This window comes from Paraburkholderia sediminicola, assembly GCF_046027355.1.
Classification (GTDB): Bacteria; Pseudomonadota; Gammaproteobacteria; order Burkholderiales; family Burkholderiaceae; genus Paraburkholderia; species Paraburkholderia sediminicola_B.
Window position 1 is genome coordinate 57,672 of record NZ_JAQQEK010000026.1, and the last position, 57,671, is coordinate 115,342.

Here is a 57,671-nt window from a genome sequence, read left to right on the forward strand (position 1 = left end):
TCTCACCGTCGCCTGTCCGAGCGCGGCGGGCCAGGTTGCCGCCGTCGTCGGTTTTCTCGACCGGCATCATTGCTATATCGACGAACTGACCGTTTTCGACGACGACCTCAGCGAGCGCTTCTTCGTACGCTGCGTGTTTCATGGCGCCGACAGCAGCGAGACGCTGCACGCCACGGCGCTCAGGCGCGAATTCGAACCGATCGCGGAGCGCTTCCGCATGACGTGGGCGATGCACGACGTCGGCACACGGCCGAAGGTTCTGATCATGGTGTCGAAACTCGAACACTGTCTTGCCGACCTGCTGTTCCGCTGGCGCATGGGCGAGCTGAAAATGGACATCGTCGGCATCGGCTCGAATCATCGCGATCTCGAACCGCTGGCGCAGCAGCATGGTCTGCCCTTCCATCATCTGCCGATCACCGCCGACACGAAGCCGCAGCAGGAAGCGCGTCTGCTCGATCTGTTCGAGACGTCGGGCGCGGAGTTGATGATTCTCGCGCGCTATATGCAGATTCTGTCCGGCGAAACGAGCCGTGCGCTGGCGGCGCGCGCAATCAATATTCACCATTCGTTTCTGCCTGGATTCAAGGGTGCCAAGCCGTATCACCAGGCGCATGCACGCGGCGTCAAACTAATCGGCGCCACCGCGCACTTCGTCACCGACGATCTCGACGAAGGTCCGATCATCGAACAGGTGGTGGAGCGCGTCGATCATTCGTATAGCCCGGAGCGCTTGCTTGCCACGGGGCGCGACGTCGAATGTATTACGCTCGCGCGGGCGGTCAAGGCGTTTATCGAGCGAAGGGTGTTTATCAATGGGGATCGGACCGTGGTGCTGCAATAAACGAAAACGCCGCTAAGAAGCGGCGTTTTCTTTGGTCGTTGCCGCTTCATCAAAGCGGCAACGCATTCATACGAACAGCAGAATCACTTCACCCAGCTATCCACACGATCGCTGTGCGCGCTGATCCACGCATCGGCGGCGGCGGTCGGCTTTTCGCCGTTTTGCGTCGCCAGCATCACGCTGTCGATTTCGCCCGGTTTCCATTGAAACTTCTTGAGGAACGCGACGACCGGCGGCGCCTTCTTCTCGAGGTCGGGATTCACGACGCTATCCACGTGCTCTGCTTCGCCGAACACCTTCTTCGGATCGTCGAGGAATTTGAGCTTGTACTTCGCGAACATCCAGTGAGGCTTCCAGCCCGTCACGATAATCGGCTTGCTCGCCGCTTCCGAACGCGCCAGTTCAGCGGTCATCGCGCTGCCCGAGCTCGGCATCAGCGTGTAGTCGAGACCGTAGGCCTTGATCGCCTCGCTGGTTTTCTGCATCACACCCGCGCCTGCGTCGATACCGACAATGCGTGAGCCGAACTCCGACTTCTTCGCTTCGAGATCGCCCACGCTCTTCACGTCGACGTTATCCGGCACGATCAGACCGATCTTCGCGTCGTTGAAGTTAGGACCGAGGTCGACCACCTTGTCCTTGAAGTTGTTCCAGTACGCGCCGTGCGTGACCGGCAGCCACGCCGACAGCGTCGCGTCGAGGTCGCCGCGCGCCACGCCCTGCCACATCACACCGGCCGCGACCGGCACGAGTGTGACCTGATAGCCGAGGCGCTTTTCGATCACACGGGCAGCCACGTTCGAGGTCGCGACGCTATCGTCCCAGCCTTCCACGTAACCGATCTTGATGGTCGGCTTGCTATCGGCCGACACGCTCACGCTGCTTGCCGCCAGCGCCGCGCTCAAGGCGCTCAACACGAATATCTTTTTGATCAGTCTCATCGCCGTTCTCCCGTTTGCCGTCAAAACAACCCAATGAGCATTTAGAATCGCCAGCCAGAATTGCCGGGTAGCGTTGTTTTCCGACATCCAGTTGTCCGCACGCGACTTCGTGCCACTGGACACACCATCCTTCTCGTCTTACTTATCCACGACGAGATCGCTCAACGGCTTGCTGCAGCACAGCAGCACCATGCCCTGATCGATCTCGCGCTGGCGAATGCCGCCGGCGTGTTTCATCGCGACTTCACCCGACACCAGCTTCACCTTGCAGGTGCCGCACATGCCTTGCGTACACGACGCAGGCAGCCGCACGCCCGCTTTCTTCGCCGCGTCGAGCACGTGCTGGCCGCTGCCGCATTCGATCTCGCGATTGCTCTTTACGAAACTCACCTTGAAACGGGATTCCGTTTCGACGGAAACGGGCGTCGGTGCGGACGCGGGCGCGAACCCCTCTGCCTCTTCGCGCGCCTCGATAAAGCCGTCGGCAGTCACCGGCGCAAGCGCGCCCTGCAATGCGTCCGCGACATGCGCGGTGGTCAATTGCGCGGCCACTTCACTGACCGTCTCGAAGGAAAAGCTTTCCTCGTGATAGTGGCCGCGATTGAAACCGCCCTCGTCCAGCAGATTGCGCACGGCTTGCATGTACGGCGCGGGTCCGCAGGTGAAAATCTCCCGCTCCAGATAGTCAGGCGCGATGAGCTTGAGCAGCGGCAACGTCAGAAAACCGGTCACGCCCGGCCAGTTCGTTCGCGCGCCGAGCCGCTCGCACACAAACGCGGTGCGGAAATGGGCCTGATTCGACGCGATCAGATCGAGCTCGCGCGCGAAGATGATGTCGTCCGGCGTACGGGCGCTGTGCACGAACACGATGTCGCTGTCTTCACCGAGTTCATGATGCGCGCGGCTCATCGACATGAGCGGCGTGATGCCCGAGCCGGCCGATAGAAACAGAAACTTGCGCGCCGGATGCCGCGCGCAGGTGAATTCGCCCGACGGCCCGAGCACGCGAACTTCCGCGCCCGCATGCAGATTGTCGTGCAGCCAGTTGGAGACTTTGCCGCCCGGCACACGCTTCACCGTGATCGAGATCGTGTGAGGACGCGTGGGCGGCGAGGAAATCGTATAGCAACGATTGATCGATTCACCGTCGATCTCCAGTTCCAGCGTGATGAACTGCCCCGGCTCGAACACGAACGCCCGCCCGGACGGCGCGCGGAAGAAAAAGCTCTTCACATCGTGCGTTTCCTGGCGAACCTGGCAGCACACCAGCGTGTCGTCGGTATCGCTATTCCAGCGTGGCGGCAACGTCTCCCAGAACCGCGGCTGCGTGACGCGGCTGGCAGCGTGGTCCGGAGCCGGTTCGGGGCTCAGTTGAAACGTCGCCTGATCGCGCATCATTGTTTTCTCCGACTCCTGGTTGCGATGTCGCGCTCAGCGCATGAAGGACACGACTTTTTCGCCGTGCGAAGCCGGCGCGGTATCGCCGGCGTCATGAGTTTGGGGCGCATTGCTGTAATCCGCCATGCGCGCGATGTACCACTCGCAGAACTTCTCGACGAGGCCTTCCGTGAATGGCGAATACGGACCCGGCTCGTACGCACTGCTCGTCGCGCCGCGTTGCGAGTATTCGACAAGGGCACGATCCTGGTCGTTGGTCGCGCGCCATACGGCGGTGAGGTTGTTCACGTCGTAATCGATACCCTCGCGCGCGTCCTTGTGGACGAGCCATTTGGTGCGCACCAGCGTCTTGCCGGCCGAGAGCGGAATCACCGAAAAACTGACGATGTGATCGCTCATGAAGTGATGCCACGAATTCGGCTGCGTCCAGAACGACAGGCCGCCGAGGTCGGCCTGCTCGAAACCGCCGAGCAGTTTCTTCGACGCCACTTTCGCGTCGAGCGTCTGCGATTCGCCGTCGCGATCGAGCGGCAGGCGTTGCGTGCGGAAGCCCGTGACCAGATCGGCCAACCGTTCGATTTCGGCCGACGGCAGCTTCATCGCTTCCCATTGCGCGGTACGGCGAGCCACCGTCTCTTCGAACGCGGCCATGCCTTCTTCGTTGGCCGGTGTGCGCTGATAGCCGAAACCGTATTCGTAGAGCGAAATGGTCAACTCGGGATGGTTCGCGACGCAGTGATAGCACTCGCGATTGTTCTCCATCGTGAGCTTCCAGTTGCCGTCTTCGATGATGTCGATCGAGGCCGCGATCTTGCAGCCGGCCAGATCGTGCGGCAGCAGATACGGTTCCATCGCCGCGCGCATCACGGCGAAGTCGGTCGGCGGGTTATCGGCGAGGCAAATGAAAATGAGGCCCGCCAGATTCTCGACATGCACGGCCTTCAGGCTATGTTTGCAACGGTCGAACTGATCGCCCATATGCTCGGCGAACATCAGATCGCCGTTCAGGTTGTACGTCCAGCTGTGATACGGGCAGACGATATTGCCGAGCGAGCCTTTGTCGGTATTGCACAGACGCGCGCCGCGATGGCGGCAGACGTTGTGAAACGCCCTCACCTGCATGTCGTCGTCGCGCACGATCAGGATCGAATCGTGGCCGATTTCCACCGTGATGTAATCGCCCGGCTCCGGCACGTCCGGTTCCACCGCGACCTGAATCCAGTGCTGACGGAAGATCGCGTCCATATCGAGCGCGAAAATATCCTCGCTCGTGTAGAACGGCGCTTCCAGCGTGTAATTCTTTTTGCGGCGTTCGATCATTGCGCGAACGTCTGCCGAAACTTTCATTGTGTGCTCCGTTGCATGTCACGTCTGGCGCCGCGCCAGGCCCTCCTGGTCGCATGCTGGCCCGAACCGGAAATCAGTAATCCACGAGTTGATGCTCGCGCAAATACGCCAGAATCACTTGTGCTTTTTCGACAGAACTTCCTTCAATTACGACGCTGCCGCCACGGCTTTCGGTCGTCGTCGCGGAAAGCATGCGGGCGTGGCCGGAGCGCTTTTCGGCGGCGGCGAGGCGCACCGGTTTGGCGACCGCCGGGCGCACGGTCCAGGTGAGGTCGTCGGGGTTGGCGGCGGCCTGCGTGGCGACCGGGCGGATCGTGCCTTCGCGCAAGCGCGCATACGCGTAGGTCGGTGCGGCGTTGGCCAGCGGATGCACGGCGATCAGCGCGGGCAACCGCACTTCCACGCGACGGCGCAACCCCTTCGGCATGAATTGACGGACTTCCGCGCAGCCGTCGCGCAGCGTGATGTCGACGGCGGCGCCGACCAGTGGCATCTCCAGCGCATTGGCGACGCGATACGGCAGCATGCCGCTGTCGAACGCGCCTTCGGCACGCGTGCCGGTCAGGACGAGGTCGTAGCCACGCAGGCGGGCAGCCAACGGCGCGGTTGCGTCGGCTTGCAATTCGGGCGTTGTGGCGATTTCAAGCACTTCGACCGAACGCGCGCCGAGCGCAAGATATTCCTTCAACGCGGGATTAGACGGATCGCCCGCATGCAGCACGTCGAGCGTCGCGTTGTGGGTTCTGGCGAGCGAGAGCGCCATGCTCAGCGCTGCGGCATCGTTGCGGCTGTAGCGCGCGGTGCCGCTCACCGGATGACGGCCCACGGAAACGAGGACGGCGATCTTCATGCGAGCGCTCCTTCGGCGACAGCCGTTGAATTGAGCAGCGCCGCACCGGTTCCGCGCGCCGTGCGCGCCGCGGCCGCCGCTTCGTTGAGCGCCGCGATGGTTTCCTGCGCGTCCGCGATCACCGTGAGATTCGCGCGTTTGGCAATCGGCGCGCTGGCGTCGAGATTCACCGCGATCACATGCCGGCAATCCTTGATGCCTTGCAGATGCTGCACCGCGCCGGAAATGCCGAAGGCGATATAGACGCTCGCTTCGACGGTCTTGCCGGTCGCGCCGATCTGTTTGTCACGGGTGAACTTGCCGTCGTCGACGGCAACGCGGCTTGCGCCGATCGCCGCGCCCAATGTGGCCGCGAGACGCTCGAACGCCGGCACGTCGCTCACGCCGTTACCTGCCGAGACGATGAAATCCGCTTCTTCGAGCGCGAGTTGCGCGGCGTCGATTTCCTCGATGCCGAGATCGCGCATCGCGCCTTGCTGCTGCGACGTAGGCTCGCCGTCGAAGCGCCACATGACGCGTTCACCCGCACCAATGAATGGCAACTTCGGATCGACCGCGTTGGGTGCGAGCAGCACCACCTCAGGCAACGCGCGCGCGGCAAACGCTGTATTCGCCTGAACATAGGCCGCCACATGGGCGGCGTCGATCTCGACGACATGCGTCGCGACGCTTGCATTCGCGGCGGCTGCATAGCGGCGGCCGAGATCGCCGTCGCCGGTCGCGTTGTCGGGGAGGAAAACATGCACCGGCGCGTACGCCGCCACGCACGCAGCCAGCGCGTTCAATTCGTCCAGCGGCGCAAAGCTGCGTCGGTCGAACATCGGCAGTTCGATCAGTTTATCGGCGCCGAGCGCGGCGGCGTCGCCGCTGAACTCGCCGAATACCAGCAGCACGACTTCTGTCGTCGCGTCCGCAATCAGTGCGGCGCCGGCTACAGTTTGGCGTGCGTGATCGTCCAGCGCGACGCGGTCCGCATGCGCGGCCACGAGTATCACGCGCTGTGGCGCCGCCGCGGTGCGGCGAGGTTTGGCCTGTTCACGATGCGCGGCGCCACCGTGCGCGGCAAATTCCAGTGAACCTGCCGTGCCCGTTACGCCGAGCGTGATGCGTTTGAGTCCATCGGCCGTGATCGTGAACGGACGGCGCGGATCGATTCGTTTGAGAGTGTTCATCGCGTTACTCCAGCGCCGCTGCAACCAGTTCGGCGACGTCCAGCACTTCTGGACGCGGCCCGACCACGCCTTCGAGCATCGCCGTGCAATTCGGACAGCCCACCGCGACGATCTCCGCGCCGACGGTTTTCGCGTCGTCGATGCGGATATCCGGAATACGCCGCTTGCCTGGAATATCGGTCAAGGGCGCGCCGCCGCCACCGCCGCAGCAGCGTCCGCGCATGCCGTTGCGCTCCATCTCCACGACCTTGATGCCGATGGTCTTCAGCAAGCGGCGCGGCGCCTCCGTCTCACCGTTATAGCGGCCCAGATAGCACGGGTCGTGATACGTGATCTTGCGATCCGCGAAGGCGGCCACCGCGCGCGGCGTCAGCTTGCCGCTCGCGACCAGTTGCTCGATCAGCGCCGTGTGATGCTGCACTTCGTAGAAGCCGCCCAGCGCGCGATACTCGTTGCGCAGACTATGCAGCACGTGCGGATCGGCGGTGACGATCTTGCGGAACGAGTACTGCGAGAGTGTGCCGATCAGCTTGTGCGCGAGCTGCTGGAACGTGGCTTCATCGCCAAGACGTCGGGCCGTGTCGCCCGTATCGGTTTCCACGCCACCCAGCACCGCATAGTCGATACCCGCTCGGTTCAGCACCTTGACCAAAGCGCGCAACGTGCGCTGATAACGCATGTCGAACGCGCCTTCGCCCGCGATCAGCAGCACATCCACCGGACGACCCGGCTGCGCGACCTGCACCTGCAGATCGACGGCCCAGTCGTAACGCGCGCCGATGTCGTAGCCGTTCGAGCTGCCCGTCTCGCGCAGATTCGCGAGCGTGATCGGGCCTTTGCCCGGCACACTACCTTCCACCAGCGTCTGATTGCGGCGCATGTCCACGATCGCGTCCACGTGCTCGATCAGCATCGGGCACTCCTGCACGCAAGCGCGGCAGGTCGTGCAGGACCACAGCGTGTCCGCTTCGATCAGGCTGGAAATCAGCGGCTTGCCTGGCGCGCCGGCATGCTTGCCGACCGGAATGCCCGGCGTGGGACTGCCCGCGTATTCCGCGTCCGTGCCGCCCACCATGCCTGTAACCAGGTCCTGAATCAGCTTCTTCGGATTGAGCGGCTGACCGGCGGCGAACGCGGGACAGGCCGCCTCGCACTTGCCGCACTGCACGCACGCATCGAAACTCAGCAACTGGTTCCAGCGGAATTCGACCGGCTTGCCGACGCCGTATTCTTTCGCGTCGAGCAGCGGCGCTTTCAATGCGGTCGGCGGCACCATGTCGTTGTCATTGCGCTCGGCAAAACGCTCCTGACGCGGATGAAACGCGAGGTGCAGCAGGCCGGCGAGCGCATGCTTCATCGGACCGCCGCGCGCCGCGCCGAACGTCATCGCAAACGCACCCGCCGCGATCAGCAGCGCGACGATGATCGCCAGCGCGCCGGACATCGCGCCAGCAGGCAGCGCGATGAAGAGCACGAGACCGAGCGCGAACGACCCGAGCAACAGCGGCAAATGATCCCAAGGCCCGCGCGAGAGCCGCGCCGGCACCGCTTTCGCGCCGTGGCGGCGGCGCCAGACGAATACCGCGCCGACCAGCATCACGAGCGCGGCGAGAAAGATCAGCTTGTCGAGCCACGGCGAGTAGATCGCCAGACCGTAGTTGACGAACACCAGCGCCATCGCGAGAATCGCGCCGCCAGCCGTCGCCACGTGCGTTTTGGCGATGTACGGATCGCGCGCCACCACATGATGCAGATCGACGAAGTAGCGCTTGGGAATCGTCAGCAGATTGGCCCAGCCGTATGCGCCCGCCGCCGTCGCGCGGCCCTCGCGCCAATACGCCGCGCGTTTGACGAGTGCGAACGCCAGACCCGCTACCGACAACCACAGCAGGACGGTGATGACAAACACGGGGCTCATCGTCAGAAATCCTTGCAAAGGCGCAGCGCGTCGTAGATCGCGCCGTGAATGTTGTGCATGGAAATGCAGTCGCCGACACGGAACAGCAGGAAGCGGCCATTGCCGAGTTCCTCCGCGAGCGACGGCTGCGGCTCGGAGGCGAACAGCTTATGCACGTCCACCTGACCGCGATTGAGCGACTCCGGCTTGAGCTTCCAGTACAACTCGTCGTTCGGCGTGCTGCCGTTCTCGATCACCACCTGATCGACCGCGCGCTCTTCCTGCTCTTCGGTGTACTCGTTGCGGATCACGGCGATCCTCTTGCCGTCTTCCTCGTAGACCTTGTCGAGCCAGTAGTTCGGCGTGTGGATCACGCCTTGCGCGTAGAGCCGCCGGTAGAAAATCGGGAACGTGGTGCCGCCCACGTCGTCGGCGACCTTCACGTCCGGCGTCACGATCTCGACATTCGAGCCGCGGCTCGACATGAAATCGGCCACGCCCGCGCCGGCATGCGTGCTGACGCCGTCGTACACCAGCACGTTCTTGCCCGGTTCGACCTTGCCCGACAGCACGTCCCACGAACTTACGGCGAGGCCTTCGTCGACGCCCCACGCCGCCACTTGCGACGTGAACGACGACCCGCCCGTGGCGAGCACGACGATGTCCGGCTTCTCGGCCATGATGGTTTTCTCGTCGGCGGCGACACCGAGACGCCGGTCCACGCCGAGGCGCTTCGTCTCCATGTCGAACCAGCGCACGATGCCCGCCATCTGTTCGCGTTGCGGCGCTTTCGCGGCCAGCATGATCTGGCCGCCGACGTAGTCGTTCTTCTCGAACAGCACCACGTCATGACCGCGCGACTTCGCCACGCGCGCCGCTTCGAGTCCCGCCGGACCCGCGCCGACCACGACGACCTTGCGCTTCGGCCCACGCGTTTTGGCGATTACGTGCGGCATCGTTTCTTCGCGCGAGGTCGCGGCGTTCTGCACGCACAGCACGTCGAGCCCGTTGTACTGGCGGTCGATGCAATAATTCGCGCCGACGCATTGCTTGATTTCGTCCTCGCGGCCATCGCGGATCTTGATGACCATATGCGGATCGGCGATCTGCGCGCGCGTCATGCCAACCAGATCGACCATGCCGCTGGCGAGCAGCCGTTCGGCCTGACCTGCGTCGCGAATGCTTTGCGCGTGCATCACGGGCAGCTTCACCACTGACTTGATGCCGGCCGCGAGATGCACGAACGGCTCGGGCGGCAGCGCCATCGGCGGCATGCAGTTGGCCAGCGTGTTATGCGTGTCCGCACCGGAGCCGATTACACCGAGGTAATCGATCAGGCCGGTTTCGCTCATTGCCTGGGCGATTTCCTTCAGTTGCTCGTGATCGAGCCCGTCTTCATGGAACTCGTCGCCGCACATGCGCAAGCCGACGCAGAAGTCCGCGCCCACCGCTTCGCGCACGGCCTTCAACACTTCCGTGCCGAAACGCAGACGGTTTTCGAGCGAGCCGCCCCATTCGTCGGTACGGAAGTTGGTGCGCGGGCTCCAGAACTGGTCGATCAGATGCTGGTGCGCCGCCGAGATTTCGACGCCGTCCATGCCCGCATCTTTCACGCGTTTCGCGGCCGCCGCGAAATCGCTGATGATGCGGCGGATTTCCTCGACCTCGATGATCTTCGCATTGCCGCGATGCACCGGCTCACGCACCCCGGACGGCGACATCAGATGCGGCCAATGCTCGCCATGAAAGGCCGAGCGGCGCCCCATGTGCGTGGCCTGAATCATGATTTTCGCGCCGTGCGTGTGCATCGCTTCGGCGAGCCGCGCGAGCGGATCGATGATCTTGTCGGTCGACAGGTTCACCGATTTCCACCAGCCTTGCGGGCTGTCGATCGACACCGGGCTCGAACCGCCGCACACCGCGAGGCCGACGCCGCCCTTGGCCTTCTCCTCGTAATAACGGATATAGCGGTCGCCGGGCAGGCCGCCCGGTTCCGCATAGACCTCCGCGTGCGCGGTGCTGACGATGCGGTTGCGCAAGGTCAGCTTGTTCAGCGTGAGAGGCTTGAAAAGGTTCGGGTAACGCATCGCGATCGACCTCGGAATGGATGGCTTGTTGCGCTGTGTCGTGCGCGGTCAGGAGGCGCGCGGCGACACTTCGAACACACAGTGGTCGTGGTGCTCAGCCGCGCATTGCGCTTCTCTCGAATGGGACGGCGGCCCCTTGCGCGAGGCGTCCGGCGCGGTGTCGTTGACCCAGTCCATCGCGCCCGCGAACCAGCCGGCGAACATGTAGCAAAGCTTGCCGACCTTGCCCGGCTGCGCCAGCACGAACGACGAGTGATGCAACTCGATGCGCGCGTGCGAGCTCGACGGATCGGCTTCGGTGATCGTGAAGATGCCCCAGCCGCGTTGCGACAAACGCTTCAGGTAGTGCTCGAACACCGCCATGCCCGCAATGCCGTGCTGCTTCGCTTCCTTGTCGCACCAGAAATACGCGGACTTGTAGCCGGCCTTGTAGAGAATCTCGGCATACGTATCGAGGCCGAGTGCTTCTTCCACGGCGGTGTGGTTGTTCGTGAAGAAGTGACGCGGCACATATAGCATCGGCAGCGCGTCGGTGGTCCAGACGCCGGTGTTCGCATCGACGTCGATAGGCAGTTGGGGTTGCATGTGGAGGCTCCGGTTTTTATGTGTGCGAGTGAGATTTCATTAGCGATGCAAGGTCACACCTTCCACACTTCGCCGAACACCCGCACCCAGTTTTCGCCCATGATCTTCTTGATGCGCGTTTCGCTCCAGCCGGCGCGCTCCATCGCGGCCGTCAGGTTCGGAAACTCGCCGATCGTGCGGATGCCTTCCGGATTCACCACCTTGCCGAAGTTCGTCAATTGGCGATAGCGGCCCTTGTCGTGCGTGATCCAGTCGAAGAACTCCGTGCTGTAGCCTTGCGTGAAATCGGTGCCGATGCCGACCTGGTCTTCGCCGATCAGATTCACCACGTACTCGATCGCTTCGATATAGTCTTCGACGGTCGCGTCCGGACCGCGCTTGAGGAACGGCGCGAACATCGTCACGCCGACGAAACCGCCAGCGTCCGCGATCTCCTTCAGTTGCTCGTCGCTCTTGTTGCGCGGATGCTCTTTCAGACCCGACGGGCAGCAATGCGAGTAGCACACCGGCTTGTTCGACGCCGCGATCGCTTCAGAGGAAGTCTTGCCGCCCACATGCGAGAGATCGACCATGATGCCGACGCGGTTCATCTCCTGGATCACTTCGCGGCCATAGCCCGACAGGCCGCCGTCGCGTTCATAGCAACCGGTTCCCACCAGGTTCTGCGTGTTGTAGCAAAGCTGCACCACGTTCACGCCTAAGTCCTTGAACGCCTCGATATAGCCGAGGTTGTCCTCGAAGGCATGCGCGTTCTGGAAGCCGAAAATGATGCCGGTCTTGTTCTCTTTCTTCGCGCGGAAGATGTCGTCCGTGGTGCGCACGAGCGTAAGGATCTCGCCGTACTCGCGGATCTGCTGCTTCATCTCGGCAATGTTGTCGACGGTCTTCTGGAAGCTTTCCCAGACCGAGACCGTGCAGTTCACCGCGGTCACGCCGCCCTTGCGCATGTCCTCGAACACCGAGCGCTCGAACTTCGAAATGTTCAGACCGTCGATGATGATGCTGTTGTCATGCAAAGTGCTCATCGTGTGCTCCAGGCGTGCTTAGTAGATGGGAAAGCGTTCGCACAGCGCGAAAATCTCGCGGCGCACGCGTTGTTCGGTGGCGGCATGGCCTTCCGGGTGATCACGTAGCGCGTCGAGCACCTCGACGATCAGCCGCCCGATTTCGCGGAATTCGCTCACGCCGAAGCCGCGCGTCGTGCCCGCGGGCGTGCCGAGGCGGATGCCGGAGGTGATCGTCGGCTTCTCGGTATCGAAAGGAATGCCGTTCTTGTTGCAGGTAATGCCCGCGCGTTCCAGCGCCTGCTCGACCTGGTTGCCTTTCAGGCCCTTGGGTCGCAGATCGACCAGCAGCAAATGGTTGTCCGTCCCGCCCGTGACCAGATCGACGCCGCCTGCCTTGAGCACCTCGCCGAGCGCCTGCGCATTGGCGAGCACGCTGTCGATGTAGGTCTTGAAGCCCGGTTCCAGCGCCTCGCCGAACGCGACCGCCTTGCCGGCGATCACATGCATCAGCGGGCCGCCCTGCAAGCCGGGGAACACGGCCGAGTTGATCTTCTTCGCGATGTCTTCGTCATTCGTCAGCACAAAGCCGCCCCGCGGGCCGCGCAGTGTCTTGTGCGTGGTCGACGTGACCACGTGCGCATGCTCGACCGGATTCTGATGACGTCCCGCCGCGATCACCCCGGCGATGTGCGCCATGTCCACCATCAGTTTGGCGCCGACGCCGTCGGCAATCGCGCGCAGCCGTGCGAAGTCCAGCGCGCGCGGATAAGCCGAGAAGCCGGCGATCAGCAGCGCGGGTTTGTGCTGTTGCGCGAGCTCCTCGATCTGCTCGTAATCGATCAGCATCGTGTCGCGATTCACGCCGTACTGCACCGCGTTGAACCACTTGCCGGACATGGCCGGCTTCGCGCCGTGCGTCAGGTGGCCGCCGGCGTCGAGCGACATGCCGAGCACCGTGTCGCCCGGCTTCACCAGCGCGAGCATCACCGCACCGTTCGCCTGCGCGCCGGAATGCGGCTGCACGTTGGCGAACTTCGCGTTGAAGAGCTGCTTGATGCGATCGAGCGCGAGCGTTTCGATCACGTCGGCGTATTCGCAACCGCCGTAGTAACGCTTGCCCGGATAGCCTTCCGCATACTTGTTGGTCAGCACCGAGCCCTGCGCTTCGAGCACCGCGCGCGACACGATGTTTTCCGACGCGATCAGTTCGACTTGCGACTGCTGGCGCTCGAGCTCTTTCAGAATAGCGCCGCGCACCGCCGTATCGCGCGTGGCCAGCGATGCATCGAAGAAAGGATTCGGGTTCGACATGGAAGGTCCGTGGAGTCGTTGACGGAAGGCCGGAAGCCGCGCCTGGGCCTTGCTTCGCCCTTGCTACTACCGGTGTGCATTGCGTCTATTCTTGACGCTCGCCCCGCACGTCAATTTATGAATTCAGACGCGTTCTTTGCCTTTTCCGCCATGCGCGTCCTTTTTTCACAAGTCGGCGCTGCCGCGCCTTCGCTAATGGTCGAACGAGCGTGCTGAACGCGGGATCATGTTGCACTGCACGCGAACGCCGTGCGCGCTTCAGGTGCGCAAGCTGTCCTCAACGGCTCCGTTCTGGTGCCACTTGTTTAGCTATCCGAGTCGAATACAGGCCAACCGAGGGTTTAGCCTGATGGCACGGTAGTTGCCCTAGTCCTCAAAATTGAAGAAGTCGCTGCTCCCCCACGGCGACGTGACATTACAGATTCGAAGGAATCATTCCTCCCATGTCCACCGATCGCACGGCGTCGTTGTCGCATTTCGCATTCATGCCGGTTCCCAACTTCACCATGATTGCGTTCACCAACGCGATCGAAGTCCTGCGCATGGCGAATTACCTGACGGGCCAAACGCTTTACCGCTGGTCGATCGTGAGTCCCGACGGCGGCCCGGTCATGGCCAGCAACGGCTTGTCGGTCGATACGGGACCGGTTGAGCGTGTCGGCCAGCCGGACATCGTGTTCGTGGTCGGCGGCATCGACGTGCAGCGCGCGACCACCCCCGCCCACCTTTCCGCACTGCGCCGCTTCGCCCGGTTGGGCTGCGTGCTCGGCAGCCTCTGCACCGGCACCTATGCGCTCGCGCGTGCCGGTCTGCTGGCGGGTTATGCGTGCGCGATTCATTGGGAGAACATGTCGGCGCTCAAGGAAGAGTTTCCCGACACGCGCTTTCTGAAAGAACTGTTCGTGGTCGATCGCGATCGCGTCACCTGCACGGGCGGCGTGGCGCCGCTCGACATGATGCTGAACCTGATCGCGCCGCGCGTGGGCACCGCACGCGTCACGCAGATCGCCGAGCAGTTCATCGTCGAACATGTGCGCGATACCAGCGCGCAACAGAAAATGCCGCTGGTGGCGCGGCTCGGCTCGGCCAACAAGTCGCTTTTCGAAGTGATCTCGCTGATGGAGAACAACATCGAAGAGCCGCTCTCGCGCGAAGAACTCGCGCGGCTCGCCGGCATGTCGCAACGGCAATTGCAGCGTTTGTTCCGCGAACATCTTGGCATGACGCCGACGCATTATTATCTGACGCTGCGTCTGCGGCGCGCGCGCGAACTGCTGCTGCAAACCGACATGTCGATCATGCATATCACGATGGCGTGCGGTTTCCAGTCGGCTTGCCACTTCTCGAAGAGCTATCGCGACGCGTTCGGCACGGCGCCGACGCGCGAACGACGCAAGCAGGCGCCGTCGCTGGCTGCGATGCCGGTGCTGGCGGCTTGAGGCAACTGACCGCTTGACGGCTGGATTGCCTGGCCGCAAAAACAAACGCGTTGAGCGGGTTTCCGTTCAACGCGTTTTTTCTTGTGGATCAGCCGTTTCGCTAGTTCACCTTTCCGCACGACGACAGCGCAGCGCTGCGCGAGACTGCGCATGCAGTCCCGCCTCCACTTCATGCAGCGATCAAGCCGCCTTCAGCAGCCCGTGCGGGTCGATCACAAACTTCTTCGGCGCACCGCCATCGAACTGGCGATACCCGTCAGGCGCCTGATCGAGCGACACCACGGTCACGTTGACGATATCCGCAATCGGCAGACGGTCCCACAAGATCGCCTGCATGAGATTGTGGTTGTACTTCATGACCGGCGTCTGTCCAGTATGGAACGAGTGCGACTTGGCCCAGCCCAGACCGAAGCGGATGCTCAGGCTGCCTTTGCGCGCGGCGGCATCGGCGGCGCCCGGATCGTCCGTGACGTAAAGACCCGGAATGCCGATCGCGCCCGCGGCCCGCGTGATTTCCATCAGCGAGTTGAGCACGGTGGCCGGCGCTTCCTCGTGCGAACCGCTGCTGCCATGGCCGTGCGCTTCGAAGCCGACGCAGTCCACGGCGCAATCCACTTCGGGCTTGCCGAGAATCTGCTCGATCTGCTCGCCGAGCGTCGCGTCCTTCGACAGATCGATGGTCTGGAAGCCCATCTTGCGCGCGTGCGCGAGACGCTCCTCATTCATGTCGCCGACGATCGTGCAAGCCGCGCCCAGCAAGCGCGCCGAAGCGGCCGCCGCCATGCCCACCGGCCCCGCGCCCGCGATATACACGGTGGCGCCGGGTTTCACGCCCGCCATCACCGCGCCGTGATAGCCGGTCGGCAGAATGTCGGACAGACACGTGAGGTCGCGGATCTTCGCCATCGCCTGCGCAGGGTCGGGGAATTTCAGCAGATTGAAGTCGGCGTACGGCACCAACACGTACTCGGCCTGGCCGCCGATCCAGCCGCCCATGTCCACGTAACCGTAAGCGCCGCCCGCGCGCGACGGATTCACGTTCAGGCACACGCCGGTATGCTGCGCCTTGCAGGTCGGGCAGCGCCCGCAAGCCACGTTGAACGGCACCGAAACGAGATCGCCGATCTTGAGCGTTTCCACGTCACGGCCGATCTCGATCACCTCGCCGGTAATCTCGTGGCCGAGCACGAGGCCGACTTCGGCGGTCGTGCGGCCGCGCACCATGTGCTGATCGGAGCCGCAAATATTCGTGCTCACCACCTTCAGGATCACGCCGTGACCGATCGACCGGCCACGCGGATCGACCATCTTCGGATAGTCAATCGACTGCACTTCCACCTTGCCCTGCCCTAGATACACGACACCGCGATTGCTGCTCATTGTCTGTCTCCATGTCTTGTGAGCGGCGCGCGCAGTTCGCTGAGTTTCGTGCAGCACGCCGTTCAACGAGCGTAGCGCCCGCTGAACAAAGCGCATGTGTCGAACGCGACATGGGTTTGGCCGTAACCGACACGACGAGCGGAGCCCGCGTCCATCTTGATGTAACCGGTTTTTTATTGATTGACCGTTCAATATAAAAAAACTACCATGGCCGTTCGAATCCACTCGGGCGGATCGTTTTCGTCATACGCGGCTCGCCCGAAGCCAACGCCAGCAACAGCGCCCGCACCATGCCCAAACTCGGAATGCGCGAAATCCGCCGCGCGCAACTGATCGACGCCACGCTCCTCACGATCGACCAGACCGGGCTCGCGGGGGCCACGCTGGCTTCTGTTGCGCAGCGCGCGAGCATTTCCACCGGCATCGTCAGCCACTATTTCGGCGACAAGGACGGCTTGCTCGAAGCCACCATGCGTCACGTGCTGCGAGATCTGTGGCAGGCCACATCGCGCCGGCGCCGGGCGGCGAAAGCGGATCCGCGTTCGAAACTGCGCGCGGTGGTCGCCGCGAATTTCGACGCCGAGCAGACCAGTGGCCCGGTCATGAAAACCTGGCTCGCGTTCTGGTCCGAGAGCATGCACAAACCGCAGTTGCGGCGGCTGCAATACGTGAACACACGTCGGTTGAACTCGAATCTGTGCGCGGATTTTTCGAAGGCCATGCCTCGAGCGGCAGCGCGGCGCGCGGCGAGCGGGCTCGCGGCGCTGATCGACGGCCTGTGGCTGCGCGGCGCGCTGTCGGGAGTGCCGTTCGACACCAAGGCCGCGCTGCGCGTGGCCAACGACTATATCGATCTGGTCCTCGCCTCGCGCGAGTAAGCACATAAGCAGACCAGCGACATCTTCAGAAAGGAGCAAGTCATGGCGGTATTCGCAACGCAACGTCTCTATATCGGCGGCGGCTATGTCGACGCCACCAGCGGCGAAACCTTCGACACGCTCGACCCCGCCACCGGCGAAACGCTCGCGGGCGTGCAGCAGGCTTCGGCGGCCGATGTCGATCGCGCGGTACGATCCGCGCAAGAAGGCCAACGCGAATGGGCCGCGCTCACGGCCATGCAACGCTCACGCATCCTGCGCCGCGCCGTCGACCTGCTGCGCGAGCGCAACGACGAACTCGCCGCGCTCGAAACGCGCGACACCGGCAAGCCGATTGCGGAAACCCTCGCGGTGGATATCGTCACCGGCGCGGACGTGATCGAGTACTACGCGGGGCTCGCCACTGCGATTGAAGGACAACAGATTCCGCTGCGGCCCACGTCGTTCGTCTACACGCGGCGCGAGCCGCTCGGCGTTTGCGCGGGCATCGGCGCATGGAACTACCCGATCCAGATCGCGTGCTGGAAGTCGGCGCCCGCGCTCGCGGCCGGCAATGCGATGATCTTCAAGCCGAGCGAGATCACGCCGTTGTCGGCCCTGAAACTCGCCGAGATCTACACCGAAGCCGGCGTGCCCGCAGGCGTGTTCAATGTCGTGCAAGGCGACGGACGCGTCGGCGCGATGCTCGCCGCGCATCCGGACATCGAGAAAATCTCGTTCACCGGCGGCGTGGAAACGGGCAAGAAGGTGATGTCGATGGCGGGCGCGTCGTCGCTGAAAGAAGTGACGATGGAACTCGGCGGCAAGTCGCCCCTGCTCGTATTCGACGACGCCAATCTCGAACGCGCCGCCGACATCGCGATGAGCGCCAACTTCTTCAGCTCCGGCCAGGTCTGCACCAACGGCACCCGCGTGTTCGTGCAACGCGGCGTGCTCGAACGCTTCGAGGCACTGGTGCTGGAACGCGTCAGGCGCATTCGCGTGGGCGCGCCCACCGATGCCGCCACCAACTTCGGTCCGCTGGTGAGCGCCGCGCAATTGCACAAAGTGCTGGGCTACATCGAAAGCGGCAAGCAGGAAGGCGCACGGCTCGTGGCGGGCGGCAAACGTCTCACCGTGGGCCAATTCGCTAATGGCCAGTACGTCGAGCCGACCGTGTTCGCCGACTGCCATGACGACATGCGCATCGTGCGCGAGGAAATCTTCGGGCCGGTGATGAGCATCCTCGCTTTCGACGACGAAGACGAAGCCATCGCGCGCGCGAACCGCACCGCTTACGGCCTCGCCGCGGGCGTCGTGACCGAGAATCTGGCGCGGGCGCATCGCGTGATTCATCGACTGGAAGCGGGCATCTGCTGGATCAACACATGGGGCGAGTCGCCTGCGGAAATGCCGGTGGGCGGCTACAAGCAGTCGGGCGTGGGCCGCGAAAACGGCATCACCACGCTCGAGCACTACACGCGCATCAAGTCCGTGCAGGTCGAACTCGGCCCGTATCAACCGGTGTTCTAAGGAGAGCTCGCGATGGCTGCGAACGAATACGACTACATCATCGTGGGCGCGGGTTCGGCGGGCAACGTGCTCGCTTCGCGCCTGACCGAGGACGCGGACGTGACCGTGCTGCTGCTCGAGGCAGGCGGCCCCGACTACCGCTTCGACTTCCGCACGCAGATGCCGGCAGCGCTCGCCTATCCGCTGCAAGGGCGCCGCTACAACTGGGCGTACGAAACGGACCCCGAGCCGCACATGAACAACCGGCGCATGGAATGCGGGCGTGGCAAGGGGCTCGGCGGATCGTCGCTGATCAACGGCATGTGCTATATCCGCGGCAATGCGCTCGATTACGACGGCTGGGCCGCTCAAGCCGGTCTGGAAAACTGGACCTATCTGGATTGCCTGCCGTATTTCCGCAAGGCCGAAACGCGCGATGCGGGTGCGAACGCGTACCACGGCGGCGACGGTCCGGTGCATGTGACCACCAGCAAACCCGGCAACAACCCGCTCTTCGCCGCGATGGTCGAAGCCGGCGTGCAGGCTGGCTTTCCGCGCACCGACGATCTGAACGGCTATCAGCAGGAAGGTTTCGGCCCGATGGACCGCACGGTCACGGCGAACGGCCGGCGCGCCAGCACGGCGCGCGGCTATCTGGATCGCGCGAAGCCGCGGCCGAATCTGACCATCGTCACGCATGCCGTGACGGATCGCGTGCTGTTCTCCGGCAAGCGCGCGGTCGGCGTCGCGTATCTGCATCATGGCAATGCAGTGAAGGCGCAGGCACGCCGCGAGGTGCTGGTGTGCAGCGGCGCGATTGCGTCGCCGCAATTGCTGCAGCGTTCGGGCGTCGGCCGTTCCACATGGCTGCGCGAACTCGACGTGCCGCTCGTTCACGATCTGCCGGGTGTCGGCGAAAACCTGCAAGACCATCTTGAGATGTATATCCAGTACGAGTGCATGGAACCCGTTTCGCTCTACCCGGCCTTGCAGTGGTGGAATCAGCCTGCTATCGGACTCGAATGGATGATGAAGGGCACGGGCATCGGCGCGAGCAATCAATTCGAAGCCGGCGGCTTCATCCGCACGCGCGACGACGATTTGTGGCCGAACATCCAGTATCACTTCCTGCCGGTCGCGATCAATTACAACGGCTCAAACGCGATCAAAATGCACGGCTTCCAGGCGCACGTCGGTTCGATGCGCTCGCCGAGCCGCGGCCGCGTGAAGCTCACGTCGCGCGATCCGAATGCGCATCCGAGCATCCTGTTCAACTACATGGCCGATCCTCTCGACTGGCGCGAGTTCCGCGACGGCATTCGGATCACGCGCGAGATCATGCGGCAACCGGCACTCGACCGTTATCGCGGCCGCGAATTGAATCCCGGCGCCGAGCTGACTACTGATGAACAGCTCGACACGTTCGTGCGCATGCGGGCGGAGACGGCGTTTCATCCGTCGTGTTCGTGCAAGATGGGCTATGACGATATGGCCGTGGTGGACAACGAGGGCCGCTTGCACGGAATGGAAGCGCTGCGCGTGGTGGATGCGTCGATCATGCCGCGCATCACGACCGGCAATCTGAATGCGCCGACCATCATGCTGGCGGAGAAGATCGCCGACAAGATTCGCGGACGCGAGGCGCTCGCGCGCGTGGATACGCCCTACTTCGTGGCGAATGGCGTGGCGTCGAGGAAGCGGGAGATCGCGACGGTTTGACGCCGTTGTCTGCACATAAGATTTTCTTTACCCTCACGCAACTTATCCTCGATTGTCAGCGTCTGGCAAAAGCCGGATAGTGCGGCCTCAAGGCGCTTCAAAGATTTTTTGGCGCGCACCCGCCGATAGACATTCAAGGAAACGCGAGAGATGAAGTTCAAAGCCCTCAGCCTCACGGCGACCGTGGTCTTTGCGTTGGCCGCTCCCATGAGCCACGCAGCGGATACCACGCAAGACAGCATCAAACGGACCGTCGACGCGGCGATCCAGCCGCTCATGGCAAAAGACGGCATTCATGGCATGGCGGTCGGCATCGTCGCCGGGGGTAAGCCTTATGTGTACAACTACGGCGTGGCGTCGACGGAAACCAATAAGCCTGTGACGCGCGAGACGCTGTTCGAACTCGGCTCAATCAGCAAGACCTTCACGGCGACGCTGGCATCGTATGCGCAGGTCAGCGACGATCTTTCCCTGTCGGATACGACCAGCAAATATTTGCCCGTCCTTCAGGGCAGCCAGTTCGGCAACGTGAGGCTCGTCAATCTGGGCACGCACACGCCCGGCGGGCTGCCGTTGCAAGTGCCAGACGAGATCCATAACGACGCCGAACTCATGCAGTATTTCAAGGCATGGCAGCCCACTTGCGCGCCGGGCACCTGCCGGACTTACGCTAATCCCGGCATCGGCATGCTCGGGCTGATCACGGCCAAGAGCATGGGGCAGGATTTCACGGCGCTGATGGAACAGCGCATGTTTCCCGCGCTGGGATTGAAGAACAGCTTCATCGACGTTCCGCCATCGCGAATGCCGGATTACGCGCAAGGCTACAAGAAAGACGGCGCGCCGATCCGCATGGCGCCCGGCGTGCTGTCCGCCGAGGCATACGGCGTCAAGTCCACCGCCGCTGACATGACGCGTTTCTTGCAGGCCAACATGAATCAGCTCCAGCTCGACGCGAAGCTGCAGCGCGCGATCACGGACACGCACACCGGCTACTTCAAGGCAGGCGTGTTGACCCAGGATCTGATCTGGGAGCAATACGCGTATCCGGTCGCGTTGAAGACGTTGCTGACCGGCAATTCGCCGACGATGATTCTGAAGGCGACGCCCGCTGTCGAAATCAAGCCACCGCTCGCGCCTCGACAGGATGTCTGGATCAACAAGACCGGTTCGACCAATGGGTTCGGCGCTTACGTGGCCTTCATTCCGGAGCAGCAGTTGGGCATTGTGATGCTCGCCAACAAGAACTTCCCGAACGACGACCGGGTGGCTGCTGCCTATAAGATCCTGATGGCGCTTGCCGAGGCCGCGCATTGAACGGAGGTGGCTCGATCATGAACAGCTTGCGTTGCGTGCCGCTAATCGCTGCGGTCCTCCTGAATCCGCAGTCGGCCAACGCCGGCGAAAAGGCCCCCGATGCCAAAGAAACCGTGGTGCTTCAACGCGTTCCCGTTCCCGGCACCGACCACGAAATGGGCATGGGTATCGCCGAATTTCCACCCAATGCCGCCAAGCCGAAGCATAAGGCAACCGGGCCGGAAGTTGCCTACGTGCTCGAGGGTGAAGTGACGGTGCAGGTCGAGGGCCGACCGTCGCAGGTCGTTCATGCCGGCGAGAGTTACCGGATGCCGGCGAATGTGGTCCATGTAACGACTGCGGGACCCGCGGGCGCGAAAGTGCTCGCGACCTGGGCATGGGTGCCCGGCAAGCCGTTCAATATCCGCGTTCAGAACTGAACCACGAAGGGTGCAGTTTGACGACGCTGCACCCTTCATCACGCGTTCAACAAAAAATTCAATCCCGCACCGGACTCAACACCCCACGCGCATCCGTCTCAACCGCCTCCGACACCAGCGTCTCGAGCGCCAACCCGCGCGTCTCGATGCCGAGAATCCATACCGCAGCCGCCGCGATCACAAAACACATCGCGCCGAGCGAGAACACGCCACCCTGGCCGAACATCGGCAGCACCACACCGACCACGTAAGGTCCGATCAGCGACCCCACGCGGCCGATCGCCGACGCAAAGCCCGAACCCGTCGCGCGCGCACCGGTCCCGTACAGCTCCGGCGTGTAGGTGTACAGCACCGCCCACATCGCAAACAGGAAGAATTGCATCGCCAGCCCGGCGCAGATCAGCAAGGTCGGCGTTTGCGCGTGCAGCGCCGTTTGCCCATAGACGTAGGCCATCACCGCACTGCCCGCGAGCGACGCGATGCAAGTCGGCTTGCGTCCCCAACGTTCGACCAGCCACGCCGCGCAGATAAAACCCGGAATGCCGCCGAGCGAAATCAGCACCGTGTACAGCACCGACTTCGTCACTGCAAAGCCTGCCTGCTGCATCAGCGCGCCGAGCCACGACGTCAGCCCATAAAAACCGAGCAGCGCGAAAAACCATAGCGTCCACACCATGATCGTGCGACGCCGGTAAGCCATGCTCCAGATCTCGCGGAACGCGTTTGTGCCCTTCGCGGCCGGCGGCTCGGCGAGCATCGCCGGCGCGCGCAACTGGCTCAGCCCCGCCGCTTTCATCACCTTCACTTCGACTTCGGCAAGGATCCTGTCCGCTTCACCGAGATGTCCGCGATGTTCGAGCCAACGCGGCGATTCCGGCACGACGCGGCGCACGATCAGCACGAACACCGCGGGAATCGCGAGCAACGCGAACTCCGTGCGCCAGCCAAACGTCGGCAAGACGAAGTACGACACCACGCCCGAGGCGATGAAACCGAGCGGCCAGAAACCATCCATCAGCGCAATCAGACGGCCGCGCGAGGCAGCCGGCACGAACTCCGACAACAACGTCTGCGCGATCGGAAATTCCATCCCCATGCCGAAGCCGAGCAGCACGCGATAAAAGATCAACGCTTCGACGCTCTGCGCCGTCGAGCACAAATACGACGCGAGCCCCCACAACACCATGCTCCACTGAAACACGGGCCGGCGTCCGAAGCGATCCGCCAGCAACCCCGCAATCGCCGCGCCGATCACCATGCCGAAGAAACTCGCGCTGGCCACCAGTCCCGCCGTTGCGGTGGATAAGCCGAATTCCGTTTTGATTGAACCGAGCACGAACGTCATCGTGCCGAGATCGACGGAATCGAAAAAGAACGCGATGGCGATGATGAGGAAAATGGTCCGGTGATAACCGGAGAACGGCAGTCGTTCGAGTCGGGCGGCTGCGCTCGCGCGCGGCGGATAAGCGGTGGACATGTCATCCCCTGGTTGATGCGGCGGGTGCCGCGTGGGTGCTCCGAGGCGTTTTCAGTAGACGCCGACATAAATCGGCCACATAGAAGAAATACGTCATCGGGATGGAACGGGTGCGTCGTTCCACACACGCGGATCGCGAGGCTTAGAACCGCAAACGCGCCCGCGCGGCGCCGGCAATGCGCGCGAGCGCATCCGCGCTCAACCGTGCGGCGATTTTTTCGACGTATTCATGGTGACGCGCCTGCAACGGCGCGCCGAGTTGCTGCGCGAGCAGATAACGGATCAGCGCAATGCGCCGATGCCGCAGCGCGATGCTCTGATCGAGCAACGCGAGCGCGGCATGAGCATCGCCTTCGAGGCACGCACGCTCAGTGAGACGCGCGGTGGCTAGACGTGTCGACGTCATGGCGAATATCGAGGGATGAAACGCGCGAGCGGTTCGAACAGGACCGCTCGCCGCGCCTTACGACATCAGCGGATCGACCGCGTCGAGCATGATCTTCACGAAGTAGTCCGCGAAGCTGCGGCGCACGACGATGTCGAAACTGCTCGCACCGGTGGGCAGCAAGGTCATCGAAGCCTTGAAGTAGTGGCTTTGCGCACACTGCCCTTCGCCAAATAGTTTGGGATGCAAATCGAGCGGACAACCGCGCGACAAGACTTCACGCGTCCGCGTGCCGCTGATTTCGAGCACCGTATAGCCGCTGCCGATATCCACCGCCGACGCGAACAGCCCCGCGAACGCAGCGCCGAGTTTCGCCTGCAGCGGAGCGGTACGCGTCGCGTCGTGCGCGGTGGCCGAGCGCACCAGCCACTCGTCCGGGCCGAGCCACATCACGTCGTAGCCGTTGCCGCGCGCCACCGTGTTCGCCTTTTCAGGCGGGCGGCAGCCGATCACACTCTCCACGGCGCGCACGAACGCTGCGTCACGCGTGTCGCCGCGCACGTTGACGAGTTCCAGGAACGGCCGCTCGTTCAATCTGAACGCCGCGGATGCCGTCGCCTGATGCTTCTTCAGCAATGCGTCCGTGCCCACCAGCGGCGACTCCTGCCACACGCCGGTCTGCTTGCCGACAGCACGATCCACGACCGACGCCGTCCCTCTCGTTTCATTCCACATGTTGACGTGCTCCTTCGCTGTCGTAGAACACCGAACTGGTGACCTTCGCTGCAATCTGTTTGCCGCTCGAAAGCGGAATCGTGACCGTCTCGCCGATCTTGTCGAGGCCGCCCTTGACGACCGCCATCGCGATCGAGCGCTTCAGGATCGGGCTGTAGTAGCTCGACGTGACGTGGCCGAGCATCGGCGCCGTGTCGCCCTGGAACGGACCCGCGACGATCTGCGAACCCTCGGGTATCACGAACGACGGATCGTCCGAGAGCAACCCGACCAGTTGCTTGCGCCCCGCCTTTGCCGTGTCCGAGCGGGTCAGCGAACGCTTGCCGAGAAAGTCCTTCGACTTCGCCACCAGCCCGCCCATGCCGAGGTCGTACGGCGTCATCGAACCGTCCGTATCCTGGCCGACGATGATGTAGCCCTTCTCCGCGCGCAGCACGTGCATCGTTTCCGTGCCGTACGGCGTGATGTCGAACTCCGCGCCCGCGGCCATCAGCGCTTCCCACACCGCGCGCCCGACGTTGGCCGGCACGTTCACTTCATAAGCGAGTTCGCCCGAGAAGCTGATGCGCATCACGCGCGAGGCCGCACCCGCCACCGTGCCTTCGCGATAGCTCATGAAGGGGAACGCCGCGTTCGCAAAGTCGATGTCCTGGCAGACCTTCTGCAGCACCTTGCGGCTGTTCGGACCGACCACGGCGAAGGTCGCCCAATGATCCGTCACCGACGCGAGCCGCACGCGCATGTCCGGCCATTCGGTTTGCAGCCAGCGTTCGAGCCACGTCAGCACGCGCGCCGCGCCGCCGGTGGTGGTGGTCATCATGTAGTGCTGATCGGCGAGGCGCACCGTGACGCCGTCGTCGAAGATCATGCCGTTTTCGTCGAGCATCAGGCCGTAGCGGCACTTGCCGACTTCCAGCTTGCTCCACGGATTCGTGTAGACCCAGTTCAGGAGCTTCGCCGAATCGGGGCCCTGAATGTCGATCTTGCCGAGCGTCGAGGCGTCGAGAATGCCGACGCTCGTGCGCACCGCGAGCGATTCGCGCGCTACCGCCGCGTGCATGTCTTCGCCCGCTTTCGGGTAGTACCACGGACGCTTCCAGTTGCCCACGTCCTCGAAAGCCGCGCCGTTTTCCACGTGCCACTCGTGCACCGCCGTCTTGCGCACCGGATCGAGAAACTCGCCCAGTTCGCGGCCGGCAAACGTGCCGAAAGTGACCGGCGTGTAGTTCGGCCGGAACGTCGTCGTGCCGGTCTCGGGAATCGTCTTGCCGAGCGCCTGCGCGAGAATCGCCATGCCGTTGATGTTGCCGAGCTTGCCCTGGTCGGTGCCGAAACCCATCGCCGTATAGCGTTTCACGTGTTCGACCGATTCGAAACCTTCGCGCGCCGCGAGGAAGATATCCGCAGCCGACACGTCGTTCTGGAAATCGATAAACTGCTTCGGCCCGCGCGTGGCCAGCTCGCGGCCACCGACCAGCCACAGCGGCTGCATCTTCGCTTCCGTGATCTCGGCCACCTGCACCGGATTCGGCCGCGCGACGATGAAGCCCGCGGCGCGCGCTGCCTCGATGCCGGCATCGACCGCAAAGCGAATGCCCTGGCCCAGCGTGAAGTCGCCTGCACACGCGCCGACGCTCGTCTCCGGCTGCATCGCCTTGCCCGGCACGAAGCAGGCCTTCTCGTCATGCCAGTGCGCCTTGCCGCCCGATTGCGCGAACAGATGCAGCACCGGGCTCCAGCCGCCGGACATCGCGAGCAGATCGCAGGAAAGGTCACCCTGCTTCGCACCGACCTGTCCGTTCGAATACGGCGCCACGTCCACCGAGGCCACGCGCAGTTTGCCGTGCGCCGCCGTGATGACGACGCCGTTCATCACCTTGACGCCATAGCGCCTTGCCAGCGCGGGCAGCGTGCCTTTCGATTCGCTCGCGCGCGGATCGATGACTGTCACCTGGGCGCCGGCCGCTTTCAGATCGAGCGCGCATTGATAACCGTCGTCGTTGTTGGTGAACACCACGGCGTTGCGGCCCGGCAGCACCGCATAGCGGTGCAGATAGGTCGACACGGCCGACGCCAGCATCACGCCCGGCAGATCGTTGTTGCCGAACACAATGGGCCGCTCATGCGCACCGGTCGCGAGAATCACGCGTTTCGCTCGGATCTTCCACATCAGTTCGCGCGTGCCCTTGCGTTGCGACACTGGCAGATGCTCGGTAAGCCGCTGCGTGACCGTCACGAGGTTATGGTCCTGATAGCCGAACGCCGTGCTGCGGCACAGGATCTTCACGTCGGGCATCTGCCGCAGTTCGTCTTCGATCTTCTGCACCCATTGCAGCGCGGGCTTGCCGTCGATCTCCGCGCGGCACGACAGCAGTGAGCCGCCGAGTTCCGGCTGGTCGTCGACGAGCGTCACGCGCGCGCCGGACAACGCGGCGGCATGCGCGGCCGCGAGGCCGGTCGGGCCACCGCCCACCACCAGCACGTCGCAATGCGCAAAGCACTTGTCGTAGCGGTCTGCGTCCGTGTGTTCCGGCGCCTTGCCGAGACCGGCCGCGTCGCGGATCACTTCTTCATACTTCGGCCAGAATTTGCGCGGCCACATGAAGGTCTTGTAGTAGAAGCCAGCCGGAATGAAGCGCGCGAACTTCTGGTTGACCGCCATGCGGTCTTTCTCGATGCTCGGCTTCGCATTCACGCTGCTGGCGACGAGCCCTTGATACAACTCGACTTCAGTCGCCCGCGCATTCGGCACCGTGTACGCACCGGTTTCGAGTTGCACGACGGCATTCGGCTCTTCCACGCCCGCCGTGACGATGCCGCGCGGCCGGTGGTATTTCCAGCTACGCGCGACGAAATGCTCGCCGTTCGCAAGCAGCGCCGAAGCCAGCGTGTCGCCCTGATAGCCCTGGTACTGGCGGCCGTTGAAGGTGAACGTCAGCGGCATTGCGCGATTGATGCGCCCGCCGTTGGGGAGTCGGTCTTTCTGGCTCATGATGCCTTGCCCTCTTGTGCCTTGTTCTGTGCCTGGTCTTGTGCCTTAGGCTCGTTGCCGTCCATGGCGAGGAGCGGCCGGTCGAACGTTTCGTAGCCCTGTATCTCGTAGCTCACCGTGTCGCGCTGCGCCTTGAACCAGCGGCGGCAACCTTGCGTGTGCATCCATTGCTCGCGGTGCACGCCGCGCGAGTTCTTGCGCATGAACAGATAGTCGCCCCATTCCTTGTCGGTGAGTTTGTCGGTGTCGAGCGGACGGGCAATGTCCGCTTCGCCGCCGCAGGAAAATTCGGTTTCGGCGCGTGGCCCGCACCACGGGCATTCGATCAATAGCATCTCATTCTCCAATGCGTGGTGTTAATGGGCGACGGCGGCGGCGCCGTGTTCGTCGATCAGGTGGCCGGTATAGAAACGCTCCAGCGAGAACGGCGCGTTCAGCGGATGCGGCTCATCCTTCGCAATAGTGTGCGCATAAGCCCAGCCCGAACCCGGCGTCGCCTTGAAGCCACCCGTGCCCCAGCCGCAATTGAAATAGAGCCCTTTCACGTCGGTCTTGCTGATGATCGGGCACGCGTCCGGCGACACATCCACGATGCCGCCCCACTGGCGGTTCATCCGCACGCGCGAGAACACCGGGAACATTTCGACAATGGCTTCGAGCGTGCCTTCGATAATCTGAAAACTGCCGCGCTGACCAAAACCCGTGTACTGGTCGACGCCCGCACCGATCACCAGATCGCCCTTGTCGGACTGGCTGATATACGCATGCACCGCGTTCGACATCACCACCGTGTTGACCACCGGCTTGATCGGTTCCGACACCAACGCCTGCAACGGATGGCTCTCCAACGGCAAGCGCACGCCGGCCATGTCGGCGAGCGACGAGGTATTGCCCGCCGCCACGATCGCAACTTTCTTCGCCTTGATGAATCCCTTCGTGGTGTCCACACCGATCACCTGGCTGCCGTTGCGGCGAATGCCCGTGACCTGGCAGTTCTGCACGATATCGACGCCGGCCTGATCCGCGCCGCGCGCGAAGCCCCAGGCCACCGCATCGTGACGCGCCACGCCGCCGCGGCGCTGGATCGACGCGCCGAGCACCGGATAGCGGCTGTTCAGATTGATGGTCGGCTCGATTTCCTTGATCTGCGCGGGCGTGAGGAATTCTGCGTCCACGCCGTTCAGCCGGTTCGCATTCACACGGCGCTCGGTGTCGCGCACGTCCTGCAACGTATGCGCGAGGTTCATCACGCCGCGCTGGCTGAACATGACGTTGTAGTTCAGATCCTGCGAGAGCCCTTCCCACAGCTTCATCGCTTTCTCATAGAGCGCGGCCGACTCGTCCCACAGATAGTTCGAGCGCACGATGGTCGTATTGCGCGCCGTATTGCCGCCGCCGATCCAGCCCTTCTCCAGCACGGCGACATTGCGCACGCCGTGCTCCTTGGCGAGGTAATACGCCGTGGCGAGACCGTGCCCGCCGCCGCCGACGATCACGACATCGTATTCACGTTTGGGCTCGGGGCTCTTCCACTGTCGCTCCCAGTTCTCGTGATACGACATCCCGTTGCGCAACAGGCTGAATATCGAATAGCGGCTCATCGTGGGTCCTTGTCAATGCTGTCTTTGCTGGTGTTTCGCATGGGTAAAACGGGATTCAACATTCGATGACGTTCACGGCCAACCCGCCGCGCGACGTCTCCTTGTATTTCGTCTTCATGTCCGCGCCGGTTTCGCGCATCGTCTTGATCACGTTGTCGAGCGACACGTAATGCTGGCCGTCGCCCTTCATTGCCATGCGCGCGGCGTTCAGCGCCTTGATCGCGCCCATCGCATTGCGTTCGATGCACGGAATCTGCACGAGCCCGCCGACCGGATCGCAGGTCATGCCGAGGTTGTGTTCCATGCCGATTTCGGCGGCGTTTTCGACCTGCGTCGGCGTGCCGCCCATCACGGCGGCGAGCGCCGCGGCGGCCATCGAGCATGCCACGCCGACTTCGCCCTGGCAGCCTACTTCGGCGCCGGAGATCGACGCCGTTTCCTTGTAGATGATGCCGATCGCCGCCGCCGTCAGCAGGAAGTTGACGATGCCCTCGTCGTTCGACGCATGCATGAACTTCACGTAGTAGTGCAGCACGGCGGGAATCACGCCGGCTGCGCCGTTGGTCGGCGCCGTGACGACGCGCCCGCCCGCCGCGTTTTCTTCGTTGACGGCCATCGCGTACAGGTTGACCCAGTCGAGCATGGAGAGCGGATCGCGCAGCGACTCTTCCGAGCGCGAGCGCAATTGCCCGCACAGATCGGCGGCACGGCGCTTCACGTGCATCGGACCGGGCAACTCGCCGCGCACCTTGCAGCCGCGTTCGACGCACGCGGACATGGCGCGCCAAATCGCCAGCAAGCCTTCGCGCACTTCCTGTTCGGGACGCGCCGCGCATTCGTTGCGCAGCGTGATCTGCGCGATCGACAAACCGGTTTCGCGGCATACGCGCATCAGATCGTCGCCGGTACGAAACGGATACGGCACGTCCGCGCCCGCGCGCACGCCGTTCACGCGATCGCCTTCGCGATTCACCACGAAGCCGCCGCCGATCGAGTAATACTCTTTCTCCACGAGCAACTGGCCGTTTTCGTCGAAGGCCTGAAAGCGCATGCCGTTCGGATGCACGATGCCCGAACCCGGCGCGCCCGGCATCAGCTTGCGGAAAAAGCCGAGATGCTCGCGCTCGTCGAATTTCACGGGATGCTTGCCGAGCAGCACCAGTTGTTTGGTCGCGCGGATCGTCTGCAGGCGCGGCTCGATCAGGTCCGGGTCGATCAGATCGGGCAGATTGCCCTCGAGTCCCAGCAGGACCGCCTTGTCCGTGCCGTGTCCCTTGCCGGTCGCGCCGAGCGAGCCGAACAGGTCGACCTTCACGCCGCGCACGAAGCCGAGCAGGTTGGCGTCTTCGATATGCGAAGCGAAGCGGCATGCAGCGATCATCGGCCCCACGGTGTGCGAGCTTGAAGGACCGATACCGATCTTGAACAGATCGAAGACGCTGACGTTCATGGCGTGCCTTGTGCGTTGCGATGCCTTGGGTGGATTTGCCTCTATTGCACCGCACGTCAAATTGAATCGATAGAATAAAAACGGCATGACAGTGGGATAGTGGCGTCAACGGGCGCGCCGGCAAAGGTCCGCGGCGTATTTACGAAGACTTCTGACGCATTTGCGACATGCGTCCGGCTTGCGGCTAGCGATGCTAACAACGCTGGGCGCGCAAGGCCGGTCATGCCGCCGGCACGCCCGGAAGCGGTAGATGCCGTCCCCGGTGCTATGCTTGATCCAACCCTTTCCCCTGCTGGCTGCATGCATGAATTCCGCTGAACCGCTTCCCCCTCAATCGATCGACGGCACCACGAAGCAGCGCATCCGCTTCGGCATCATCCTGTTGCCGAATTTCACACTGACGGCGTTTTCGGGTTTCGTCGACCTGCTGCGCCTGTCCGCGGATGAAGGCGATTTCAGCAAGCCCGTGCGCTGTTCGTGGAGCGTGATAGGGGAAACCCTCGCTCCGGTGCGCGCGAGCTGCGGCATCCAGATCACGCCGTGGGAAACATTCGACACCGCCGAGCCGTTCGACTACGTCGTGGTGGTGGGCGGCCTGCTGCATTCCGGGCCGGCCGCGAACGACGCGACGCTTGCCTTCATCCGCCGCGCCGCCGCCACCGATGCGACGCTCGTCGGTATGTGCACGGGTGTGTTCTCGTTGATGCGCGCGGGCGTGCTGGACGGCCACCGCATCTGCGTGAGCTGGTTTCACTACTGGGATTTCATCGAACGCTTTCCGTCGGTCAATGAGGAAGCGCTGGTCGCTGACCGGCTGTTCGTGATCGACCGCCGGCGCATTACGTGTTCCGGCGGACGCGCGTCGATCGATGTGGCGGCCGCGATCCTGTTGCGTCATTTCGAAACCGCCACGGTGCAGAAGGCGCTGCGCATTCTGCTCGTCGACGACATGCAGAAAGGCAATGCGCCGCAGCCGCATCCACCGGGGCTCGCGCCTGCCGCGCATCCGAAGGTCAAGCGCGCGATTCTGCTGATGGAACAGCACGTGGGCCGTTCGTTGTCGCTCGACGAACTCGCGCGCAAGCTCGATCTCTCGCCGCGTCAGTTGGAGCGGCTCTTCAAGGCGCAAACGGGCAAGGCGCCGCAGGCCTACGCGAAGCAGGTGCGCCTGCGCACCGCCGCGTGGCTGCTGACGAGTTCGGATAAGACGGTGGCGGACATTGCGTCGAGTTGTGGGTTTTCCGACGCATCGCATTTAGGCCGCGAATTCCGCAAGCAGTTTGGCTTGCCGCCGATGATGTATCGCGAGCAGCGCGGCACAGCGGCGGAAGCGGAAGATAGTGGGGATTATGACGAGACGTTTCCGGGGCGGGCGCAGGCGATTTGACGTTGCTGATGCGGACGTAATTTTGCCAGCCATGCTTCCGGTGTAAGCGCGTGTCCGGACCTGTTGACGGAGACACGCGCGCCACTACCGCAACCGCACGTCACAACGACGGTGGCAAATCAAAAAACTCAACCCGGATTCTCGTAAAACGCAAAACGTTGCTGAGCAAATTTCATGACATCCGGAGGACCATTGAGAACACCGGTTCCGCCATCCCATCCTCGATCGGCATAAAAGGACCACTCGCCCGATATGGGCAAGACTGCATACTGCTCTGAATAGAAGCCAATTGCATCAGCTGGACTGTCGCCGGGGTCCCTCATCAGTATTTCAAAAAAATCGTCGTCGGTATGTTGCGCTCCGACTATGAATCCCGGGTACTTGCCAAAATGCTGATTGAAGTAGCTGAACGGATCCGGGTTGATCACGATTACAGCAAACTCACCTGTTCCATCGAACGCCACAACGCTCCGGATAAGGTCGCGAAAAATTTGCGTGCCAAGGTTAGAAGAGTCGAAGTGCAATAACTCCGAGGCCGGAGTGACGGCGACTTGTTCCATACACTCGCATGCACGCCGCCAAAGCAGCGTGAATATCTCGCGGTCGTTGATGTAGTCAATGTTGCTCATTAGCTGCCCAAGCGGATTTTGACAGTTGATCCTTTCGAACCCGTAGGGAAATAGTCCGCCATCGGCTGACCTTGGCTCGACTGATCGCGAACACCATAACGGTCCCCATCCTTAGTGAAAATATCCATCTTGCTGTCCTCACAAAGCGTGTGCCGCCAGATTCCATTGCGCAAGTTTGTTTCAAAGATCGCCGACGAGTGATCTTGCGTAGGCTCGGGCGGCAAACGCGGCATGCGGAAACGACGCAAACTGTTACGTCGTTTCCGCCCTAACCAACTTCCCGATCTAACGCAAGCTATTCAACGATTTTGAACCCTTCGCCAGGTTGGAGAAAAAAAGGATAAAAGCTTCGGGCAAACGCAATGATATTAGGCGGCCCTGTCAGCACGGCCATTTCCCATTTTCTGTCCGCGTACATGAACCATGTTCCAGGTGTCGGCAGAACCGCATAACGCTCAGAATTGGCCCATAAACAATCTGCCGGGCTGTCGCCTGGGTCCTCTTGCCAAGATTCAAAAAAATCGTCATCGGATTGCTCCGCACGATGCACAAAGCCAGGGTACTTGTGAAAGTGGAAATTAAAATAGCTGAAAGGATCCGGCTTCAGCACCAAGGTGACAAAATCGCCCGCACCTTCGAAGGCCAGCAACGCTCGTACAAGTTCAAAAAATTTCTGTGTCGATATATCAACAGAATCAAAATAGAGTAGCTCGGCTGGCGAGGCTGAAGCCAACTCTTGCACGCGCCCGTTCGCACGTTCCCAGAGTGGATAAAAGGTCGCCGAATCGGAGATGAAGTCTGGTTTGGTCATAGTGGAAGCCGTATCTTAATGGTCCCTCGTGATGCGCCAGCTGGCACATATTCGGCGGTTGGATATCCAGAGTTCGATTCGTTCCTGACTGTGTAGCGAGAGCGCGCACGCCCTCCCTCGCACGCTTCCAGAGAGTCGTGAAGTCTGTCGAATCATGGATGTAATCCAATCTATTCATCAGTTACCACCTCGAGGTCTATCAGATTGGATTTTGAGCGTTCCCTGTTTGGCTCAGGAGGGAAAGTATTCCGCTGTTGGGGCACTGTTGTTCGAACAGCCGCCAGGGAATCGATCGCGTTTTTCTAGCGCGCGAATATATGCCGCTCGGCCCTCTCACGGTGAAGTGGAGCATTCAGCGTGAGACCGCCTCCTAGTCAACGATTTTGAAATCTGCCCCAGGTCGCACGATGTCGCGGGTCAGAGTCGCGCGGGCAAATTCATTGGCTTCTGCAGTTCCAACGAAAGCCGCTACCTCCTTCGAATCATCCCCGTAAGCTATCCATTGCCCGGATCGAGGCAAAATCACATAGGCCCAAGTGTTAAATGCTAGCGCGTCGGCAGGACTGCCGCCCGGGTCAGCCTGCAACATGGCACAGTAGTCGGCTTCATTGTCTGTCGGCTGAAAGATGATCGCCGGAAACCTGGAAAAATGGTTGAAGAAGTATCCGACCGGGTCTGGGCGCAATCCTACAAACGCAAAATTGTCCGTATCTGCGTTGGTGAAGCTTAGCAAGGCTCTAACAAACTGATAGAAGTGGCTTGTCGTAACGATCGCCGAGTCGAAATACACAACCTTATCTTGTGGCGCGTGCTTGAGTAGCTGCACGCCCGCAGTAGCGCGTGCCCACAGATCATGAAACTCAGCCGGGTTGTCGACAAAGATTCGCTTTTCCATTTCACTTCAGCCTGATCTTGGTTGTCTTGGTGCCGTTGATATAAACATCCGCGGTCGGGAAGCCCGCGTTCGACTCGTCTCACCCGTTGAATCACGATTGACTTTCCACTGCGCAGCAGCTTTTCCATCCGCCAGTTGCATCACAAACGCAAGTCGGTTGTTGGCGTCGTAAGTCATGCCGTACGCGGTCGTCACCCCGTCCGCCTTCGTTGCATCGAAAGCGCTGGAGCCGGTCGGGTCGGTAGTCGGCGTCTCGCTTATTCCAGTGACATTGCCGTTCGCGTCGTACACGAAAGACTGGATCAGCTTTGGCGATGCGATCATCGACGGACGCAGCCCCGTCGCGTCGTAGTAGCGGATCGTCGTTATCGATGTGCCGGCCGCATTCTTCACCGTCGCGCGAACCGGGCGCCCGGCATCGTCGTAGCTGTACTCCGATGTGCCGCCACTGGCGTCCGCGTCTTTCAGCAGATTGCCTGACGCATCCCACGCCGAGGTGGTATTACCTGCCGTCGAGGTGCTCCCGGTAGGCCGGAGCATCCCGCCGATCGACGACAGACTCAGCGTGGTCGACCCTTTGCTGCCGGTGATAACCGTCGAGCCCGCGCTATAGGCCAACTGCACGTTCTGTACAGCATTGGGATGACTGACTGCCACCGCACGACCTTGAGCATCGTAGTTCCACGTCGCAATGCGATTGCCCGACTCATCAACCTCGCCGGTCAGTGCGTTCTTGAACCGTGTGTCGTCGTAGACGTAGCGGCGCACATAACCGTCCGGCCAGGTGACCGAAACAAGATTGCTATTCGCGTCGTATCCGTACTGGGTCAGACCACCTAGCGGATCATTGAGACGCGACAGACGACGCTTATCGTCGTAGTCGAGCCGAAGCGTGATGTCCTTGTTGGCATCCGTGCCTTCGGCGTGCTGCGTCACAGTGGTCAGCAGACCGGAGCCGTCATAGCTTAGCGTACGAACAAAGCCTGTCTTTGTGCGTTCGGTCAGTAGCACACCCTGGCCGGAGTACGACTCAACAGTCTCCGTATTCAGGTCGGTGAGAGTCCATCCAGAGCCGTTTTGCGCAAGTACCAGACCAGTGAAGGCCTTTGTTCGCCAGCTACCAGCCGACCAATTGAAAGTAGTAGGCTCCCCGTTCTCCCGATAGGCCAGCACCGTTGATGTGCTGCCGTTATTGGCATTTGCCAGTCCCAGGCTACGCTGCCAGCTATGGAACCAGACCGGCCCCATCACCGTCGCGGATGCCGTCAGTGACTTTGACCGGTACGTCCGCGTGAAAAGCATTGGAATGTCGTCGCCGCTGACGAAATCGGCGACAGTCAACGTAACCACTCCACTGCCGGGGAAAACCGGGTCAGCAACCGGACAGCTGGCCTCCGGCTGATCAGCCGCCGGTGTTGCACACCACGCGTCGATGAGCGGCAAGCTAACGCAGTTGTAGTACTGCATGCCACCCGGTACGCCGGCGTAAGCATCCCACCGGCAGGTGGACGAGCCTGGCTTTGCGCCGGTGGCCGCCCACACCGCATTGCAATCGGCGGCGTTTGCGCCGAACGCCATCATGAGCAGCATGAATGCAGCCAGCAGACGGGCTACCATGCCGGCCGGACTCTCGTTAATTCTGTTTCTTATCATCGTTGTCCCTATTGGTTGTACTTGGTTAAAGCCCAAGCACCCTATAAGGACTGCAACGAACGAGAAATCCGACAACTCCTAAAAATACGGCAACCATGTGCCAGTTCTAACGCGAGTCGACAAACACCGACGTACGTCGTAGGAACTTCGAATTGCAACGGTCAGGTGACACCGAACCGCACTACGGAAATGTCTGATCCGATATCAACACACGAGAATGTCGGTTAAGCGCTGAGTTGCAAGCACAAGGAGAAAACGAGGCGACGTAGAGGGATCTCCGAGGGAGCGTCCCCTAGCCGCCGCATTCTACAAAGCCCCCTTCACTTCCCCGCCACATACGCCTTAACCGCCGGCAACCCATCCTTCCCGTCATACGTCTTCACGCCCGCCAGCCACTTGTCGAGCACCGCCGGATTCGCCTTCAGCCATTCGCGCGCGGCCTTGTTCGGATCGGTCTTGTTCATGATCGGCAGCATCACGTGATTCTCGATGTCGGTCGTGAACTGCAGATTCGACACCAGCTTCGCGACGTTCGGGCAGCGCGCCGAATAATCGCTCGGCGTGACCGTCAGCACTTTGGCCTCGCCGTAGTTCGGGCCGAACACAGCGTCGCCGCCGGACAGATAATCGATCTTCATCTGCACATTCATCGGATGCGGTTCCCAGCCGAGAAACACGATCGGTTTCTTGTCGCGGATCGCGCGGTTCACCTCGACCAGCATGCCCGCCTCGCTCGATTCCACCAGCTTGAACTTGCCGAGCCCGTATTGATTGCTGTCGATCATCTTCTTGATCAACGCATTGCCGTCGTTGCCCGGCTCGATCCCGTAGATCTTGCCGTCGAGCTTGTCGTAGTTCTTCGCGATGTCGGCGAAGGTCTTGATGCCGGACTGATACGCGTAATCCGGCACCGCCAGCGTGTATTTCGCGCCGGTCAGATTCGGCGTGGGCAACACGCTGAGCTGGCCGGACTTCCTGAACGGGTCGATCATCGGGTCCATGGTCGGCGACCAGTAGCCGAGGAACACGTCGATCTGCTTGCTCTTCACGCCGGCGAAAGTGATCGGCACCGAGGCGATCGTCTTGGTCGGCTTGTAGCCGAGCCCCTCGAGCACGGTCGACGCGAGCCCGGTGGTGGCCGCGATATCGGTCCAGCCGACATCGGCGAACCGGACGTCGCGGCAGGTTGCAGGTTCCGCGGCAAAGACAGACGACACAGACAGCGCGCACAACGACGCAGCCCACAAACGTTTCATGGCGTTCCCTCAAGTTGATTGATGTTTGACTGGTTCGGATGAAGCGGATTTTTTTACGCCGCGCATCACGCGGACAAGCGCCGCTCGACGCTCGGCGCGTGACCGAACTGCGCGCGATACGCCTTGCTGAAATGACACGCCGAATGAAAGCCGCACACCGCCGTCACGCGCGCAATCGACGCATCCGTATTGCGCAGCAACTCACGCGCGCGCCGCAAACGCAGCGTCAGGTAATAGTGCGTGGGCGACACGCTCAGGAACATCTTGAACATGCGCTGCAAATGACGTTGCGACAGATGCACGAGCCGCGCGAGTTCGTCGAGCGATAACGGCTCCTCTATATTCGCTTCCATCAGCCGCACGACCTCGACCAGTTCCGCTCGCGAGAAACCGACCCGCGCGTCGACGGGAATATGCTGGTAATCGGTCGAACCACGAATCCGCTCGACGATGAACTGCTCCGACACCTGCGCCGCCACCGCATGACCGAGCCGCATGCCGACCAGCTTCAGCATCAGGTCGAGCGGCGCGGTGCCGCCCGTGCAGGTCATGCGGTCGCGGTCGATCACGAACAGTTCATCGGCGAAACGCACGTGCGGGTAACTCTTGTGCAACGGCGACATGTCTTCCCAATGCACCGTGCAGCGATAGCCATCGAGCAGACCGGCGGCCAGCAGCGCGTACGGTCCCGTGCAAATGCCGCCGAGCGGAATACCTTTGTCGGCCACCTCGCGCAGCAACGCGATCACCGTGTCGTCCACGTAATCGCGCACATGCCAGCCGGCGCAGACGAACAGCACATCCGGCATGCCGGCTTCGGCCAGCGTGGTGGTGGGTTTCACCGTGATGCCGTTGCTCGCGCGCGCCGGCTCGCCATCCGGCGTGATTACCGACCACCGGTAGTGCTGCGCGCGGCCCACGTAATTGGCCATGCGCAGCACCTCGACCGCGCTGGTGAACGCGATCATCGAAAAGTTCGGCAGCGTCAGAAAGCCGACGTGCGCGAGCCCGGACAGCGGCGAATCAGCCTCGGGCTCGACTGGCGTGAGCGCGTCGCGCTTCATAGGCGGCTCAGCCGTGTTGCGCGGCCGGCTCGCGGCGCACTTTCATGACGCTGCGCAAGCCCGACAGCAGCGGCGCGCGCGCCATGCCCGGCGAACGGCCGAAGCTTTCCGTGATGCGGTCCAGAATGATCGCGAGCATCACCACGGAAAGTCCGCTTTCGAAGCCGAGCCCGATATCGAGCCGCTGGATACTGGCCAACACGTCGTTGCCGAGACCGCCCGCGCCCACCATCGACGCGATGATCACCATGGAGAGCGCCATCATGATGGTCTGGTTCACGCCGGTCATGATCGACGGCAGCGCGTTCGGAAACTGTACCTTGTAGAGCAATTGCCACGGCGTGCAGCCGAACGCCTGCCCCGCTTCGACGATTTCCCGGTTCACGTGCTTGATGCCGAGCGACGTGAGACGCACCGCCGGCGGCATGGCGAAAATCACGGTAGAGAGAATCCCCGGCACGCGGCCGAGGCCGAACAGCATCGCGGCCGGAATCAGGTAGACGAAGGCCGGCATGGTCTGCATCAGGTCCAGCACGGGACGCACGATCATCTCGACGGTGCGGCTCTTCGCGGTCCAGATGCCGAGCGGCACGCCCAGCAGCAGGCTGATCAATGTGGACGACAGCGTCAGGCCGAGCGTGATCACCATCTGATCCCAGAACCCGGTGCCGTAGATCAGCAGCATGGCCAGCAGCGTGAACAGCGCGAAACGCCAGCCCACCCGCCACAGGCCGATGCCGACGAAGAACGCCATCAGCGCCCACATCGGCACCGCTTGCAAGCCGTGTTCGATCACCGCGGCAAAGCTCTCGATCACCTTGCCGATCGAATCGAAAGTTTTTGCGTCGTGGTCGAGCAGGTAATGAACGCCGTGATCGACCCAGGCGCCAAGTGGAATGACTTCAGACATGGGAACTCCGATGGCGCGTGAGAACGTTCAGCACGTTCGTCTTGTTGACCGAACCACAGTAGGAACCGTCGGCTTCGACAACTGGCAGCGGCGCGCGGCTCGCCACCACGAGTTCGACGACGTCGTCAAGCGGCGTGGTGCGGCGGATGCATTCGATCTGATTGAGTTGCGGCGAGGCGCTGCCCATCGCGTCGCGGCACACGAAGCCGCGAATCCTGCGTTCGCCGTCAAGCACGAACGCGTAGTCGGCGCTGCCGTTGAGCGTGGCGGCCACGCTCGACGCATCGATCTGCGGCGAGTGCTGCATGAGCGGCACGGCGTCGGTCTGCATCAGATCGCCGGCGGTCAGATAACGGCTGGTGTCGATGCCTTCGAAGAACGCGCGCACGTAATCGTCGGCGGGGTTGGTGATGATCTGCTGCGGCGTGCCGACCTGCACGACCCGGCCGCCTTCCATGATCGCGATGCGTGTGCCGATGCGCATCGCCTCTTCCAGATCGTGCGACACGAACAGGATGGTGCGCTGCTGTTCGCGTTGCAGGTCGAGCAGCACGTTCTGCATCTCCTTGCGCTTGAGCGGATCGAGCGCGGAGAACGCCTCGTCCATGATCATCAGGGACGGATTGACCGCCAGCGCCCGCGCGAGACCCACGCGCTGCTGCATGCCGCCGGACAGTTGCGCGGGCAGCTTCTCCGCGAACGGTGCGAGGCCGACCTGCTCGAGCACGGCCATCGCGCGCTTTTCGCGCTCCTTGCGGCCCACGCCCGCCACTTCGAGGCCGAACGCCGCGTTGGACAGCACGGTGCGCTGCGGCATCAGCGCGAAGGACTGGAACACCATGCTCATGTCCTTGCGGCGCAGCGCCGTCAGTTCGGAGCGCGGCACGCTGGCCACGTCGCGGCCGTCGATCAGCACCTTGCCGGCCGTCGGTTCGACCAGCCGGTTGATCAGGCGGATCAGCGTCGACTTGCCGGAGCCGGACAGGCCCATCAGCACGAAGATCTCGCCTTCCTTGACTTCGAACGATACGTTGTGGACGCCGACAATCTGACCGGTGCGCGCGAATACTTCCTCTTTCGTCGCGCCGCCTGCCAGCATGCCGATCGCCTGTTTCGGGTTGGTGCCGAACACCTTGCACAGCCCTTCGACCACGACCTTGGGGGAATTCATTGAATGCTCTCCTATGTCGACCGGAGTTAGCGCTTTAGCTGTCGATCGGAGTTCGCGCTTTAGCGCGTTACTCCGATCCCATGCAAAGCACTTACTCCGGTCCCATGCACCGCATCGGCCGGAGTTAGCGCTTTAGCCCTGACTCCGCTCCCATGCAAGATAGTTGCTGCAGTGGCGGACGTCCGTCCGCGCTGTGCATACATAGTTGCCAGAAAAAAGTATGGCTAGCCGACTATTTGCGACAGGCACATGTGGAAATGCGACACCCGTTTTTTGGGCACGCCGGCCGCTGGGGGCTGGAGCCTTGTGGGGTAAGGGTTTGGCGGGTGTTGCGGGAGCTTTGAGGCGTGTCGCGCCAGAGCAAGTGGAGGCGATGCGCGGCAAAAAAATGCAGATCGGCGGGGTCGGCGGGCACGGTTTGCGCAGTGCAGCAAGCAGAAGCGCCAGGAACCTCCGTTCAAAAAGCCATGGTTCGCCCCGCTCGACGGTGAGACGTGCCCGCCGAGACGGCGTTCACGACACCGACACACCCAGCAACCGCCCCACCCCGAACGTGAACGCAGCCGCGACCAGCCCGATCACGACCTGCCGCAACGCGGAGAACCCGGCGCTGCGTCCATTGAAAAGCGACGTGAACACGCCGATCGACGCGAGCGCCAGCATGCTGAGCACCACGCACTGCACGATCGCGCTGTACCCATGCGTCCATAAAAACGGCATCACCGGAAAAATCGCGCCCGCCGAGAAAAGGCAAAACGACACGCCCGCGGCGGACCACGGATTGCCGCCCAACTCCGCGGGATCGAGTCCAAGCTCTTCGCGAGTCAGCGTGTCGAGCGCCTTGCTTTTGTCGCGCATCATTTGCGACGCGACCCGTTTGGCCTCGCCCGCGTCGAGACCCTTGGCGCGATAGATCAGCGCAAGTTCGTGCTCTTCGGCTTCCGGCGACTCCTCCAGCTCTTGCGCCTCTTTCTCAATCTGGGTGCTGGCCAGCTCGCGGGCATTGGTCACCGAGAGCCATTCGCCCAGCGCCATCGAACACGCGCCGGCGATGAGCCCCGCCAGCCCCGTCAACAAAATCGCCTTGTTGCCGGTTCCCGCGCCGGCCACGCCCATGATCAGGCAGAAGTTCGAGACGAGGCCGTCGTTGGCCCCGAGCACGGCGGCGCGCAAGTCGTTGCCCGCACCCGCGCCCTTGTGCCACGACTCGGCTGCCGCGATCCGCGCGCCTGGCGACAGGCTCGCATCGCCGCCGCCATGAGCCAGCGCCTGGACCATCGCGGCGTGATGATGCTCGTCAGCCGACATACGGCCCGCGTCCGGCTGCCCCTGGTATTTGTTGCGATCGGCGTACTCCGCGGCCGCCAGCGTGGGCAGCACGAAAGCCGCGCCGAACACGCGGACCAGTCCTTTCATCAAACGCGTTTTGACGGCCTGGCCGGTGCCCTTCGGATGAAGTCCGTTGGCTCTCAGCTTGTCGGCCCAGACTTGCGCATGATCGCGCTCGGACCTGGCGAGCTCGCTGTAGACCTGCTGGCGCGTGCCGTCTTTCTCGACCTTGGCGAGGGTTTCGTATAGCGCGGCGCTGTGCAGTTCATCGGAGAGATTGGCTTTGTATCGTTTTACTTCGCGTCTGGATGCCATGGTGCTGTGCCCGTATATCGAGTCCACAGCATCAAAGCGTAATCGATTCAGATACGGAAAACAGCAAAGCCCTAAAGCGCGTCGTGAGCGAGAACGCCAACGCTTCTCATCACCATTCGAGATGTGGATGCTCGTGAGAAACAGCTTGCGCGGCCTAAGGCCGGACTAGCGCATTGCCCCATGTGCCGGACGCGATCCGTACCGGCAGCCGCGCGACGCTCAGTCCCGCCGCGCGGCTGCCTGCGCGATTACTACTGGCTCGCGCCTGCTCCGATGCCGGCTTTCTTCTGCGCTTTCTGCAGTTTGTCCGGATAGTTCGGGTCGTTCTGGGCCGGCTGGTAGCCTGCATCTTCGAGCTTCTTCAACTCGGCATTCTTCTTCGCGCGCGCTTGCTTGCGGGCCGCTTTACGCTCCGCTTTGGTCGGTTTCGCACTGCTCGCCGTGTCGGGCGCAGCCGTCATGGCGGCGTCGCTCGCGCCTTGAGCCGCGGCGAGCGGAATGCTGCCGGCCACCATGGCGGTGACGGCAAGTCCGAGCATGATCTGTTTAATGGCAAAGCTCTTCATTTTCAATTCCCCTCTCGAAAGTTGGCAATAGCATTCAAGCTTGTCTGCGAGTCTTTTGTTCATCACCGCGAGCCGCGCACGACACTCAGTGCGGACTCGCGCTCAAAGCTTACAGGCAAACCATCAAAAGAGTATTTTCAGCGCCGCGAGTGGGTGTGCATCAAGCAGACGAATCTCAAGAGCCAGCCGCGCGCGCCGCATCCTCCTCCTGCAATTTCCGCCACAAGATCTTGCCGCTGCCCGACTTCGGCAGCGACGCCACGAACTCGACGATGCGCGGGGCCTTGTACGAGGCCATCTGCTCATGCGCCCAGTCGATGATCTCCTGTGCAGTAATCGTGCCTGCATGCGCCGCATCGGGCACCACCAGCGCCTTCACGGTCTCGCCGCGCTTTTCGTCCTTCACGCCGATCACGCAGACCTCGTGAATCGCCGGATGCCGGTACATCAGCGCCTCCACTTCAGCCGGCCACACCTTGTAACCGGACGCGTTGATCATACGTTTGAGACGATCGGTCATGAAGAAATAGCCGTCTTCGTCGATATGGCCAAGATCGCCGGTTCGCAGAAACCGCTTGCCGTCGAGTTCGATGAACGCTTCGGCCGTCGCCTTCGGATTGCCCCAGTAGCCCTGCATGACTTGCGGCCCATGGGTGACGATCTCACCGGTTTCGCCTTGCGGCAGCTCCTGCAGCGAGACCGGATCGATCACGCGCGAGTCGACGTCGAACACGGGAATGCCCAGGCACTGCGGTTTCGGGCGATGCGGCGGATTGATGTGCGTGCCGGCAATCGTCTCCGTCATGCCGTAGCCCTCCACATAATCAAGCCCGGTCAGCGCCTTGAGCTTTCTGGCAATCGCGTCCGGCATCGCCGCGCCGCCGCCGCGCGTGCCCGTGAGGCTCGACAGATCGTATTCGCCGAGCTTCGGGTTCGAGAGGAAATCGACCATCATCGTCGAGATGGACTGCCATGCGGTGACGCGATATTTCTGCATGCATAGCGCGGCGGCCTCGCGATCCCAACGCGGCAACAGCACGATCGTCGCGCCGGAAAAGACCGCGCTATTCATGCCGCCCTGCATGCCGGTCACATGAAAGAGCGGCAATACCGATAGATAAACGCCGTCCGGCGGCGACGAGAACCAGACGCAGCCGCCGAGCGCCGTGCTCATCACGCTGCGGTGCGTATGCATGCAGCCCTTCGGCTTGCCGGTGGTGCCGGACGTATAGGGCATCACGCACAGATCGTCGGGACCGGTGGTGAGCGGCCCTGGCGCAATGCGCCGTTCGAGCACTTCCTGCCAGGGCGTGACGCCGGGAATCGCGAACGTCTTGCGCGGCGCGGCGACGAATTCAGGCACGGGAATCGGCGATGCCTGCTTCAGATAATCGCTATAAGTCGCCACGATGGCGTGCTCGAGGCCCTTGCCAGACCCGCCGCCGATCAACGGCTCGACGTTCGCGAACAGGCATTGCGGCGCGATGATCGTGGTCGCACCGCTGTCCTCCACGTAATGCGTCAGCTCGGCGGTCATGTTCATCGGATTGACCGGCACCACTATCGCGTTCGCCCGCAGGATGCCGTAGTAAGCGATGATCCATTGCGGACTGTTCTGCATATACAGCAGCACGCGGTCGCCTGCCTTGACCTGGCACTCCTGCTGCAGAAAGCCCGCGATCCGTTCGGTTTCGTCCTTGAATTCGGCAAACGTGATCGCCGTGCCGTAGAAGATGATGAACGGCTTGTGAGGATAGCGCGCCGCCGCGACTTCGGCGTTATAGAAAAGATTGGTCTCGGGCAGCGTCAAATGGACCGGCACTTGCGGCGGCCAATGCGGGTGATGGCGTTCGTTCATCAGCGTCTCCTGCTTTTTACTGTCGGTGCGCGCTTCGTTCCTGCCGCGCGTTTCGTTCACATCGCCACGTCTGACCAGCGTGACGCTCAGACGATGATCGCGCCGCCGTCCACCGCGAATTCCTGGCCGGTGATATGACGCGACGCCTCGCTCGCGAGAAACACGATCGGACCTTTGAGATCTTCGTCGCCACCCAGACGCTGCAACGGCGTGCGCGAGACGATCGTGTCTTCGAGTTTGCCGAGCAGACCCGCCGACATCTTCGACGGGAAAAAGCCCGGGCAAATCGCGTTGACGTTGATGTTGTACTTGCCCCATTCCGCAGCAAGCGCCCGCGTGAAATTGATCGCCGCGGCCTTGGACGTGTTGTATGCAATCGTGTTCATGCCGGGCGGCGAACCCTTCAAGCCCGCCACCGAAGCGATATTGACGATCTTGCCCGCGCGCCGCGGAATCATGCTGCGTTTGCCCACTTCGCGAGCGAGAAAGAACGGCGCGTTGACGTTCAGGTTCATGACCTTGTGCCACGCTTCGTCGGGATAGTCTTCGGCGGGCGCGCCCCATGTCGCGCCCGCGTTGTTGACGAGAATATCGATGCGGCCATGCAGCCCCAGCACTTCATCCACGAGGCCGGGGATACCTTCGAAGCGCTGCAGGTCGTTGACCACCGTTTGCACCTCGATGCCAAGCTGTTGCAGATGCGTTTTCGCCTCGGCGAGTTCGTCGGCCTTGCGCGCGGTGATGGCCACACGGCAGCCCATTTCGCCAAGCGCCTCGGCCATTTGCAGACCGAGTCCGCGCGAGCCGCCGGTGATGAGTGCAACCTTGCCGTCCAGTTGAAACAGGTCCTTCACAGACATTGCGTCGCTCCTCCAGATTTGTTCTGCCATGCAGATCGGTATGCCGCGTTTTGCGCCCCATCATACGTGCCGAAATTCAGCCTGTAAATAAAAGCACGATCATTCACTTTCGTTATAAACTGGCACGCAGCATCGCGTGGCGGAGCATCGGGAATTACCCGAATACCGCGCTTTTCAACCGCGCCGTGCCGATACGTTCGAGGGCGTTTTTTACGCGTGTCTTACGTAGCTGTTCCGCATAGCGGCTTACTTTTCACGGGTCTTCTCTCATGCAAGATGCGCTGATCATCAACTCACGCGACCTCGAGTTTCAGCTGTTCGAAGTGCTCGAGGCAGAGACGCTCACACGCCGCGTACGTCACGCCGATCACAGTCGCGAGACCTTCAACGCCGCGCTCGAAACCGCGCATGCGGTCGCCGTGGAAAAGTTCGCGACGCACAACCGTCTCTCGGACGAACACGAACCGCAGTTCGACGGTCAACGGGTCACCCTGCCCGCCGAGGTGAAGGACGCACTCGACGCGATGCGCGCCACCGGCTTTCTCGCCGCGGGCAAGGACTACGAATGGGGCGGCATGCAGTTGCCGTCGGTGATTTCGTTTGCGTGCCTGTCGCTCTTCAAGAGTGCGAACATTGCCACCGCGTCGTACGCCATGCTGACCACGGCGAACGCGAACGTGATCGAGCGCTTCGGCAGCGCCGCGCAAAAACGCAAGTATCTGCAAGCGCTATTCGAAGGCCGCGCATTCGGCACCATGGCGTTGACGGAGCCGCAGGCGGGCTCGAGCCTGTCCGACCTCGTCACGAGCGCCACGCCCAATGCGGACGGCACCTATTCGATTCGCGGCAACAAGATTTTCATTTCAGGCGGCGATCACGAGTTGAGCGAGAACATCGTTCATCTGGTGCTGGCGCGCATTCCCGGCGGGCCGCCGGGCGTCAAGGGCATTTCGCTCTTCACCGTGCCGAAGTTTCATGTCAACGACGACGGCAGCCTCGGCGCGCGCAACGACGTCGCGCTCGCGGGACTGATTCACAAGATGGGCTGGCGCGGCACCACATCGACCATGCTGTCGTTCGGCGAACACGGTGAATGCATCGGCGAACTGGTAGGCGAGCCGCATCACGGTCTCGCGTACATGTTCCACATGATGAACGAGGCGCGCATCGGCGTCGGTCTCGGCGCGGTCATGCTCGGCTATCGCGGCTATCTGGCGTCGCTCGATTACGCGCGCGAACGGCCGCAAGGACGCCGCCCCGACAACAAGAATCCGCTCGATCCGCAATTGCGGCTGATCGAACACGCCGACGTGCGCCGCATGCTGCTCGCACAAAAAGCCTATGTGGAAGGTGCTTACGCGTTGTGCCTGTACGCGGCACGTCTCGTCGACGAACAGAACACCGGCGAGAACGAAGCCGCGCGTGCCGAAGCAGGCCTGCTGCTCGATCTGCTGACGCCGGTGGTGAAATCCTGGCCGTCCCAATGGTGTCTCGAAGCGAATAGCCTTGCGATCCAGATTCACGGCGGCTACGGCTATACGCGTGAATATCCGGTCGAGCAGTTCTATCGCGACAATCGGCTGAACATGATTCACGAAGGCACGCACGGCATTCAGGCCATCGATCTGCTCGGCCGCAAGGTGACGATGAAACAGGGCGCCGCGCTCAAACAACTGGCGCGTGAAATCCAGCACACGATCGATGCGGCGCGCGAACGCCCGGCATTGCATGCGCATGCCGATGCGCTCGGCGAAGCATGGACCGATGTGACTGCCACAGTCGAAGCGTTGCTGCCCACGCTGGCCCATGACAGCGAACGCGCGCTCGCCAATGCAAACGCGTTTCTCGAAGCATTCGGCCACATCGTGATTGCGTGGACGTGGTTGCGCCAGGCGCTCGTCGCGAGCACCGCGCTACCCGCCTCGCATAGCGAAGCGGACGCGGACTTTTATCGCGGCAAGCTGCATGCATGCCAATGGTTCTTCCGCTGGGAACTGCCGCGCGTCGCCTTGATGCTCGCCACGTTGCGCAGTCTTGACGACACCACGCTCAGCATGGCGCCACAATGGTTCTAGGCGCTCGGGTATCAACGGGCTCGCAGCCCGATATGTGGAACATCCTCGTCACAAGCACGCAACGGAAGTCGTCGCAATGATTGCCGGAACGGCTGCCAATGCGGCATTCCGGCCAGTTTTTCCAGCATGAGCGCTTCGGCTGGAGTATTGTTTAAGCGCGCCGGGAGCCTCGCGGCATCACTCTTCTACAAGACAGGGTGCTCCTCGTGGGCGGAAAAGTGCTCGCAAGCGCGTGGTTTTTTGCATGCAACGAAGCGACATCAACTTTTCGAGGATGGAGAAAACGTGAAAACAGTCAATCTTTTGAAGGCGCTCGGCATCGCATTGTGTGTGGCAACTGCGTCCAGCGCCTATGCCCAGGCGAGCGACGCGATGGCGTCCGGCGATATGGCGGCGCCCAGTGCCAAAACGGTGAAGAAGACGGACCGCGCGCTGGGTCTGCAAGTGCGCAAGGCTCTATCGAGAGCGCAGGGTTTTGACGTGTCGAACGTGTTCGTCCGGGCCCGTGGCGGTGCGGTGACGATCACGGGATCGGTGCCCGACGGCGCGCAGATTCCGCAGGCGGAGGAAGTGGCGAAAGGTGTGGCCGGCGTGAAGTCGGTGAACAATAAGCTCACGATCGGCACGCAGGGCGGCGGCGGAGGTTAAGCGCCCGCTTTCACCCGGTGACTTGCCGGTGACGACAGGCAACGCCGCTCGTCGCTCGATTGCGAGCGTGAGGCGTTGCCTGTCGTCCTGGTATTTGAACCGTTTATTGAAGCGCTCATTGAAAGGCACATGGAAGCGCTTATCGTCGAACGAGGCCGACCACGTAACGGCACACGTCTTCGCCCGCATTGAAGAACTCGCATTCGAGCGGCGCGCCAAGCTGCAGACAATCCCCTGCTTCCAGCCGATAAACCTGCTTGCCTTCCCGGAAGGTCAACACGCCAAGCGTCACCCAGATCTGCTGATGCTGGAACACGAAAGCATCCGGCGGATACGGTACTTTCACGCCCGGCGGCAACTCGATCTCGAGCAATTCCAGCACGCCGCCCGTGGGTGGCGAGATGCGCCGGCGCGTGTAGCCGGTCTCCGGGTCTTGCCAGACCGCTTGTTCCGCATGCCGCACGAGCCGCTCGCCGGTCTGCTCGGCGAGCGCCAGCAAGGTCGACAAGGTCAGCCCGAACGCGCCTGACAGACGCCCCAGCACCGTCGCCGTGGGACTCGCCTCGCCTCGTTCGATCTTGCTGATCATCGCCTTCGACACACCCGAGCGCTCCGCCAGCTCGCTCAGCGACCAGTTGCGCGCCTCGCGTTCGGTCTTCACGCGCGAGGAGATCGCCTGGGTCAGATCGATGGCAGCGGATTCGGACATGGAAAGATCGGCGAGTTGGAGAGTGAGGAAAGTGGGCACCGCAAATTATATCGAGGCAGTGTGGGCCTGGACGCTGACGCCCCGCGTCCGCCTCGCCGCCCATTAAAGGCCGAAATCAATGTCTTGCATAGTGATTTTTCGTCCACTATATTAAACGAAAGATCGCGCGGTATGCCGCAAGCGCAGCCTGCACGACCCCACGCGACTCGAACGCAGCAAGCATTCGTCCACCCCAGCCGGAAGACACCATGCCGAAGGAAATCGTTCTCAACGCTTTTGACATGAACTGCGTCGGCCACATCCAGCAAGGCATGTGGACCCATCCGCGCGATCAGTCCACGCGCTATACGGATCTGCAGTATTGGACCGACTACGCCCGCACGCTCGAAGCGGGCCTGTTCGACGGCATCTTTTTCGCCGATGTGGCCGGCGTCTACGACGTCTACGGCGGCAACCCCGACGCCGCCCTGCGCGGCGCCGTGCAGGTGCCGGTCAACGACCCGACGCTGCTGATTCCGGCCATGGCCGCGATGACGCGGCATCTGTCGTTCGGCGTCACGTCCAATCTCACGGTCGAGCAGCCGTATCTGTTCGCGCGGCGCATGTCGACGCTCGATCATCTGACGCGCGGCCGGGTCGGCTGGAACATCGTCACCGGCTACCTGGACAGCGCGTCGCGCGCGATCGGCCTGACCGGGCAGATGGCGCACGACGACCGCTACGACCTCGCCGACGAATACATGGAACTGGTCTACAAACTGTGGGAATGCAGTTGGGAAGACGGCGCGGTGCTGCGCGACAAAGTCCAGGGCGTGTATGCGGACGCGTCGAAAGTCCATGTGATCCATCATCACGGCAAGCAGTATCGGGTGGACGCCATGCACTTGAGCGAGCCGTCGCCGCAGCGTACGCCGGTGCTGTATCAGGCGGGTTCGTCGGCGCGCGGCAAACGGTTCGCCGCGGCGCACGCCGAGTGCGTGTTCGTCAACGGTCAGGCGAGGCCGGCCGTGAAAGCGATCGTCGACGATATTCGCGCGCATGCCGTTGCGGGTGGCCGCCACGCGGACGACATCAAGGTGTTGCTCGGGCAAACCGTCATCACCGGACGCACGGACAGCGAGGCGCAGGAGAAGTACGCGGAGTACCGCCGTTATGTCAGTTCCGAGGCGGCGCTCGTGCATGCGGCGGCGTCGCTCGGTATCGACTTCGCGCGCTACGACCTCGACGAGCCGATCGAAACCGGCAAGAGCCAGGCCATCGTATCGAACGTCGAAGCCATGACGCGCGCGGCGGGTCCGCAATGGACCAAACGCAAGCTGCTCGAACAGATGATGCTGGGCAGCCGCCAGGCGCCGCTCGTCGGCTCGGCCGAACGGGTGGCGAGCGAGCTGATCGCGTGGACCGAGGAAGCGGGCGTGGACGGCTTCAATCTATCGCGCACAGTCGCGCCGGAATGCTTCGAGGATTTCATCGAGCACGTCGTGCCGATTCTGCAGGAATGTGGCGCTTACAAGCGAGCGTATCGCGAGGGCACGTTGCGCGAAAAACTCTTCGGGCATGCACGTTTGCCTTCCAGCCACACGGCTGCGAAGTTCCGCTCGCCCGCTTGTGCCGCTGCCTCGGTTCCAGGCAATGCTTAGCAATCACGCCGTCTCGCAACGGCGCGGCGATTTTTCCGCAGAGGCTCCCATGCTTGACAAGCGCACCTTCCGCGACGCGATGGCCGGCCTCGGCGCCGCCGTCAACATCATCACGAGCGACGGCGCGGCGGGTCTGGCCGGCTGCACCGCATCGGCGGTCTGCGGCGTGACGGACGAGCCGCCCACGCTACTCGTCTGCATCAATCGCAGCAGCCGCAACAACGCCGCTTTTCGCGCCAATGGCAAACTCTGCGCCAACGTGTTGAGCGCGGAACAGCAGACGCTCGCCGCGCACTTCGCCACCAGCACGCTGCCGATGGCGGAACGCTTTGCCGCCGCGCAATGGGATACCCTTGCGACAGGCGCACCGGTCCTGCACGGCGCGCTCGCCTCGCTGGACTGCGAGATCGAATCGGTCACCGAAGTCGGCACGCACACGGTGTTCTTTTGCGCCGTGAAAGCCGCGCATACGCACGTCGCCGGCGATGCGCTGATCTACTTCGGCCGCCGCTATCACCGGGTCGGCGCGCGCTCCGTGCATGCCACGCACACGGCCGAAACCGGCGCGCTCGCCGCTGAATCGGCCGACTAACGCAGGATGCACGGCACAAGACACGCATGAAAGAGGCCTCGGCAAGCCCGCATCGATCGAGCCGCGCGATGGCCGGCAAGACGCGTTCGCTCGTGATTCTGCTGCTCTGCCAGGTGGGCGCGATGAGCGTGTGGTTTTCATCGTCGGCCGTAGTTGCGATCGTCAGGCAGGCAGAGAATCTGTCTGCCTTGCAGGCGACTTTGCTCACGAGCGCCGTACAGGCCGGGTTCGTGGCCGGCACCGTGACGAGCGCCCTGCTCTCCCTCGCCGACCGCTACGATCCACGGCGGCTCTTCATGGCCAGCGCGCTGACGGCGGGCGTGGCCACCGCGTGTCTCGTGTTCCTCGCGCCGGCGAGTCCGCTCGCGATCCTGCTGCGGCTGTTGACGGGCATCTGCATGGCAGGCGTCTATCCGGTCGGCATGCGCCTCGCGGCGACCTGGGCAAAAGGCGACCTGGGCCTGTTGATCGGTCTGCTGGTCGGCGCGCTGACTTTCGGCTCGGCGAGTCCGCATCTGCTGGCGGCGCTCGGCGGTTCGAGCTGGCGCGCGATCTATGGCATCTCGGCATGCTGCGCGCTGCTGGCGGGCGTCGCGATTCTGCTGTGCGGCGTCGGCCCGAACATGGCGCGCGCGACGCGCATCGAATGGTCCGCGTTGGCGGGCGCCTGGCGTAACCCCGCGTTGCGGCTCGCGAACCTCGGTTATCTCGGTCACATGTGGGAGTTGTACGCGATGTGGGCGTGGCTCGCCGTGTTCCTGCAAGCGAGCTTTGCGGCGGCCGGCATGCGAGAGCCGCGCGCGGCGGCCGAATGGCTGACCTTCGGCGCGGTCGCGGCGGGCGCGCTCGGCGCATGGCTCGGCGGCGTATTGGCGGACCGGCTCGGCCGCACGACGGTGACGATCGGCGCGATGGCCGTGAGCGGCGCGTGCGCCGCCCTAATGGGTTGGTTGCTCGGCGCGCCGGTCTGGCTGGTCGGCTGCGTGGCGCTGTGCTGGGGGATTTCGGTGATCGCCGATTCCGCGCAGTTCTCGGCGAGCATTGCTGAGCTCGCCGAACCGGCGTCGATCGGGACCTTGTTGACCGCGCAGACCTGCGCGGGTTTTCTGTTGACGCTGGTGAGCATCCATCTGGTGCCGGACGTCGTCGCGTTGGCGGGTTGGCGCGGCGCCTTCAGCATGCTCGCGATCGGGCCGATTCTCGGCTGCATCGCGATGGCGCGTTTGCGGCGTTTGCCGGATGCGCGACGGCTTGCGGGTGGGCGACGCTAGCGCCTTGGGCCGCTTAGGCTCAAGTCCGTTCGCCCCCAACTACGCGCGCACGATACCGCTCAACGGCCGCCCCGCCGACGTCTGGCCAAACAGCGCGGACGCCGTGCGCTGCGGATCGAGCCCGAAGCTTTCGCTCGCGGTGCCGGCAATCAACGCATCGAGCGAGGTGGTCGGTTTGAGGTCGCGTGCTTCGTAAAGGTCGTGCGGCGCGAGGCCTGGCCAATCGGCGATCACACGTCCGCCCTGCACCGAGCCGCCCAGCACCATCGCGACCGAACCCGTGCCGTGATCGGTGCCGCCCGTGCCGTTGGCGGCGGCGGTTCTGCCGAACTCCGTGGCGACCAGCACGATGGTCTTGCTCCACAACGGGCCCATGCCGTCGCGCAATGACGCGAGCATCGTGTCGAGCGCCTTCAACTGATTGGCGAGGCGCGCGTTCTGCGCGCTGTGCGTGTCCCAGCCGCCGGTTTCGATCATCGCGATCCGTGGACCGTTCTCGCGTGACAGGAAACTGGCGGCGAGCTTGCCGAGACTCGCCGGATCCTGACGCGCGCTGGCATCACCCGCGAGGCCGCGCGCGGTCATCGCCGACTCCCACAGCGGGCGCAACTGCGCGTCCTGGTCGTAGAGCTGCGAGACCCGCGTGAGCAGATCGTCGGGCGCTTGCGGCAGCGCCGAGGGCGCATACGAGGTCACCGCCGCCGGGCCGCGCAACGCCATCGGCACGGTCGGCGCGAAGGCAATCGCGTTCTCGCGCGTGGCGGGCAACTGCGCGACGAGCCGGTTCAGCCAGCCGTCTTTCATCTGATACGGCGACGTGCCGCCGGTCTCGAGCACGTTCTGTCCGTCGAAGTGCGAACGGTCGCGATACGGCGACGCCACCGCGTGCACGAACAGCGCCTGATGGTTCGCATACAGCGCGGCGGTCTGCACCAGCGCGGGATGCAGCGCGAAGGTGCCGTTCAGGCGTGGCGCGTTCGAGGTGTCGATGGCGAGCGCGCCGCGCAGTGTGGCGTAGGCGGGTTCGGCGTAGGGCACGACGATGTTCAGACCGTCGGCGGCGCCGCGCTGGATCACGAACACGAAACGGTTCTCGGTGGCGACGCTCGCGAACGCGATCCGCGGCGACACCAGCATCGCGCCCGCACCGGCAGCGGCGACGCTCAGAAACTTGCGGCGTGACAGCATGGCATTCATCTCCGTTGAAAATCCGGCGAGACCAGTAACAACGCGATCGCGGTGGACGCGCTTTCGGCACGCGATACCGCCGTGGCCGTCGGCGCACTGAGCGAACCGGCGAGCAAGGTCTGGCCGAGTGCGCGCGCATCGAGCCGGTCGCCGACCTGCGACGCGAAACGCTGCGCTACTTCGACCCGGCGCACGAGCGCGTCGGGCGCGGCCCAGCTCGCGGCGATGTCGTCGTAGCCGGCGGGCGAGCCCGGACGCCACACCGGCTGGCCGAGTTGCGTGAGAATGGGCGCCGTCTGCAGCTTGCCGAGGTCCTGCCAGCCGAGTCCGCGCATCGAGGAAATGGTCCACTCCCACGGCGTCTTGAACTTCACGGCGGTAGGCGACCACGCTTGCGGCAGGTCGATCAAGGCGCGGTAGACGGTCGGCAGATCGCCGCCGCTGCGCTCGAATGCGCCGGCCAGATGCTCGCTCACGCCGGGCGTCGGATTATCGGCGACGAAATGACGGGCTAGCTTGCCGCCAATATGCTGCGCGGTCGCCGGCGCGCTCGCGAGGTCGTGCAGAATCGCGAGCGCCTGCTCAACGCCAGGTTGATCGTAGCGACGACCCATGATGGTCCGCGAACCGGGTTCGTGCAGGGCGGCGCGAAACACGAAGGTGCCCGGCGCGGCGTTCTGCTGCATGGCCAGCCGGCCCGCGCTGCCGGCATTGCCGGCGTTCGCCGGATTGCCCGCGACGCTCCAGCCGGTCAGCGCGCGGGCGAATTCGGTGACGTCGTCCTGGTTGTAGCCGCTGCGCACGCCGAGCGTGTGCAGTTCCATGATTTCGCGCGCGAGGTTTTCGTTCAGCCCGCGCTTGCGCTCGGGATTGCGCTGCGCGGCGCGCATGGCCGCCATGCTGTCCGGTCCCACGGAGCGCGTCTGATCGAGAAACAGCTGCATGGCCGGATGACGCTCGACGGCCACCAGCATGTCTTCAAAGCGACCCAGCACGTGCGGGCGAATCGCCTCGGCCTCGAACGAACCGGCCAGCGCCGCGACGCCGGGCTTTTCGGTGGAGACCGCGAAATGGTTGGCCCAGAAATGCACCAGCCGCTCGACGAACGGCGTCTGTGTGGTCAATGCGCTTGTCACCCGTGCATTGACCGATGAGCGGTACATGTCGAGTATTTCGCCGCGAATCGCTTTTCGTTCGGCTTGCCTGGCAGTTTGCGCGTTCGCTTGCGGCGGGCTTTGTGTGTCGGTCTGAGTGTTTGTTTGCGCGTTCGCCTGAGCGCTGGTTTGCGCGTCAGGCTTTGTCATGTCTTGCCCGCTGGCTTGCCCATCGAGCCTTGCCATGTTCTGCGCGTTCGCGGAGCGAGCCGCCGCGCCCTCGCCCGCATTCTGGCGAGCCTGCTGATTGAACTGCATGCGCTGCTGCACCAGCTCGGTGGAGAGCGTCACCGAGTCGGGCTGGCTCGCCCACGCAGCCGGCCGCGCCTGGTACTGCTCGAATTGCGCGAGCAGCCAGGCTTTCGGGTCGGCGGGCGGCGTGTCGTCGGCACGCGCGCCCAGGCCGAAGCGGTTCAGCGCAATCGCCGCGGTGTTCAGGTTCGGTGAGTTGGCCATACCATCCTCTTCGGCTGTGGATACTCCTTGAACGGCCGCCAGGCGAAAATCCGTCGCGGCTGCTGCGGTTTTTTCACTCGCCCGAAGATTCGCTCGATGCCTGATTCGCCGGTTTCTTCGCCGGGTTGTTCTCATTCGCCGCCGGCGCAGGTTCACGCCATTGCCCGCGCACTTTCAGGCTGTCGGCGAATCGAACCCGCTCCTCGGGCGACAAGCTCGCCGCGAAGTCCGCCACACTGCCTTCCACCTGCGCGCGCAGATGGCTGTCGGCTTCGCGCGTGCGCGCAAGCGCGGCGTCGAGCGCGGCGCGATCGAACTGCGGCGCCACCAGCAGACGCAACACTTCGCGACGCCCGTCGCGGCCTTCGCGGGCATATTGCCGGCCGTCGCGGCGCGCGTCTTTCAAGCCATCGACAAAGGCTTTCTGCCGCTCAGCGGAAAGCGTTTCCGCAGCGAAGCGCAGCGCGCGCTGTTGCGCCAGCACGGGCGCCGTCGCGCCGCGCGCGGCAAACCATTGATAAGCCCCTCCGACGATCGCGCCTACCAGAAACACATTCAGCACCAGCGAGGCCGCCAGCACGATTTTCCACGACCGGCCGTTCATTCGTCGCTCCAATCGGCGGACGAACCACCGAAGCTCGAAGTTAAATAAGACGACTCATGCGCTTGCGGCGCCTGCGGTCCCGTTCCCGTCAGCACGAAGAACGACACGGCGAAAGCGCCGGCCACGCCGCCCAGCAGTCCAACGCCCGCGACCGCCGCGCCGGACCACCACAAGCGCCGCCGCGGCGCCACCGGTTGTCGCACAGGCGCGCTGTCGAGCACACGCTTGAGCAGGGCCGCGTCCGGCGGTTCGACCTTGTCGGCGGCAAGCCATGTATCGACGCCGGCCGCCTCCGCCAACAGCGCATCGGCTTCGGCGCGATGCGACTGCGCCCACGCCTGCGCCGCCGCGCGATCCTGTTGCGGCCAGCGGCGCGGCTCGGCGCCGTAAGCCTCGACGATCTGCTGAAATCTTTCGGGCGTCATGACTTGTCCTTGCTAAGGCCGCTGCCGGCCAGTTGAGCGCGCAGATTGCGGCGCGCGCGTGCCAGCAGACTTTCCAACGCATCGACGCTGATGCCCATCAGGGCCGCGGCGTCGATGTTCGACATCTCCTGGTAGTAGTTGAGTACCAACGCCTCGCGCTGGCGTGCCGGCAACGCGGCGAGTGCATCGCGAACCCGCTGGGCCTCTGCACGCGCTTCGAGAGTGGCCTCGGGGAGCGCGGCGGGATCGATCTCCTCGGGCATCTCTTCGCGCGGCTCCTCGCGCCGGCCGCGCAGCCGGTCATAGCAGAGATTGAGCGCGACGCGATGGACCCACGTGTCGAACTTCGCCTCGCCTTCCCGCCAGCGTGACGCCTGTTTCCAGATGCGCACGAACACCTCCTGCGCCACGTCTTCCGCTTCCATGCGGTCGCCCAGCATGCGTGTGGCGAGCGCGAGCAGACGCGGCAGCTTGCGCGAGACGAGCGAGCGGACCGCGGCCGGATCTTGCCGGCCGACCTGTTCGAGCAGTTCCGCGTCGGGGTCGCGTTCGCTCAAGGTCTGGCGCTCCTCAGCGCGAGTGCGTCGCGCCGCATGGATCGCGCCGTGGGATGAACGTCACGCCTTCCAATGCCTCTCATGCCGGCTACACCTCACACGGATGGTTGCACGCGCACCGGTTCGAACAGTGCGCGCGGGACGGAAGACGGCACGCGTTGCCATGCACGGCCGCAATCAATATACGACGACCGCCGGCCGATAGTAGGCCGGCCGCGCCGGGTACACCACACAGCCGGCGAGCATGACCGCCAGCAGAATCATCACGAGCGTTTTCATAGCAGTCTGCCTCGTTGAAGAACGCAGCGGGCCGAACAAGATCGAGCGTCGCGACGCTCTCAGGTCATGCCCAATGGCCTTCGACCCAGCGCCAGTTGGGACCACGCGCCACCCAGTGCCCCGGCACCCAGCGATGACCGACGCGCACCGCCTGCCAGTGGCCGCCCACCCAGACATAACGGCCTTGGGCCCAACGCCAGTGGCCCGGATCCCATGCGTAACCGGCACGCGGCGCCGGCATCACTTCGACGCGCGGCGGCGGCGGCGCCATCGGCGCGACGATCACCGCCTGCGCGAAGGCCGGCGCGGCGGTAAGCGTGGCGGCGCAGGTCAGCGTCGCAGCCAGCATGGCGGTGAGCAGGCGAAGCGGTTTGGTGGATGTCATGTTGGTTTCTCCCATGAGAGCCGAAGCCGGAAAGCGGCTCCGTTTCCTGTTGAACGCAGCAGCCGAAAAAATCCGTCGCTGCGGGCTGTGTGAAAAATTGAAAGGGAAGAAGGATGCGGGAAAAACCGTGGTGAAACGCGAGGCACAGCGCCGCAGCCGGTTCCACGTTGCCATGCGGCGTCAGCGGAACGACAGCAAAGGTTATGCAAATGAATAAAAAACGAGGGCTTCGGTAAGGTTCACGCCCCGAAATCTTAATTAA

General features: G+C 63.1%; 51 protein-coding genes (1 of these 51 only partly in view). 14 read left to right on the top strand and 37 right to left on the bottom strand.

Features of this window, described 5'->3' with window-relative positions; translation table 11 throughout:
* Positions 1–844: the 3' portion of a formyltetrahydrofolate deformylase gene (gene purU, locus PQR42_RS33505; protein WP_408389384.1), read on the top strand. The gene continues 32 nt to the left of window position 1, outside the view; 844 of the gene's 876 nt are visible here — the last part of the coding sequence; the start codon falls outside the window, past its left edge; the stop codon is at positions 842–844.
* Positions 845–927: 83 nt separating this feature from the next.
* Here purU and PQR42_RS33510 read toward each other — a convergent pair whose 3' ends face one another.
* From PQR42_RS33510 to PQR42_RS33555, 10 genes are all read right to left on the bottom strand, one after another.
* On the bottom strand, positions 928–1,785 hold the full coding sequence (locus PQR42_RS33510; RefSeq protein ID WP_408389382.1) for a glycine betaine ABC transporter substrate-binding protein: 858 nt from the start codon (positions 1,783–1,785) through the stop codon (positions 928–930).
* 138 nt (positions 1,786–1,923) lie between these two features.
* On the bottom strand, positions 1,924–3,183 hold the full coding sequence (locus PQR42_RS33515) for an FAD-binding oxidoreductase (RefSeq protein ID WP_408389380.1): 1,260 nt from the start codon (positions 3,181–3,183) through the stop codon (positions 1,924–1,926).
* 33 nt (positions 3,184–3,216) lie between these two features.
* A complete protein-coding gene (locus PQR42_RS33520; protein WP_408218476.1) occupies positions 3,217–4,530 on the bottom strand; it encodes an aromatic ring-hydroxylating oxygenase subunit alpha in 1,314 nt (437 codons plus the stop codon).
* 73 nt (positions 4,531–4,603) lie between these two features.
* Entirely contained in the window at positions 4,604–5,380 is a 777-nt protein-coding gene (locus tag PQR42_RS33525) for an electron transfer flavoprotein subunit beta/FixA family protein (RefSeq protein ID WP_408218473.1), read from the bottom strand.
* Complete coding sequence (locus PQR42_RS33530; RefSeq protein ID WP_408389378.1) at positions 5,377–6,552, bottom strand: electron transfer flavoprotein subunit alpha/FixB family protein; 1,176 nt, start codon at positions 6,550–6,552, stop codon at positions 5,377–5,379. The genes PQR42_RS33525 and PQR42_RS33530 overlap by 4 nt, the downstream gene beginning before the upstream one ends.
* Before the next feature lie 4 nt (positions 6,553–6,556).
* Positions 6,557–8,470, bottom strand: a complete 1,914-nt coding sequence (locus tag PQR42_RS33535) for a (Fe-S)-binding protein (RefSeq protein ID WP_408218468.1) — start codon at positions 8,468–8,470, stop codon at positions 6,557–6,559.
* Between the two features lie 2 nt (positions 8,471–8,472).
* Complete coding sequence (locus PQR42_RS33540; protein WP_408389376.1) at positions 8,473–10,536, bottom strand: oxidoreductase; 2,064 nt, start codon at positions 10,534–10,536, stop codon at positions 8,473–8,475.
* 48 nt (positions 10,537–10,584) lie between these two features.
* Entirely contained in the window at positions 10,585–11,121 is a 537-nt protein-coding gene (locus tag PQR42_RS33545) for a DUF5943 domain-containing protein (protein ID WP_408224254.1), read from the bottom strand.
* A 53-nt stretch (positions 11,122–11,174) separates the two neighbouring features.
* Positions 11,175–12,146 (bottom strand): dipeptidase, encoded by a 972-nt coding sequence (locus PQR42_RS33550; protein ID WP_106280831.1) that lies wholly within the window; start codon positions 12,144–12,146, stop codon positions 11,175–11,177.
* A gap of 18 nt (positions 12,147–12,164) precedes the next feature.
* Positions 12,165–13,439: a serine hydroxymethyltransferase gene (locus PQR42_RS33555; RefSeq protein ID WP_408389374.1), complete on the bottom strand. Its 1,275-nt coding sequence runs from the start codon at positions 13,437–13,439 to the stop codon at positions 12,165–12,167.
* 443 nt (positions 13,440–13,882) lie between these two features.
* Here PQR42_RS33555 and PQR42_RS33560 point away from each other — a divergent pair, with 443 nt between their 5' ends.
* Positions 13,883–14,878, top strand: coding sequence for a GlxA family transcriptional regulator (locus PQR42_RS33560; RefSeq protein ID WP_408389372.1), 996 nt, complete (start codon positions 13,883–13,885; stop codon positions 14,876–14,878).
* Positions 14,879–15,058: 180 nt separating this feature from the next.
* On the opposite strand, the gene fdhA is transcribed toward PQR42_RS33560, so the two are convergent.
* Positions 15,059–16,258: a formaldehyde dehydrogenase, glutathione-independent gene (gene fdhA, locus PQR42_RS33565; RefSeq protein WP_408389370.1), complete on the bottom strand. Its 1,200-nt coding sequence runs from the start codon at positions 16,256–16,258 to the stop codon at positions 15,059–15,061.
* Positions 16,259–16,548: 290 nt separating this feature from the next.
* Here fdhA and betI point away from each other — a divergent pair, with 290 nt between their 5' ends.
* The 5 genes from betI to PQR42_RS33590 all read left to right on the top strand — a co-directional run bounded on the left by betI (position 16,549) and on the right by PQR42_RS33590 (position 22,082).
* Positions 16,549–17,136: a transcriptional regulator BetI gene (gene betI / locus PQR42_RS33570; protein ID WP_408389368.1), complete on the top strand. Its 588-nt coding sequence runs from the start codon at positions 16,549–16,551 to the stop codon at positions 17,134–17,136.
* Positions 17,137–17,178: 42 nt separating this feature from the next.
* Complete coding sequence (gene betB / locus PQR42_RS33575) at positions 17,179–18,648, top strand: betaine-aldehyde dehydrogenase (protein ID WP_408389366.1); 1,470 nt, start codon at positions 17,179–17,181, stop codon at positions 18,646–18,648.
* Between the two features lie 12 nt (positions 18,649–18,660).
* The gene (betA, locus tag PQR42_RS33580) at positions 18,661–20,346 is read left to right on the top strand and encodes a choline dehydrogenase (protein ID WP_408389364.1); all 1,686 of its coding nucleotides are present in this window, start codon (positions 18,661–18,663) and stop codon (positions 20,344–20,346) included.
* A gap of 150 nt (positions 20,347–20,496) precedes the next feature.
* Positions 20,497–21,663 carry a class C beta-lactamase gene (gene ampC / locus PQR42_RS33585; RefSeq protein ID WP_408389362.1) on the top strand — a complete coding sequence of 389 codons (1,167 nt, stop codon included), beginning with the start codon at positions 20,497–20,499 and terminating at the stop codon, positions 21,661–21,663.
* 17 nt (positions 21,664–21,680) lie between these two features.
* Positions 21,681–22,082 carry a cupin domain-containing protein gene (locus PQR42_RS33590; RefSeq protein WP_408389360.1) on the top strand — a complete coding sequence of 134 codons (402 nt, stop codon included), beginning with the start codon at positions 21,681–21,683 and terminating at the stop codon, positions 22,080–22,082.
* A gap of 58 nt (positions 22,083–22,140) precedes the next feature.
* Here PQR42_RS33590 and PQR42_RS33595 read toward each other — a convergent pair whose 3' ends face one another.
* The 7 genes from PQR42_RS33595 to PQR42_RS33625 all read right to left on the bottom strand — a co-directional run bounded on the left by PQR42_RS33595 (position 22,141) and on the right by PQR42_RS33625 (position 30,722).
* Positions 22,141–23,559 carry an MFS transporter gene (locus tag PQR42_RS33595; protein WP_408389358.1) on the bottom strand — a complete coding sequence of 473 codons (1,419 nt, stop codon included), beginning with the start codon at positions 23,557–23,559 and terminating at the stop codon, positions 22,141–22,143.
* 142 nt (positions 23,560–23,701) lie between these two features.
* Positions 23,702–23,965, bottom strand: coding sequence for a hypothetical protein (locus PQR42_RS33600; protein ID WP_408389356.1), 264 nt, complete (start codon positions 23,963–23,965; stop codon positions 23,702–23,704).
* A gap of 57 nt (positions 23,966–24,022) precedes the next feature.
* Positions 24,023–24,679 carry a sarcosine oxidase subunit gamma gene (locus PQR42_RS33605; protein WP_408389354.1) on the bottom strand — a complete coding sequence of 219 codons (657 nt, stop codon included), beginning with the start codon at positions 24,677–24,679 and terminating at the stop codon, positions 24,023–24,025.
* On the bottom strand, positions 24,669–27,671 hold the full coding sequence (locus tag PQR42_RS33610; RefSeq protein WP_408389352.1) for a sarcosine oxidase subunit alpha family protein: 3,003 nt from the start codon (positions 27,669–27,671) through the stop codon (positions 24,669–24,671). Before PQR42_RS33610 ends, PQR42_RS33605 begins: the two co-directional genes overlap by 11 nt.
* The gene (locus PQR42_RS33615) at positions 27,668–28,006 is read right to left on the bottom strand and encodes a sarcosine oxidase subunit delta (RefSeq protein WP_408389350.1); all 339 of its coding nucleotides are present in this window, start codon (positions 28,004–28,006) and stop codon (positions 27,668–27,670) included. The genes PQR42_RS33610 and PQR42_RS33615 overlap by 4 nt, the downstream gene beginning before the upstream one ends.
* Before the next feature lie 21 nt (positions 28,007–28,027).
* Positions 28,028–29,272 (bottom strand): sarcosine oxidase subunit beta family protein, encoded by a 1,245-nt coding sequence (locus PQR42_RS33620; RefSeq protein ID WP_132377089.1) that lies wholly within the window; start codon positions 29,270–29,272, stop codon positions 28,028–28,030.
* A gap of 55 nt (positions 29,273–29,327) precedes the next feature.
* Positions 29,328–30,722: an L-serine ammonia-lyase gene (locus tag PQR42_RS33625; RefSeq protein ID WP_408389348.1), complete on the bottom strand. Its 1,395-nt coding sequence runs from the start codon at positions 30,720–30,722 to the stop codon at positions 29,328–29,330.
* Between the two features lie 304 nt (positions 30,723–31,026).
* On the opposite strand from PQR42_RS33625, the gene PQR42_RS33630 reads away from it, so the two are divergent.
* Positions 31,027–32,109 (top strand): GlxA family transcriptional regulator, encoded by a 1,083-nt coding sequence (locus PQR42_RS33630; protein ID WP_408389346.1) that lies wholly within the window; start codon positions 31,027–31,029, stop codon positions 32,107–32,109.
* Between the two features lie 128 nt (positions 32,110–32,237).
* Here the strand turns inward: PQR42_RS33630 and PQR42_RS33635 are convergent, their stop codons facing one another.
* The 12 genes from PQR42_RS33635 to PQR42_RS33690 all read right to left on the bottom strand — a co-directional run bounded on the left by PQR42_RS33635 (position 32,238) and on the right by PQR42_RS33690 (position 45,426).
* A complete protein-coding gene (locus PQR42_RS33635) occupies positions 32,238–32,738 on the bottom strand; it encodes a hypothetical protein (protein ID WP_408389344.1) in 501 nt (166 codons plus the stop codon).
* Between the two features lie 295 nt (positions 32,739–33,033).
* A complete protein-coding gene (locus tag PQR42_RS33640) occupies positions 33,034–33,549 on the bottom strand; it encodes a hypothetical protein (RefSeq protein ID WP_408389342.1) in 516 nt (171 codons plus the stop codon).
* A gap of 370 nt (positions 33,550–33,919) precedes the next feature.
* Positions 33,920–34,444 (bottom strand): hypothetical protein, encoded by a 525-nt coding sequence (locus PQR42_RS33645; RefSeq protein ID WP_408389340.1) that lies wholly within the window; start codon positions 34,442–34,444, stop codon positions 33,920–33,922.
* Positions 34,445–34,450: 6 nt separating this feature from the next.
* Positions 34,451–36,061: a DUF6531 domain-containing protein gene (locus tag PQR42_RS33650; protein ID WP_408389338.1), complete on the bottom strand. Its 1,611-nt coding sequence runs from the start codon at positions 36,059–36,061 to the stop codon at positions 34,451–34,453.
* Between the two features lie 356 nt (positions 36,062–36,417).
* Complete coding sequence (locus tag PQR42_RS33655; protein ID WP_408389336.1) at positions 36,418–37,353, bottom strand: choline ABC transporter substrate-binding protein; 936 nt, start codon at positions 37,351–37,353, stop codon at positions 36,418–36,420.
* A 65-nt stretch (positions 37,354–37,418) separates the two neighbouring features.
* A complete protein-coding gene (locus tag PQR42_RS33660; RefSeq protein ID WP_408218402.1) occupies positions 37,419–38,417 on the bottom strand; it encodes a GlxA family transcriptional regulator in 999 nt (332 codons plus the stop codon).
* A 7-nt stretch (positions 38,418–38,424) separates the two neighbouring features.
* Positions 38,425–39,327, bottom strand: a complete 903-nt coding sequence (gene choW / locus PQR42_RS33665) for a choline ABC transporter permease subunit (protein WP_408179140.1) — start codon at positions 39,325–39,327, stop codon at positions 38,425–38,427.
* Positions 39,320–40,498, bottom strand: a complete 1,179-nt coding sequence (locus PQR42_RS33670) for a quaternary amine ABC transporter ATP-binding protein (protein WP_408389334.1) — start codon at positions 40,496–40,498, stop codon at positions 39,320–39,322. Before PQR42_RS33670 ends, choW begins: the two co-directional genes overlap by 8 nt.
* Positions 40,499–41,011: 513 nt before the next feature.
* Positions 41,012–42,142, bottom strand: coding sequence for a VIT1/CCC1 transporter family protein (locus PQR42_RS33675; protein WP_408389332.1), 1,131 nt, complete (start codon positions 42,140–42,142; stop codon positions 41,012–41,014).
* A gap of 251 nt (positions 42,143–42,393) precedes the next feature.
* On the bottom strand, positions 42,394–42,708 hold the full coding sequence (locus PQR42_RS33680) for a hypothetical protein (RefSeq protein WP_408218394.1): 315 nt from the start codon (positions 42,706–42,708) through the stop codon (positions 42,394–42,396).
* A 175-nt stretch (positions 42,709–42,883) separates the two neighbouring features.
* On the bottom strand, positions 42,884–44,566 hold the full coding sequence (locus tag PQR42_RS33685) for a long-chain fatty acid--CoA ligase (protein WP_408389330.1): 1,683 nt from the start codon (positions 44,564–44,566) through the stop codon (positions 42,884–42,886).
* 86 nt (positions 44,567–44,652) lie between these two features.
* The gene (locus PQR42_RS33690) at positions 44,653–45,426 is read right to left on the bottom strand and encodes an SDR family oxidoreductase (RefSeq protein ID WP_408389328.1); all 774 of its coding nucleotides are present in this window, start codon (positions 45,424–45,426) and stop codon (positions 44,653–44,655) included.
* A gap of 269 nt (positions 45,427–45,695) precedes the next feature.
* Between PQR42_RS33690 and PQR42_RS33695 the strand changes: the two genes are divergently transcribed.
* The gene (locus PQR42_RS33695; protein WP_408218387.1) at positions 45,696–47,501 is read left to right on the top strand and encodes an acyl-CoA dehydrogenase; all 1,806 of its coding nucleotides are present in this window, start codon (positions 45,696–45,698) and stop codon (positions 47,499–47,501) included.
* A gap of 285 nt (positions 47,502–47,786) precedes the next feature.
* Positions 47,787–48,149 (top strand): BON domain-containing protein, encoded by a 363-nt coding sequence (locus PQR42_RS33700; protein WP_408218500.1) that lies wholly within the window; start codon positions 47,787–47,789, stop codon positions 48,147–48,149.
* 139 nt (positions 48,150–48,288) lie between these two features.
* Here the strand turns inward: PQR42_RS33700 and PQR42_RS33705 are convergent, their stop codons facing one another.
* Entirely contained in the window at positions 48,289–48,858 is a 570-nt protein-coding gene (locus tag PQR42_RS33705) for a helix-turn-helix domain-containing protein (RefSeq protein WP_408218384.1), read from the bottom strand.
* A 248-nt stretch (positions 48,859–49,106) separates the two neighbouring features.
* Here PQR42_RS33705 and PQR42_RS33710 point away from each other — a divergent pair, with 248 nt between their 5' ends.
* The 3 genes from PQR42_RS33710 to PQR42_RS33720 are packed head-to-tail and all read left to right on the top strand — an operon-like array spanning position 49,107 to position 52,361.
* Positions 49,107–50,498: an LLM class flavin-dependent oxidoreductase gene (locus PQR42_RS33710; RefSeq protein ID WP_408389326.1), complete on the top strand. Its 1,392-nt coding sequence runs from the start codon at positions 49,107–49,109 to the stop codon at positions 50,496–50,498.
* A 49-nt stretch (positions 50,499–50,547) separates the two neighbouring features.
* Positions 50,548–51,090: a flavin reductase gene (locus PQR42_RS33715; RefSeq protein ID WP_408494759.1), complete on the top strand. Its 543-nt coding sequence runs from the start codon at positions 50,548–50,550 to the stop codon at positions 51,088–51,090.
* Positions 51,091–51,116: 26 nt separating this feature from the next.
* Entirely contained in the window at positions 51,117–52,361 is a 1,245-nt protein-coding gene (locus PQR42_RS33720) for an MFS transporter (RefSeq protein WP_408389321.1), read from the top strand.
* 39 nt (positions 52,362–52,400) lie between these two features.
* Here the strand turns inward: PQR42_RS33720 and PQR42_RS33725 are convergent, their stop codons facing one another.
* The 6 genes from PQR42_RS33725 to PQR42_RS33750 all read right to left on the bottom strand — a co-directional run bounded on the left by PQR42_RS33725 (position 52,401) and on the right by PQR42_RS33750 (position 57,373).
* Positions 52,401–53,549: a DUF1501 domain-containing protein gene (locus tag PQR42_RS33725; protein ID WP_408218376.1), complete on the bottom strand. Its 1,149-nt coding sequence runs from the start codon at positions 53,547–53,549 to the stop codon at positions 52,401–52,403.
* A 5-nt stretch (positions 53,550–53,554) separates the two neighbouring features.
* Positions 53,555–55,159, bottom strand: a complete 1,605-nt coding sequence (locus PQR42_RS33730) for a DUF1800 domain-containing protein (protein WP_408389319.1) — start codon at positions 55,157–55,159, stop codon at positions 53,555–53,557.
* A 73-nt stretch (positions 55,160–55,232) separates the two neighbouring features.
* Positions 55,233–55,763 (bottom strand): periplasmic heavy metal sensor, encoded by a 531-nt coding sequence (locus PQR42_RS33735; RefSeq protein ID WP_408389317.1) that lies wholly within the window; start codon positions 55,761–55,763, stop codon positions 55,233–55,235.
* Positions 55,760–56,188: a hypothetical protein gene (locus PQR42_RS33740; protein WP_408218368.1), complete on the bottom strand. Its 429-nt coding sequence runs from the start codon at positions 56,186–56,188 to the stop codon at positions 55,760–55,762. Before PQR42_RS33740 ends, PQR42_RS33735 begins: the two co-directional genes overlap by 4 nt.
* Positions 56,185–56,787: an RNA polymerase sigma factor gene (locus tag PQR42_RS33745; protein WP_408389452.1), complete on the bottom strand. Its 603-nt coding sequence runs from the start codon at positions 56,785–56,787 to the stop codon at positions 56,185–56,187. Before PQR42_RS33745 ends, PQR42_RS33740 begins: the two co-directional genes overlap by 4 nt.
* A 301-nt stretch (positions 56,788–57,088) precedes the next feature.
* Positions 57,089–57,373, bottom strand: a complete 285-nt coding sequence (locus PQR42_RS33750; RefSeq protein WP_408218496.1) for a YXWGXW repeat-containing protein — start codon at positions 57,371–57,373, stop codon at positions 57,089–57,091.
* 34 nt (positions 57,374–57,407) lie between these two features.
* Between PQR42_RS33750 and PQR42_RS33755 the strand changes: the two genes are divergently transcribed.
* On the top strand, positions 57,408–57,626 hold the full coding sequence (locus tag PQR42_RS33755) for a hypothetical protein (protein WP_408389315.1): 219 nt from the start codon (positions 57,408–57,410) through the stop codon (positions 57,624–57,626).
* Positions 57,627–57,671: the final 45 nt, after the last annotated feature.

Bases quoted from the DNA above. Each gene is read 5' to 3' on its own strand.
- PQR42_RS33605 (WP_408389354.1), bottom strand. From the start codon at position 24,679: ATGTGGAATGAAACGAGAGGGACGGCGTCGGTCGTGGATCGTGCTGTC.
- ampC (WP_408389362.1), top strand. From the start codon at position 20,497: ATGAAGTTCAAAGCCCTCAGCCTCACGGCGACCGTGGTCTTTGCGTTG.
- PQR42_RS33695 (WP_408218387.1), top strand. From the start codon at position 45,696: ATGCAAGATGCGCTGATCATCAACTCACGCGACCTCGAGTTTCAGCTG.
- PQR42_RS33705 (WP_408218384.1), bottom strand. From the start codon at position 48,858: ATGTCCGAATCCGCTGCCATCGATCTGACCCAGGCGATCTCCTCGCGC.
- PQR42_RS33735 (WP_408389317.1), bottom strand. From the start codon at position 55,763: ATGAACGGCCGGTCGTGGAAAATCGTGCTGGCGGCCTCGCTGGTGCTG.
- PQR42_RS33635 (WP_408389344.1), bottom strand. From the start codon at position 32,738: ATGAGCAACATTGACTACATCAACGACCGCGAGATATTCACGCTGCTT.
- betI (WP_408389368.1), top strand. From the start codon at position 16,549: ATGCCCAAACTCGGAATGCGCGAAATCCGCCGCGCGCAACTGATCGAC.
- fdhA (WP_408389370.1), bottom strand. From the start codon at position 16,258: ATGAGCAGCAATCGCGGTGTCGTGTATCTAGGGCAGGGCAAGGTGGAA.
- PQR42_RS33600 (WP_408389356.1), bottom strand. From the start codon at position 23,965: ATGACGTCGACACGTCTAGCCACCGCGCGTCTCACTGAGCGTGCGTGC.
- PQR42_RS33535 (WP_408218468.1), bottom strand. From the start codon at position 8,470: ATGAGCCCCGTGTTTGTCATCACCGTCCTGCTGTGGTTGTCGGTAGCG.
- PQR42_RS33710 (WP_408389326.1), top strand. From the start codon at position 49,107: ATGCCGAAGGAAATCGTTCTCAACGCTTTTGACATGAACTGCGTCGGC.
- PQR42_RS33515 (WP_408389380.1), bottom strand. From the start codon at position 3,183: ATGATGCGCGATCAGGCGACGTTTCAACTGAGCCCCGAACCGGCTCCG.
- choW (WP_408179140.1), bottom strand. From the start codon at position 39,327: ATGTCTGAAGTCATTCCACTTGGCGCCTGGGTCGATCACGGCGTTCAT.
- PQR42_RS33630 (WP_408389346.1), top strand. From the start codon at position 31,027: ATGAATTCCGCTGAACCGCTTCCCCCTCAATCGATCGACGGCACCACG.
- PQR42_RS33530 (WP_408389378.1), bottom strand. From the start codon at position 6,552: ATGAACACTCTCAAACGAATCGATCCGCGCCGTCCGTTCACGATCACG.
- PQR42_RS33755 (WP_408389315.1), top strand. From the start codon at position 57,408: ATGTTGGTTTCTCCCATGAGAGCCGAAGCCGGAAAGCGGCTCCGTTTC.
- PQR42_RS33680 (WP_408218394.1), bottom strand. From the start codon at position 42,708: ATGAAGAGCTTTGCCATTAAACAGATCATGCTCGGACTTGCCGTCACC.
- PQR42_RS33640 (WP_408389342.1), bottom strand. From the start codon at position 33,549: ATGACCAAACCAGACTTCATCTCCGATTCGGCGACCTTTTATCCACTC.
- PQR42_RS33670 (WP_408389334.1), bottom strand. From the start codon at position 40,498: ATGAATTCCCCCAAGGTCGTGGTCGAAGGGCTGTGCAAGGTGTTCGGC.
- PQR42_RS33590 (WP_408389360.1), top strand. From the start codon at position 21,681: ATGAACAGCTTGCGTTGCGTGCCGCTAATCGCTGCGGTCCTCCTGAAT.
- PQR42_RS33610 (WP_408389352.1), bottom strand. From the start codon at position 27,671: ATGAGCCAGAAAGACCGACTCCCCAACGGCGGGCGCATCAATCGCGCA.
- PQR42_RS33720 (WP_408389321.1), top strand. From the start codon at position 51,117: ATGAAAGAGGCCTCGGCAAGCCCGCATCGATCGAGCCGCGCGATGGCC.
- PQR42_RS33525 (WP_408218473.1), bottom strand. From the start codon at position 5,380: ATGAAGATCGCCGTCCTCGTTTCCGTGGGCCGTCATCCGGTGAGCGGC.
- PQR42_RS33620 (WP_132377089.1), bottom strand. From the start codon at position 29,272: ATGAGCCGCTATTCGATATTCAGCCTGTTGCGCAACGGGATGTCGTAT.
- PQR42_RS33750 (WP_408218496.1), bottom strand. From the start codon at position 57,373: ATGCTGGCTGCGACGCTGACCTGCGCCGCCACGCTTACCGCCGCGCCG.
- PQR42_RS33510 (WP_408389382.1), bottom strand. From the start codon at position 1,785: ATGAGACTGATCAAAAAGATATTCGTGTTGAGCGCCTTGAGCGCGGCG.
- PQR42_RS33625 (WP_408389348.1), bottom strand. From the start codon at position 30,722: ATGAACGTCAGCGTCTTCGATCTGTTCAAGATCGGTATCGGTCCTTCA.
- PQR42_RS33545 (WP_408224254.1), bottom strand. From the start codon at position 11,121: ATGCAACCCCAACTGCCTATCGACGTCGATGCGAACACCGGCGTCTGG.
- PQR42_RS33645 (WP_408389340.1), bottom strand. From the start codon at position 34,444: ATGGAAAAGCGAATCTTTGTCGACAACCCGGCTGAGTTTCATGATCTG.
- PQR42_RS33740 (WP_408218368.1), bottom strand. From the start codon at position 56,188: ATGACGCCCGAAAGATTTCAGCAGATCGTCGAGGCTTACGGCGCCGAG.
- PQR42_RS33685 (WP_408389330.1), bottom strand. From the start codon at position 44,566: ATGAACGAACGCCATCACCCGCATTGGCCGCCGCAAGTGCCGGTCCAT.
- PQR42_RS33550 (WP_106280831.1), bottom strand. From the start codon at position 12,146: ATGAGCACTTTGCATGACAACAGCATCATCATCGACGGTCTGAACATT.
- PQR42_RS33730 (WP_408389319.1), bottom strand. From the start codon at position 55,159: ATGGCCAACTCACCGAACCTGAACACCGCGGCGATTGCGCTGAACCGC.
- PQR42_RS33725 (WP_408218376.1), bottom strand. From the start codon at position 53,549: ATGCTGTCACGCCGCAAGTTTCTGAGCGTCGCCGCTGCCGGTGCGGGC.
- PQR42_RS33660 (WP_408218402.1), bottom strand. From the start codon at position 38,417: ATGAAGCGCGACGCGCTCACGCCAGTCGAGCCCGAGGCTGATTCGCCG.
- PQR42_RS33650 (WP_408389338.1), bottom strand. From the start codon at position 36,061: ATGGTAGCCCGTCTGCTGGCTGCATTCATGCTGCTCATGATGGCGTTC.
- betA (WP_408389364.1), top strand. From the start codon at position 18,661: ATGGCTGCGAACGAATACGACTACATCATCGTGGGCGCGGGTTCGGCG.
- PQR42_RS33595 (WP_408389358.1), bottom strand. From the start codon at position 23,559: ATGTCCACCGCTTATCCGCCGCGCGCGAGCGCAGCCGCCCGACTCGAA.
- PQR42_RS33560 (WP_408389372.1), top strand. From the start codon at position 13,883: ATGTCCACCGATCGCACGGCGTCGTTGTCGCATTTCGCATTCATGCCG.
- PQR42_RS33675 (WP_408389332.1), bottom strand. From the start codon at position 42,142: ATGGCATCCAGACGCGAAGTAAAACGATACAAAGCCAATCTCTCCGAT.
- PQR42_RS33655 (WP_408389336.1), bottom strand. From the start codon at position 37,353: ATGAAACGTTTGTGGGCTGCGTCGTTGTGCGCGCTGTCTGTGTCGTCT.
- betB (WP_408389366.1), top strand. From the start codon at position 17,179: ATGGCGGTATTCGCAACGCAACGTCTCTATATCGGCGGCGGCTATGTC.
- PQR42_RS33555 (WP_408389374.1), bottom strand. From the start codon at position 13,439: ATGTCGAACCCGAATCCTTTCTTCGATGCATCGCTGGCCACGCGCGAT.
- PQR42_RS33615 (WP_408389350.1), bottom strand. From the start codon at position 28,006: ATGCTATTGATCGAATGCCCGTGGTGCGGGCCACGCGCCGAAACCGAA.
- PQR42_RS33690 (WP_408389328.1), bottom strand. From the start codon at position 45,426: ATGTCTGTGAAGGACCTGTTTCAACTGGACGGCAAGGTTGCACTCATC.
- PQR42_RS33715 (WP_408494759.1), top strand. From the start codon at position 50,548: ATGCTTGACAAGCGCACCTTCCGCGACGCGATGGCCGGCCTCGGCGCC.
- PQR42_RS33520 (WP_408218476.1), bottom strand. From the start codon at position 4,530: ATGAAAGTTTCGGCAGACGTTCGCGCAATGATCGAACGCCGCAAAAAG.
- PQR42_RS33540 (WP_408389376.1), bottom strand. From the start codon at position 10,536: ATGCGTTACCCGAACCTTTTCAAGCCTCTCACGCTGAACAAGCTGACC.